Origin of the sequence: Vibrio ouci, from assembly GCF_004551525.1 — a bacterium.
In the GTDB taxonomy this organism is placed as follows: Bacteria; Pseudomonadota; Gammaproteobacteria; order Enterobacterales; family Vibrionaceae; genus Vibrio; species Vibrio ouci.
The window spans coordinates 1-51,494 of sequence record NZ_SATR01000033.1 but is presented as its reverse complement, the minus strand read 5'-3'; the positions used below and the strand labels follow the sequence as shown (position 1 = coordinate 51,494).

At 43.9% G+C, this 51,494-nt stretch carries 44 protein-coding genes and 2 pseudogenes; 19 read left to right on the top strand and 27 right to left on the bottom strand.

The window, feature by feature from the left end; all coding sequences use genetic code 11:
• Window positions 1-460: 460 nt before the first annotated feature.
• Window positions 461-1,936, top strand: a complete 1,476-nt coding sequence (gene nagE, locus ELS82_RS18320; protein ID WP_134836759.1) for an N-acetylglucosamine-specific PTS transporter subunit IIBC — start codon at window positions 461-463, stop codon at window positions 1,934-1,936.
• A 58-nt stretch (window positions 1,937-1,994) separates the two neighbouring features.
• On the opposite strand, the gene ELS82_RS18315 is transcribed toward nagE, so the two are convergent.
• The 3 genes from ELS82_RS18315 to ELS82_RS18305 all read right to left on the bottom strand — a co-directional run bounded on the left by ELS82_RS18315 (window position 1,995) and on the right by ELS82_RS18305 (window position 4,962).
• Window positions 1,995-2,927, bottom strand: a complete 933-nt coding sequence (locus ELS82_RS18315) for a universal stress protein (protein ID WP_134836758.1) — start codon at window positions 2,925-2,927, stop codon at window positions 1,995-1,997.
• Between the two features lie 90 nt (window positions 2,928-3,017).
• Window positions 3,018-4,304 carry a sensor histidine kinase gene (locus tag ELS82_RS18310; protein WP_134836757.1) on the bottom strand — a complete coding sequence of 429 codons (1,287 nt, stop codon included), beginning with the start codon at window positions 4,302-4,304 and terminating at the stop codon, window positions 3,018-3,020.
• Window positions 4,288-4,962: a response regulator transcription factor gene (locus ELS82_RS18305; protein ID WP_134836756.1), complete on the bottom strand. Its 675-nt coding sequence runs from the start codon at window positions 4,960-4,962 to the stop codon at window positions 4,288-4,290. The genes ELS82_RS18310 and ELS82_RS18305 overlap by 17 nt, the downstream gene beginning before the upstream one ends.
• Window positions 4,963-5,373: 411 nt before the next feature.
• On the opposite strand from ELS82_RS18305, the gene ELS82_RS18300 reads away from it, so the two are divergent.
• Complete coding sequence (locus ELS82_RS18300; protein WP_134836755.1) at window positions 5,374-6,210, top strand: LysR family transcriptional regulator; 837 nt, start codon at window positions 5,374-5,376, stop codon at window positions 6,208-6,210.
• Window positions 6,211-6,231: 21 nt separating this feature from the next.
• Here the strand turns inward: ELS82_RS18300 and ELS82_RS18295 are convergent, their stop codons facing one another.
• Window positions 6,232-7,263, bottom strand: a complete 1,032-nt coding sequence (locus ELS82_RS18295; RefSeq protein ID WP_134836754.1) for an HlyD family secretion protein — start codon at window positions 7,261-7,263, stop codon at window positions 6,232-6,234.
• A gap of 3 nt (window positions 7,264-7,266) precedes the next feature.
• Window positions 7,267-7,773, bottom strand: coding sequence for a magnesium transporter (locus ELS82_RS18290; RefSeq protein WP_134836753.1), 507 nt, complete (start codon window positions 7,771-7,773; stop codon window positions 7,267-7,269).
• A 224-nt stretch (window positions 7,774-7,997) separates the two neighbouring features.
• Between ELS82_RS18290 and ELS82_RS18285 the strand changes: the two genes are divergently transcribed.
• Together ELS82_RS18285 and ELS82_RS18280 are read left to right on the top strand one after the other, a co-directional pair.
• Complete coding sequence (locus ELS82_RS18285) at window positions 7,998-10,925, top strand: HD-GYP domain-containing protein (protein ID WP_134836752.1); 2,928 nt, start codon at window positions 7,998-8,000, stop codon at window positions 10,923-10,925.
• 160 nt (window positions 10,926-11,085) lie between these two features.
• Window positions 11,086-12,345: an RHS repeat-associated core domain-containing protein gene (locus ELS82_RS18280; RefSeq protein WP_134836751.1), complete on the top strand. Its 1,260-nt coding sequence runs from the start codon at window positions 11,086-11,088 to the stop codon at window positions 12,343-12,345.
• Between the two features lie 187 nt (window positions 12,346-12,532).
• On the opposite strand, the gene ELS82_RS18275 is transcribed toward ELS82_RS18280, so the two are convergent.
• From ELS82_RS18275 to tal, 3 genes are all read right to left on the bottom strand, one after another.
• A complete protein-coding gene (locus ELS82_RS18275) occupies window positions 12,533-13,834 on the bottom strand; it encodes an ISNCY family transposase (RefSeq protein ID WP_134836750.1) in 1,302 nt (433 codons plus the stop codon).
• A 194-nt stretch (window positions 13,835-14,028) separates the two neighbouring features.
• Entirely contained in the window at window positions 14,029-16,035 is a 2,007-nt protein-coding gene (gene tkt / locus ELS82_RS18270; protein ID WP_134836749.1) for a transketolase, read from the bottom strand.
• Between the two features lie 82 nt (window positions 16,036-16,117).
• Window positions 16,118-17,068, bottom strand: a complete 951-nt coding sequence (gene tal / locus ELS82_RS18265) for a transaldolase (protein WP_053439218.1) — start codon at window positions 17,066-17,068, stop codon at window positions 16,118-16,120.
• 446 nt (window positions 17,069-17,514) lie between these two features.
• Between tal and ELS82_RS18260 the strand changes: the two genes are divergently transcribed.
• Window positions 17,515-18,495, top strand: a complete 981-nt coding sequence (locus tag ELS82_RS18260) for a sugar-binding transcriptional regulator (RefSeq protein ID WP_134836748.1) — start codon at window positions 17,515-17,517, stop codon at window positions 18,493-18,495.
• A 16-nt stretch (window positions 18,496-18,511) separates the two neighbouring features.
• Here the strand turns inward: ELS82_RS18260 and ELS82_RS18255 are convergent, their stop codons facing one another.
• From ELS82_RS18255 to moeA, 6 genes are all read right to left on the bottom strand, one after another.
• Entirely contained in the window at window positions 18,512-20,755 is a 2,244-nt protein-coding gene (locus ELS82_RS18255; protein WP_134836747.1) for a bifunctional diguanylate cyclase/phosphodiesterase, read from the bottom strand.
• 90 nt (window positions 20,756-20,845) lie between these two features.
• Window positions 20,846-21,676 (bottom strand): sulfurtransferase, encoded by an 831-nt coding sequence (locus ELS82_RS18250; RefSeq protein ID WP_134836746.1) that lies wholly within the window; start codon window positions 21,674-21,676, stop codon window positions 20,846-20,848.
• An 18-nt stretch (window positions 21,677-21,694) separates the two neighbouring features.
• Complete coding sequence (locus ELS82_RS18245; RefSeq protein ID WP_134836745.1) at window positions 21,695-22,012, bottom strand: hypothetical protein; 318 nt, start codon at window positions 22,010-22,012, stop codon at window positions 21,695-21,697.
• Window positions 22,013-22,188: 176 nt separating this feature from the next.
• On the bottom strand, window positions 22,189-24,135 hold the full coding sequence (locus ELS82_RS18240) for a methyl-accepting chemotaxis protein (protein ID WP_134836744.1): 1,947 nt from the start codon (window positions 24,133-24,135) through the stop codon (window positions 22,189-22,191).
• A 175-nt stretch (window positions 24,136-24,310) separates the two neighbouring features.
• Window positions 24,311-25,066, bottom strand: a complete 756-nt coding sequence (gene moeB, locus ELS82_RS18235) for a molybdopterin-synthase adenylyltransferase MoeB (protein WP_134836743.1) — start codon at window positions 25,064-25,066, stop codon at window positions 24,311-24,313.
• 9 nt (window positions 25,067-25,075) lie between these two features.
• Window positions 25,076-26,311 (bottom strand): molybdopterin molybdotransferase MoeA, encoded by a 1,236-nt coding sequence (gene moeA, locus ELS82_RS18230; RefSeq protein ID WP_134836742.1) that lies wholly within the window; start codon window positions 26,309-26,311, stop codon window positions 25,076-25,078.
• 278 nt (window positions 26,312-26,589) lie between these two features.
• Between moeA and ELS82_RS18225 the strand changes: the two genes are divergently transcribed.
• The 4 genes from ELS82_RS18225 (at window position 26,590) to dbpA (ending at window position 31,179) form a co-directional block, all read left to right on the top strand.
• The gene (locus tag ELS82_RS18225) at window positions 26,590-27,246 is read left to right on the top strand and encodes a transporter substrate-binding domain-containing protein (protein WP_134836741.1); all 657 of its coding nucleotides are present in this window, start codon (window positions 26,590-26,592) and stop codon (window positions 27,244-27,246) included.
• 110 nt (window positions 27,247-27,356) lie between these two features.
• Window positions 27,357-28,964: a sensor histidine kinase gene (locus ELS82_RS18220; protein ID WP_134836740.1), complete on the top strand. Its 1,608-nt coding sequence runs from the start codon at window positions 27,357-27,359 to the stop codon at window positions 28,962-28,964.
• Window positions 28,965-29,042: 78 nt separating this feature from the next.
• Window positions 29,043-29,696, top strand: coding sequence for a GTP cyclohydrolase I FolE (folE, locus tag ELS82_RS18215; protein ID WP_134836739.1), 654 nt, complete (start codon window positions 29,043-29,045; stop codon window positions 29,694-29,696).
• A 106-nt stretch (window positions 29,697-29,802) separates the two neighbouring features.
• Complete coding sequence (dbpA, locus tag ELS82_RS18210) at window positions 29,803-31,179, top strand: ATP-dependent RNA helicase DbpA (protein ID WP_134836738.1); 1,377 nt, start codon at window positions 29,803-29,805, stop codon at window positions 31,177-31,179.
• Window positions 31,180-31,250: 71 nt separating this feature from the next.
• On the opposite strand, the gene ELS82_RS18205 is transcribed toward dbpA, so the two are convergent.
• Complete coding sequence (locus ELS82_RS18205) at window positions 31,251-32,126, bottom strand: hypothetical protein (RefSeq protein ID WP_134836737.1); 876 nt, start codon at window positions 32,124-32,126, stop codon at window positions 31,251-31,253.
• A gap of 172 nt (window positions 32,127-32,298) precedes the next feature.
• Window positions 32,299-32,742 (bottom strand): exoribonuclease R, encoded by a 444-nt coding sequence (locus ELS82_RS18200; protein ID WP_134836736.1) that lies wholly within the window; start codon window positions 32,740-32,742, stop codon window positions 32,299-32,301.
• A 523-nt stretch (window positions 32,743-33,265) separates the two neighbouring features.
• On the opposite strand from ELS82_RS18200, the gene ELS82_RS18195 reads away from it, so the two are divergent.
• Entirely contained in the window at window positions 33,266-34,474 is a 1,209-nt protein-coding gene (locus ELS82_RS18195; protein ID WP_053439208.1) for a NupC/NupG family nucleoside CNT transporter, read from the top strand.
• Between the two features lie 89 nt (window positions 34,475-34,563).
• Here ELS82_RS18195 and ELS82_RS18190 read toward each other — a convergent pair whose 3' ends face one another.
• The gene (locus ELS82_RS18190; protein ID WP_134836735.1) at window positions 34,564-35,478 is read right to left on the bottom strand and encodes a LysR family transcriptional regulator; all 915 of its coding nucleotides are present in this window, start codon (window positions 35,476-35,478) and stop codon (window positions 34,564-34,566) included.
• Between the two features lie 570 nt (window positions 35,479-36,048).
• Between ELS82_RS18190 and ELS82_RS18185 the strand changes: the two genes are divergently transcribed.
• Together ELS82_RS18185 and tdh are read left to right on the top strand one after the other, a co-directional pair.
• Complete coding sequence (locus tag ELS82_RS18185) at window positions 36,049-37,242, top strand: glycine C-acetyltransferase (RefSeq protein ID WP_134836734.1); 1,194 nt, start codon at window positions 36,049-36,051, stop codon at window positions 37,240-37,242.
• An 80-nt stretch (window positions 37,243-37,322) separates the two neighbouring features.
• Window positions 37,323-38,354: an L-threonine 3-dehydrogenase gene (gene tdh, locus ELS82_RS18180; protein WP_134836733.1), complete on the top strand. Its 1,032-nt coding sequence runs from the start codon at window positions 37,323-37,325 to the stop codon at window positions 38,352-38,354.
• A 111-nt stretch (window positions 38,355-38,465) separates the two neighbouring features.
• Here the strand turns inward: tdh and ELS82_RS27910 are convergent, their stop codons facing one another.
• The 6 genes from ELS82_RS27910 to ELS82_RS26955 form a co-directional block, all read right to left on the bottom strand.
• Window positions 38,466-38,924, bottom strand: coding sequence for a tyrosine-type recombinase/integrase (locus ELS82_RS27910; RefSeq protein ID WP_244230818.1), 459 nt, complete (start codon window positions 38,922-38,924; stop codon window positions 38,466-38,468).
• Window positions 38,925-39,023: 99 nt separating this feature from the next.
• Window positions 39,024-39,305 (bottom strand): phage integrase, encoded by a 282-nt coding sequence (locus tag ELS82_RS27905; protein WP_440870482.1) that lies wholly within the window; start codon window positions 39,303-39,305, stop codon window positions 39,024-39,026.
• Window positions 39,265-39,414 carry a hypothetical protein gene (locus ELS82_RS26380; protein ID WP_167489383.1) on the bottom strand — a complete coding sequence of 50 codons (150 nt, stop codon included), beginning with the start codon at window positions 39,412-39,414 and terminating at the stop codon, window positions 39,265-39,267. The genes ELS82_RS27905 and ELS82_RS26380 overlap by 41 nt, the downstream gene beginning before the upstream one ends.
• A 580-nt stretch (window positions 39,415-39,994) precedes the next feature.
• Window positions 39,995-41,164: an ATP-grasp domain-containing protein gene (locus ELS82_RS18170; RefSeq protein WP_134836732.1), complete on the bottom strand. Its 1,170-nt coding sequence runs from the start codon at window positions 41,162-41,164 to the stop codon at window positions 39,995-39,997.
• Complete coding sequence (locus tag ELS82_RS18165; RefSeq protein ID WP_244230816.1) at window positions 41,145-42,284, bottom strand: MFS transporter; 1,140 nt, start codon at window positions 42,282-42,284, stop codon at window positions 41,145-41,147. The genes ELS82_RS18170 and ELS82_RS18165 overlap by 20 nt, the downstream gene beginning before the upstream one ends.
• Window positions 42,285-42,328: 44 nt before the next feature.
• On the bottom strand, window positions 42,329-43,252 hold the full coding sequence (locus ELS82_RS26955) for a phytanoyl-CoA dioxygenase family protein (RefSeq protein ID WP_244230815.1): 924 nt from the start codon (window positions 43,250-43,252) through the stop codon (window positions 42,329-42,331).
• A gap of 544 nt (window positions 43,253-43,796) precedes the next feature.
• Here ELS82_RS26955 and ELS82_RS18145 point away from each other — a divergent pair.
• A pseudogene (locus ELS82_RS18145) lies at window positions 43,797-44,034 on the top strand (integrase core domain-containing protein); the annotation flags it as partial.
• 51 nt (window positions 44,035-44,085) lie between these two features.
• Window positions 44,086-44,433: a KilA-N domain-containing protein gene (locus tag ELS82_RS27490; RefSeq protein WP_369333524.1), complete on the top strand. Its 348-nt coding sequence runs from the start codon at window positions 44,086-44,088 to the stop codon at window positions 44,431-44,433.
• A gap of 258 nt (window positions 44,434-44,691) precedes the next feature.
• Here ELS82_RS27490 and ELS82_RS18135 read toward each other — a convergent pair whose 3' ends face one another.
• The 3 genes from ELS82_RS18135 to ELS82_RS18125 form a co-directional block, all read right to left on the bottom strand.
• A complete protein-coding gene (locus ELS82_RS18135; protein ID WP_134836730.1) occupies window positions 44,692-45,138 on the bottom strand; it encodes a hypothetical protein in 447 nt (148 codons plus the stop codon).
• Between the two features lie 318 nt (window positions 45,139-45,456).
• The gene (locus tag ELS82_RS18130) at window positions 45,457-47,103 is read right to left on the bottom strand and encodes an ABC transporter substrate-binding protein (RefSeq protein ID WP_134836729.1); all 1,647 of its coding nucleotides are present in this window, start codon (window positions 47,101-47,103) and stop codon (window positions 45,457-45,459) included.
• Between the two features lie 422 nt (window positions 47,104-47,525).
• Window positions 47,526-47,708 (bottom strand): hypothetical protein, encoded by a 183-nt coding sequence (locus ELS82_RS18125; protein WP_134836728.1) that lies wholly within the window; start codon window positions 47,706-47,708, stop codon window positions 47,526-47,528.
• Window positions 47,709-48,310: 602 nt separating this feature from the next.
• On the opposite strand from ELS82_RS18125, the gene ELS82_RS18120 reads away from it, so the two are divergent.
• The 5 genes from ELS82_RS18120 (at window position 48,311) to ELS82_RS18100 (ending at window position 51,163) form a co-directional block, all read left to right on the top strand.
• Window positions 48,311-48,814 (top strand): hypothetical protein, encoded by a 504-nt coding sequence (locus tag ELS82_RS18120; RefSeq protein WP_134836727.1) that lies wholly within the window; start codon window positions 48,311-48,313, stop codon window positions 48,812-48,814.
• On the top strand, window positions 48,811-49,245 hold the full coding sequence (locus ELS82_RS18115) for a hypothetical protein (RefSeq protein WP_134836726.1): 435 nt from the start codon (window positions 48,811-48,813) through the stop codon (window positions 49,243-49,245). Before ELS82_RS18120 ends, ELS82_RS18115 begins: the two co-directional genes overlap by 4 nt.
• Window positions 49,246-49,400: 155 nt before the next feature.
• A complete protein-coding gene (locus ELS82_RS18110; RefSeq protein WP_134836725.1) occupies window positions 49,401-49,766 on the top strand; it encodes a hypothetical protein in 366 nt (121 codons plus the stop codon).
• A 66-nt stretch (window positions 49,767-49,832) separates the two neighbouring features.
• The gene (locus ELS82_RS18105) at window positions 49,833-50,285 is read left to right on the top strand and encodes a hypothetical protein (RefSeq protein WP_134836724.1); all 453 of its coding nucleotides are present in this window, start codon (window positions 49,833-49,835) and stop codon (window positions 50,283-50,285) included.
• A gap of 353 nt (window positions 50,286-50,638) precedes the next feature.
• Window positions 50,639-51,163, top strand: coding sequence for a prepilin-type N-terminal cleavage/methylation domain-containing protein (locus tag ELS82_RS18100; RefSeq protein ID WP_134836760.1), 525 nt, complete (start codon window positions 50,639-50,641; stop codon window positions 51,161-51,163).
• Window positions 51,164-51,355: 192 nt separating this feature from the next.
• Here the strand turns inward: ELS82_RS18100 and ELS82_RS18095 are convergent.
• Window positions 51,356-51,494 (bottom strand): annotated as a pseudogene (locus ELS82_RS18095) (IS3 family transposase); the annotation flags it as partial.

Here is a 51,494-nt window from a genome sequence, read left to right as displayed (position 1 = left end):
ATGAACCACGATTGATTAAAGCTTGGTTATATTGCTTCCAGTTAGTTGTTTTGTAGCGAGGCTTGGCCATTGATCTAAGTATTTGAGTGAACTTAGCTGATCAGATCGTCGGTTAATGAGTTAGTTCCCTGATTTAGGAAACAAAGCCGTCGTGAAATCGTAGGTTTACAATTAGTGTCATGCGAGTGATATTTGAAGAAGTAAAGGGCTGATAGAGCGGAAGCCTTAGTTAAAGTGTGGATTATATATTTAGTGCAACTTGTTGGGTATATAATTTATATCGATAAAACCTAAAAATGAGTAAAAGATGTAAGTAGTACTTTCGTAAAGTGGTGGTTTATTCATAGGCCTCAGAGTAAACCCCAGCCAAACATTAACAAACCTTAATCTTGCCTCAACCGAGGCTTAATCCACCTTTCGTTACTCTTGGGTCATAACAATTAACCTAAGAGGATGAAAGGTGAACATTTTAGGCTACTTACAAAAAATCGGTAAGGCACTGATGGTGCCGATAGCCGTACTACCTGCGGGTGGTTTAATGCTTGGTTTGGGTTACGCGATTGACCCAGCCGGGTGGGGCGCGAACAACGCCATTGCCAGTATTTTAGTTAATGGTGGCAAAGGAATAATGGACAACCAAGCGTGGTTGTTCGCGGTCGGTGTCGCTTATGGATTAGCTAAAGATAACAACGGTGCGGCGGCACTCTCTGGTTTACTTGGCCTACTGATCGTAGAAATGATCGTTGGCAATGTGAACGTTATATCCCAAATTACTGGGGTACCTGTTGAGCAGATGAGTTCATCGGAAGTCGTTGCCTCTAAGGCGGCGGTGAGTGCGTTTACCGGTATTATGATGGGTATTGTCGCGGCAACCTTATATAACCGCTTCCATACCATCAAACTCCCTGCGGCACTTGGCTTTTTTGGTGGTCGACGCTTTGTCCCTATTGTTACCTCTCTTGCGGCGATCTCTATTAGTTTGGTGATGGTGTATGTTTGGCCGGTGGTCTACGGCGCGTTAGTAAACTTCGGTATCGCCATTTCTGAAATGGGTGCAACGGGCGCAGGTATTTATGGCTTCTTTAACCGATTATTGATTCCAATCGGCTTGCACCATGCGCTCAACCAAGTGTTTATCTTCGATTTAGTCGGTATTAATGACATCAGCAAGTTCTGGTCTGGCACGGGTGAGTTAGGTGTAACCGGTATCTACCAAGGTGGTTTCTTCCCATTCATGGGCTACGGTCTACCTGCAGCATGTTTGGCGATGTACCACTGCGCTAAACCTGAAAACAAAAAGAAAGTTGGCGGCATTCTAGGTGCATCGGCATTAACAGCAATCTTAACGGGCGTAACAGAGCCAATTGAGTTCGCGTTTATGTTTGTAGCGCCAGTGCTTTACGTTATTCACGCACTATTGGCTGCGCTATCGCTATACATCGCAGCAAGTATGCAGTGGATAGCTGGCTTTACCTTCAGTGGTGGTCTCATCGACTTTGTATTGTCGTTTAATCTTCCGCTTGCCAACAAACCTTACATGTTGATTGTTCAAGGTATTTGTTTTGGTGCGATTTACTACTTCGTGTTCCGCTTTGCGATTTTGAAGTTCGACTTAAAAACGCCGGGTCGTGAAGATGTGGTTGCAGAGCAAGAGAGTGGTGTCACTAGCCATGATAAAGCGGCGCAATATTTAAAAGCTTTAGGTGGCCACGCCAACCTAACAACGATTGATTCGTGCATCACCCGTTTACGTCTAACCCTGAGAGATACGTCAGTGGTCAATGAAGAAACGTTAAAGTCTATCGGCGCGCTAGGCGTTGTGAAGATGGGTAACAACAATCTTCAAGTTATTGTCGGTACTGAAGCAGAAGAGATTGCGCACGCAATGAAGCAGATGTCAGGTTCAGAGCCAGTGGCAGCGAGCGTCGTGACATAAAAAGGTTGTCAAAAACTAAGGCCGAGCAACGTGCTCGGCCTTTTTGTATGTTTACTTATTAAATCTGAGAGCGAAATTGTTTGGATTTAAGTGCCACAAGTGAACAACTGACATTTTGTACGATGTTCTCAGCGGTATTTCCGATCATCACGCCTTGAATCCCAGTTCGAGCTAATGTTCCCATCACCAACACATCGACCTTAATCTCATCGACACAAGTTGGGATCTCATCATCTGGAGTGCCGTGAAGGCGGTGCAGCGTAATATCACCCCTAATTCCTGAGGCATCAATTAAGGCTTGTAACGCTTCTTTATGTTGCTTTTTAGCTTGAGTGATGTGACTTTCTAGTTCTTCGTCAGAGGCTTTAAACCAGACATTATCTTTCAGATAGCTTTCTAGCACATACTCCCAACAAGAGATGATATGCAGTTGGCTATCGCAATTATCAGCAATTGAACGGCTGAGTTGGAGAAGGTCAATGGATAGGGCGCGTTCTTCGTCTGTCGTTGCATTAGGGTTGACCGCAACTGCGACTCTTTGCTTGATGCTTGGTTTTTCTGATGGTCGATTAAGCCAAACAGGGCAAGGGCATTTACGCAGTAAGCTCATGTCGATGGCACGTAAGCCTTTTGCGTTTGTTTTGCTTTGCTCGGCATCTTTGAAAACGAGGTCAATATAGTTCTCTCGAATATAGCGAATGGCTTGCACGTCGGGCTTTTGCGCCGACGTTAGTGTAACAGGAAACGGCATATCCTCTTTGGATAGGTGATGGTCAGATAGGCTACTTTGGATCTGACTTTCAAGCGACTCTAGTAACGACTTTTCGTAATGTTCCTTATAGTCGTGCATATCATCCGGAAGGTGAGGGCACACAACAAGGCCTGCCAATTTGGCTTTATTGCGCCAAGCCAAACGAATCGACAAATCGAGCGATTGACTGTTATCCATCACGCCTTTACTCAAGAACAGTATGTTGTTGAATTTTTGCATAATCACCTCCTTGTACTTAAAGTTTTAGCGCTAAGCGATGAAATTTCCACTTTAAACTATAACATCACAAATAATAAGGGATTGTGCTGTTCAGTTAAATAGAATCCGTACTCTTAGCCCCGGTTTATTATCTTTAAGAATCAGACTTGCGCCGTGTTGGTGTACAACGGCGTCAACTAATGAAAGTCCAAGGCCATTACCATGTTCAGTGCGGCTTTTATCAGCTCGATACATAGGTCGGCAAACATGTGGCTTATCGTCATCTTCAATCCCGATACCGCTATCGGCAATCACCACGCCAAGCTGGTCAACAATCACTTCGATAGCGCCGTTATTGGGTGTGTATTTGACGGCGTTCTCGACTAGGTTAAACACAGCGCGAAACAGCAGCGAAGGATCGCCCTTTACATTCAGTGTTTGGTCTTCTCTAAACGTAATGTGAAGGTTTTTCTGTTCGGCAATTGGAGAGATAAACTCAGTCGCATCTTGGCTAATTTTACCTAGGTTAACCTCGTCCATCTGGCGATTGATTTGTCCACTGTTGATTTTAGCGATTTCTAACATGCCATTGAACAAGGATAAAATCAGTTCGAGCTCGTCATGACAGGCGGAAATTTGCTCTTGTTGGACTGGGTCTAATTGCTGGTGGGTCAATACGTCTTCTAATCTGAGTTTCAAACGCGCCATTGGTGTGCGCATATCATGGGCCATACCAACAGTAAGGGATTTGAGCGTCTCCTCATTTTTCGTCATCTGCTCAATCATGTAGTTCAGGTGGATGGCTAATATATCGAACTCATCATCTTGCTCAGACACTTTGAGTTTAACGTCGCGTTCACCGCAGAGGACACGGTTCATGGCTCTGTTGACGTTTTCCAATCGGCGCAAAATCAAAACGGTGAAGAACAGTGCCGCAACAAGCATGACCGCAATCGGCAATACAATGCTCGATAGCACTATCGGTACGAGGGCATTTCGGTAGGCCTCAACAACTTGAGGGTTTACACCAATCTCGAGTTTAACGTTGTCACCAATTGCGATGTTAGTCGTTTTGGTCGGCAGTGAACTGATCGGATAGTACTGAGAGATGTAACTTGGCTCGATAGGTTCAATTAATCGATAGTAAAAAGGCGTGTTAGATGTTTGCTTCGCTTTGAGTAGCTTTTCTACCTCTTCACGACTTTGCTGAGCGAGGTAGCTGAACTCCATGATCTCGTCATTGAGCTGCTTAGTCAGTTGCTGGCGATGAAAGCTATCAGAGTCAATGTAGACCTGTCGTACCACGATAATGTTGATGATGGTGATGACGACAAAAAGGCCAATTAAAGTCTTAAATACTGAAGAGCGAGTAAGCGTATAGTCATCGACGAAGGACATAGCCAGCCCCTCGAACCGTAGGCAGCAGGTCATGGCAGCCCGCATCTTCCAGTTTACGTCTTAGATTGGCGACGTGGACATCAATGACATTGGTCTTAGGGTCAAAGTGATAGCTCCAAATACTCTCAAATAAGCGCATGCGAGAAACGACTTGCTCGCTATGTTCAATGAAATGCTGAATTAGTTGGAACTCTTTCGGTTGCAGCTGCAGTTCGATTTTGTTGCAGGTGACGCGATGAGCACGCAGGTCTACTTCTAGGCAATCATAACTTAGTGAAGTTTGCGGGCGAGACTGGCGTTGAGAGCGATTAATGATGATATCAACACGGGCGATCAGCTCTGCTAGCGCAAAGGGTTTGATTAGGTAGTCGTCACTGCCAGCTTGGAGGCCGTCAACGCGATCCTCTACGCTGTCCATAGCACTTAAAATCAGTACCGGCAGGCTCTCTTGAGTTGCTTTGATGGCGGAGAGCACTTTCATGCCGTCGAGATAAGGCAGCATTCGATCGAGAATCACTAGGTCATACTCGCCACTGAGTGCCATCATCAATCCTTCATTGCCGTCAGCCGCTTGGTCGACAATGTAGCCATGTTCTTGTAGCCCTTTAGCAACAAATTCTCGTGTGGTTTGGTCGTCTTCAATGATCAGCAGTTTCACAGTCGCTCCTTATTCTCGCGTTACTATCATATCCGATTTGCTCGTCTTGATGGTGAGGAAAAAGAGGGCTCGCGTGACTAATGCGAGCCATAACGGTTTAGGGGGTAAACCGAAAAACTCTTTAAATATTAGGAGGTTTTATTATCTACTGTGGGCCATTCACTGAGTATTTATGAAACATTAAACTTTCTTAATGTTTGGATTTGGCTCTGCTTATACAAACAAACCCAACTGAGGCGAAAAAATGGATCTTCATTTACCAAGACAGAACCAAAGAAGGGCTAGTGAATAGGTTATTGTCGTTAGCGCTCTCGAAATGATTAATCCAACCCTCATTTTAATTCGCCCTAAGTTGGTTTCACCATTTTTATCCGTTAGATTATATGGATAACAATACGAGGCCAGCTACGGATGCACGATTTAAACGCTTTACATGTATTCCTTTCCTTAATGCAAACCCACTCAACCCAACGCGCGGCGCAAAAGTTAGGGCGTTCACAATCTTATGTTTCGAAGGTGCTCGCTCAGCTGAGAGAAGATTTAGGGGATCCTTTGTTTGTCCGTGATGGCAGTGGATTAGTGCCGACGGACTACGCACTGTCGATAGAACCTAAGCTTAAGAGTGCTCTAGAGCAGTTAGATTTGGCATTAGCGCCAGAAGAGTTTAACCCGAAAAAATTAGATAAAGTCACGCTGCATATTGTAGAGCCTTATTTGGTTGAAATTGGCAAAGACCTAATTAAGGCGATTCGTTCTGAAACCGATGCTCTTATCGAATTGCGCCAATGGAGCGAGCACAGTGAAAGTTTGATTCTTGAAGACCAAGTTGACCTTGGTTTGCATGTTTTGACCGACAAGCCGCAAAGCTTTTATCAAAAGAAAATCCACTCAGGTGGAGGGTACTTTGAAGGCAACCAAGGCGGGGAGTACGTGAAGTTTCTGATCTCCGGGATTAATGAGCACAGCGATCTGTATAAACAGCTCAAACCGGACCTACAAGCGGGAATCATTGTTGATAGTGTCGATTTGATCAACCAGCTTATGGATGATTGCTTTACGCTAAGATACGAGCCTTATTACGATGATGAAAGACTCTACCCGTTAAATCTCGACGTGGCGTTAATCTATAAAGCATCGTTAAGAGGAGCGGCGAAGCAGAAATGGCTAACAGATTTGATCATCCCAATCGTTGATGACCATATCGCGCAGCGAAAATCAAACAGAGATGGGCTAAAGCACCTTGGCTAAGGTGCTTTATTAGTTAGCGCGTTATAGCGCAGATAGATAAGATTTATACGCTTTTAATCTAACCGTTGCCGCGCCAATGATGTCCATAAAGCCAAGAGACTCGTGAGGCTTCTTCGCTGACACCCAGCCCGAACCTGTTGCGCCAATAGGGACGTTGTATCCTTCAGGCTCTTCAAACTCAATAACGATAGTACGTCCGTGGTTGCCCATGTTGTTTCCTACATGTTGGCGTACGTGCTGTGAACCATTCATGACAGATACGCGAGCCTCACCGGTACCTGCAGTTAAGCTGTGAACGCGGCCACGGAAGATCTCTCCCGGGTAGGCATTCACGTAGAACTCAGCAAACTGGCCAACTTCAATGTTACGGTAAGTTTGGTCGGCAATGCGCATTTCAACGAACTTTTTCCTCGTATCGTACAAGTGCATGTTACCTAAACGTGTGCCTTCAACAATGTTGGCAATCGAAAGTTGTCCATCAAATGGCGCACGAACTTCGCGGCGATCGTTTTGCCAGGTTGCTGTGGCAATTTGAGCTTCAACACTTAAGATTTGTGCATTCACAGCCGCAATCTTTGCTTCGGTAGATTCAATTCGCGTTCTTAAATCATCACGAGCAGATTCCTGAGCAAAATCATTAAGTCTAGTCAGTCTATCAAGTTGTTTTTTGTCGTTATTAATTTGATGAGTCAACGCCAAAATCTCAGCATGAGCGGCATCTTTTTGCGCATTCAGGCCATCGATTTGAGATGCGGTATCTTCTGTGCGCAGTGTGTAAATCAAATCGCCTTGTTTGAGTATTTGGTTATGCTGAACGAATACTTGCTCAACTTCCTGACCGACAAGCGGGCTAAGCACTGCATGAGGCGCTTTGACCGTCGTACTATCAGTAAGATCAGCCGGTGACCAGAAGCGGTGAGCGGTAAATAGTGAAAAAGCTAACAGGGCACCGATACCTACGATCACAACGGCGTTTTTTAACGTCCAACGAATCACGCCAGTTTTTACTAACAACCAGCAGATGAACACATAAGGGAGCATAATCTCTTTCATGATTTATTCCTTAGATTCAGTGACTGGCTTACGGCCGTTACGAATGATGTTTGATACCTCTGCTGCTAGTACATCCCAACGAGCGAAGGCGATAATAATAGCCAGAACCCACCATGTTTTATCAATGAACAAACCACACAGTGACAGGGCAAAAATAATCTGAGTATGAGCGCTCGACATCTTAGCGGCGCGGTGTACCGCGACTTCATGCAGTTGCCACATTAAGTAAACGACATAGACGAGAATCGCGACGGTGACAAAGAAGATGAAGCCCATGAATGCTTCTGAATCCAAAAGTTTCAAAATGGTTGGGTAGCCATTCGAAAAATACTCTTCCGGAAGGTCTTTACCGTGAATAGTACCGAGTTTAGAAAGCAGTACGGAAGCGCCAACCAGAGTGATTAGAGCTAACGACAGCTTAAGAAAGTAAGATAAAAATGTTTTAGCAATCCGTGTCAGCTTATTGTCCGTTCCTTGATGATGGGTTGGTAAATGATTGTTGGATGACATAGGTACAGCCTTAATTATTGCTTTAGACGAATAATAAGCGCTTAAGGGTGTAAATTTGGAATAGCCGAAATTCCAAGCCCACTTGTTATTGAGCAAAATGTTCGAATGCCTCACAACTATCAATTAAGTCAATGAGTCATATGTGAGAATTTCTGTTGTTTTCAAAAAGCCTAATAAAAAGTTGTTATTTTTATTGAGTCAGCAAAGGCTTAGGGAATGAATCAATGAACTTCACACGGGCAGTGTTACCAATTCATATACATTTAACAACGGTGATTATACTAGTTGTTGTATTAGCTTCAGGGATTCAAATTTGGCTAACAAATAAAGCGCTGTCAGAGGTCATATTTGAAGCGAATGCTAAGCTGTTTAATCGAATAGCCATAGAGACGCAGCACCAGCTTAACGAACATTATGGGACTGCATTTACTGCCATCGGTGCTTTCACTAAAAGTTACGCTGTCAATTCAACAGAAATTGAGGTGCGTGAGAAGAGTATTCCTCAACTTGCACAGTTACTGAATGAATTTCGCCACGTCTCATCGTATTCATTTTTCTATCCATCGGGTGATCTGATGTCTATCACGCGTGTTAAAGATGAAGTGATGGCTGAACGTTTTAACTTAGACCCCAGCATCAGATTTATTATTGCGCGCAACCATAAAGGCAAGATTCGAATTAGAGGGGTAGATGAGCACTTAAAACTCGTCACAGAACTCGATTCGAGTAAGGCTATTTTGTATAAGTCCCACAGTTACTTCAGTGATGCTCAAGAAACGATTACGTTAATATCTAAGCCTTCAATACACCCTACATCAGGAGCACTGGGCGTTTTTATTTATCGAAAAAATGCTCAAGGAGTGGTGATCACTGCAGAAGTGTTACTAGAAGATTTACAACGATCATTAACGGATACGTTGACTAACGAGTCATCTCTTCGTGTTCTTTACAATGAAGAGGGGCGAGCCTTTGCGGTAAGTGATAGCTCAGATCGAAATCACCCCCAAGCTCAGGTAGCGAGTAATGTAGATTCGTTACCAAATAAAGTTATCGCTTACGCTGTTGAGCGAAATAAAAGGGATGGACAATTAGGTGTGTTCGATTTTGAAGGTGAAAGGTGGTTTGGGCACGTGGTGATGTTTCGTCCTTCCTATGGTCAACAGTTCCATTTGCTCATGGCAGCTAAAGCGGATGACCTGTTTGATAATGGCCTCTTAATAAAACAGCAAACCATCTACACATCTTTGCTGATTCTACTCTTCATATTGCCGATTATTTACTTCATCTCGATGTACATATCGAAGCCAATAAAACGGGCAACTCGTAAAGCTAAAGATATCGAGAGCTTTAAATTTGATGCAGAAAACACGCTACCACACAGCTATATACGTGAAATTGAAGAGCTCAATCAGGCCCAAGTGTCTACAGAGTCAACCATTAGCCAATTTGTTTCTTTGACCAACAATATCGCGAACAAAGAGAACCTAGATGACGTGCTGAGCTTAGTGTGCCGTGACACCGCAAAAGCAGTTGAGGCAAGTGGAATATTTCTGTACCTGTATGACTCTGATAATGAAATGTTGGTACCCAAGTACGTTTGGTATCAAGGCCTAGAATCGCATCAAGCAACAGCGCGCTCACTTCGAGTCAGTGAAGCAAAGACTTTGATGGAAGAACTATTTGTCGCCAAGAAAATAATGATATTCGAGGCGGAGGATATAGAGCGACTTAATCTTTCCTGGGATAGCAACCGGAGTGGCAAAGTGGTGTGTATCCCGCTCATGGATCGTTCTGGAAGTGTGATTGGCTCGTTTGGACTTTTGTTTGAAGGAGACAACGCACTTGAACGTTATCACTCTTACGAGGACTATCTAAAGACTCTACTCGGTTTTACATCCGTTACGATCGAAAGCCACGAGATGATGGCTGCACAGAAATCTCTACTCGATTCATTTATCCAAGTATTCGCAAGCTCTCTTGATAGGAAATCACCATATACAGGGAATCACTGTCAGCGTGTTCCTGTCATTACTGAGTGGCTAACACAAGCAGCCGAAAACTCTCAGCAAGAAGTGTTTAAAAACTTCAGTCTCTCGAAAAAACAGTGGGAAGAGCTGAAAATGGCAAGTTGGCTCCATGATTGTGGAAAAATAACCACTCCGGAGCACATTGTTGATAAAGCGACTAAATTGGAAACGATTTATAACCGAATTCATGAAGTACGTATGCGATTTGAGGTTGTGAAGCGCGAAAAAGAGATTGAGTTATTTAAACTGCACTATGGTGAACTGCCGGATAAGAGCTTAGAGCAATTAGATGCGCATAATACTCAAGTAAATAATGACTTTGAATTTATAGCTGACCTTAATTTAGGGGGCGAGTTTGTGAGTGATGTTGATATTCGTCGTTTGGACAGTATCGCTAAGCAAACATGGACTAGAACCTTATGTAAAACTAAAGGTACGTCTTGGATAGAACAACAGAGGTACCTAGACCAGCAACCGACGCCCGCAGTGGAGCAGGTGTTGGCTGACTTGCCTGAACATCTAATCCCTTGGGACTTTCCACGGGTCAATGAAAAACGATTTACATTGAAAGCAACCGAATACCAAGCCAACCTAGGTGAACTCTACAATTTATCCACGCGCAGAGGAACGTTAGCAGACGAAGACAGGTTCATTATTAACGATCACATTATCCAGACAATAAACATCTTGGAGTCATTACCGTTTCCTAAACATATGCACGATGTGGCTAAAATCGCTGGTGGGCACCACGAAAAGATTAATGGAACTGGTTATCCGATGGGTTTAAAGGGAGATGAGATGCCATTAACAGCTCGAATCATCGCAATTGCGGATGTATTTGAGGCACTCACCAGTACCGATCGCCCGTACAAAAAAGCCAAGAGCTTATCTGAATCCATTAAAATCATGAGCTTTATGGTGAAAGATGGTCACCTAGACCCAGACCTATTTGAGCTGTTTTTATCTTCGGGTGTCTTCGAACGTTTTGCTAAAGAATATATGGAACCTGAGCAATGCGATCAGGTTGATTGTTCTCAGTATTTGAAAGATAAAACGTTAGCAGGTGTCAACGCAATGCAGAAATGTCCCTTTTCCTGCCAGTCTAAAGTGTCCCTAGATGCGTAGAAGCTTTTGATAGTAATGAACAACGGAGAAGTTTGTAACTTTTTCATTGCCAAAGCCTTAAAATTCTACCTAAGTCACTCTTTCCTAGACATGAATATTGTCTACTAGTTAAATTCCTAATCTCTAGTTCATCTTATATGAATACTAAGTGCTTCCAGTTATGAAGAAAATCGATACTTGCATCCAGTCATTATCTCCGCTTCCATTCAATTCAGGCAGGCGAAAGTTTATTGGCCAGACAGGGGCAATGGCTGCAGCAGCACTCTTGCCTTCTTCGGGTATGGCACAAAGTGCAAGCCCTTCTCTGAAGGCATCACCGCTTATTGCCAACCCTCTTGGCTTTAATGGAGAGCGCAAAGACCCGGTAACAGGCTGCTACCATCTGGGGAATGGCTACCGGATGTATAACCCCCGGTTGATGCGTTTTCATGCTGCTGACAGCATGAGTCCGTTTGGCAAGGGTGGTATCAACAGCTATGCCTACTGTCTGGGCGACCCGGTCAATAGGAGAGATCCCAGCGGCCACTTTGCCATCATGAGCCTGATTATCGGTGCCGTCTTCGGCGCAGTGGTTGGCACTGGAATATCTGCGGCGGCAGAGGGTATCCGTGCCGCTGCCAGCGGTGACAGCTTCGACTGGAAGCAGGTAGGTATCGGTGCGGCACTAGGCTTTGTCAGTGGCGGTTTCGGTGCGGCTGCTGTAGGTGCCAAGACCGGTGTTCAGGTTGGTCTGGCCGTGGCAGATACAGTTGTCTCCGGAGCGGCTGACTTTGGGCTTAACGTCGCAGCAAGGACCCCAGTCAGACAGGCAGGTATCAATGCCGGTATCGGGGCCATTGTCGGTCTGGCCACCTTTGGCGTGGGTCAGGGAGTGGGCAGGATGGGTAAATCACTTTCTGCTGCCAGTAAAAGGATTGCTAGGGTTAGAACCATAGGGTTAAGCGGGCGTGGTGCTCCCAGCGCATTTAAAAATAGAGTGGATACCCACATCAGTGAGGCTCTATCCAGTGTTGATGAGGCTGACTTTATATGGGTTAGAAATGTACATACCTCCAACTTAAACCCAGTCGCAGGTTATCATTCACCAAATGAAGGATCTGTTGCTTTATTTATGCACTCTGATGGAGAAAAACTATTAATTAAAGGAAGGCCTTATAACCCTACTTCTGTGGCGAATAAGATAACTAGTTTAGATGGTTTCACTGAAAGGAATCAAGAACCTTTTATATTGGCTGCTTGTAAAGCCGCTAAAAGTGGGCATAGTTCAGTTGCTCAACAATTTGCAGACTCAATACGCAGGCCTGTAGTGGCTACAGAAGGATATGTGCATATTAGTACAAATAGCGAGAAGACAGTTTTAACATCCCTGTACAGTAATAAACCGTTTCTAATATTCAACCCTATACCAACCTACCTTTAGTCATATTTAATATCTATCATTAAATATGACTACATACTTTCCTGGTCGCAGTTCTTCTCCTATTGCTTACTTAGTTAACTGCACTTTATTTTCCAACGATGAAATCGATGCCTTTGTTTCAGCCCAGTGCTGAAAAGAGGCGCAGAAGAATTTGGTGACAAACCGTTCTTTTAGTCAAAGGACCCTTTTAAGAGGCTGGCACTCTAACTTTATTGCGTGACCGCCATGGGTGATCAACTTTGGGTTTGTGAGCATACTTTGATGCATACTCTGAGTTTATCCGAGCCGTGACTTTATTTACCGTGTGGTGGATGCTTTTTTCATCGTCCAGCGGGATAGGCTCCGGGCCTTCAATAAACTTGTGACAGTCTAGTTTCCTGCCATCGCTGAGAACAGTTATCTCCCCATTGAAAGATTCACATACAGTTACCGTGCTATGACGAAGACGGTAGCCTTTGCCCTCATTTGTAATCTGGTATTCACTGTTTTTATATTGGAAGGTGAGGTTCTTAGAGACTTTGCGATGGTGATGAATGGAGAAAATGAGTTCCACTTCTTCCTCGCTGTATAATACCTTCCTGTGGGCGTCATGGTCATTGTTCGGAGCAATGGCAAAACGTTTATTGTATTGCTCTATGAGTTCGGGAATAAAAGCATTGGCCGTTTCTATATCACTGATGCCGCGAAGCCTTAATTCCTTAACCAACCTGTCCTGCAAAATACCATTGGCTCTCTCGACTCTGCCTTTGGCTTGAGCACTATTGGCATGAATGGGTTCAATATCTAGTGTTTTTATCGCACGAGTGAATTGCGTTAGCTCGCCGTCACGCTCAGGGTAGCTAACCCTGAAAATGCTGTGCTTATCCGAATACAGAGCAACAGGGCGGCCATGTTGGACCAGATAGTCGTCCAATGTTTCCATATAGGCTTGGGTCGTTTCCGCTGGAGTGAACTTCATGGCCATAAGTTCGCTGGTTGCATCATCAATAAATACGATAAGTGTGCAGTACTCCCCTCGCTCTTCAAACCAAGCGTGTGGAGAACCATCTATCTGAATCAGCTCCCCCCGACGAGAGCGACGCTTTCGTCTTTGGTGAATACGGGCCTTCTTTCTCCCTTTAGTCACCCAGATAGAGGCGTCAATCATCCAAGTGCGTAGTGTTTCTCTGGAGATTTTTATCCCATGTCGTTCTTCGAGCTTTTCGCTGGCAAGAGTAGGACCAAAATCCGTATAGTGAGCGCGTACCAATTGGATAGCAGCTTCCCGGGTGGCATCGGTATAGGCATTGTTAGGCTTCTTGCCTCGGTGACGGGAAATAAGCCCTTTGGCACCTTCAGCCCGAAATCGTGCGAGAAGGCGTTTGATCTGACGAACCGATAGATCAAGCTGGGAAGCCGCCTCCTTCTGGAGAAGACGGCCGGCATGAACAGACTTGATAACCGTTAAACGGTCGAGTTCCTTGTGGCTCAACGTTAAATACCCTTCCAACTTTGCCCCTCAATTACCGGTAGGTTAATTTAGAAGGGGCATTTTAGCTTTGTTGAGAGGGGACATTACAGCTTTGCGCCTACACGTTAGCAGAGGAGGTTGTTTAGTCTCGGCACGTTGAGTTATATATGTATAGTAATAATAAAAAGCCCCGCTTTAGTAAGCGGGGCTTTTTACGTTATAACTAACGTTGATTAAGCTAGAAGCTCTTTCGCTGTGTTCACTACGTTTTCAGTGGTAAAACCGAACATCTTGAACAGTTCGCCTGCTGGAGCAGATTCACCGAATGTTGTCATACCGATGATCTTGCCACCGAAGCCAACGTACTTGTACCAGAAGTCAGCGATGCCAGCTTCAACTGCGATACGTGCTGTTACGTCAGATGGAAGTACAGATTCACGGTACTGCGCATCTTGCTTGTCGAATGCGTCAGTTGCGGGCATAGAGACTACGCGTACTTTCTTACCTTCAGCTGTTAGTTCAGCAGCAGCGTTAACCGCTAGCTCAACTTCAGAACCAGTTGCAATAAGGATTAGCTCAGGTTTACCTTCACAATCTTTCAGGATGTAACCACCCTTAGCGATGTTAGCTACTTGCTCTGCGTCACGCTCTTGCTGTGCAAGGTTTTGACGAGAGAAGATTAGCGACGTTGGGCCGTCTTTACGCTCGATTGCCAGTTTCCAAGCCACTGCAGATTCAACTTGGTCACATGGGCGCCATGTGCTCATGTTTGGTGTTAGACGTAGAGAAGCGATTTGCTCAACAGGTTGGTGAGTTGGGCCATCTTCGCCAAGACCGATAGAGTCGTGCGTGTAAACCTGGATGTTCTGAACTTTCATCAGAGCAGCCATGCGCATTGCGTTACGAGCGTATTCCATGAACATTAGGAACGTTGCGCCGTATGGCACGAAACCACCGTGCAGAGCGATACCGTTCATGATCGCAGTCATACCGAATTCACGTACACCGTAGTGGATGTAGTTACCCGCTGGATCTTCAGCAGAAACAGACTTAGAACCAGACCACATAGTTAGGTTAGAAGGTGCAAGGTCAGCAGAGCCGCCTAGGAATTCAGGTAGCATAGCACCGAACGCTTCTAGTGCGTTTTGAGACGCTTTACGTGATGCGATGTTTGCTGGGTTAGCTTGAAGGTCTGCAATGATTTGGTTTGCTTTCTCTTCCCATTGTGCAGGTAGTTGACCGTTTACGCGGCGTTTGAATTCAGCTGCCAGCTCAGGGTGTGCTGCTTCATAAGCTGCAAGTTTCTCGTTCCACGCTGCTTCCTTAGCTGCGCCTGCTTCTTTCGCATCCCACTCTGCGTAGATTTCCGACGGAATTTCAAAAGGACCGTGCTCCCAACCAAGTTCTTTACGTGTAGCTGCAATTTCTTCAGCGCCTAGTGGTGCACCGTGACAGTCGTGTGAACCAGACTTGTTAGGTGAACCGAAACCGATGATAGTTTTAGTACAGATTAGAGTAGGGCGAGGGTCAGCTTTCGCTGCAATGATCGCTGCGTTGATCGCTTCAGCGTCGTGACCGTCTACTGCTGGGATTACGTGCCAGCCGTACGCTTCAAAACGCTTAGGTGTATCGTCAGAGAACCAACCTTCAACTTCACCATCGATAGAGATACCGTTGTCATCCCAGAAAGCGATCAGCTTACCAAGACCTAGCGTACCTGCTAGAGAACATGCTTCATGAGAGATACCTTCCATCAGACAGCCGTCACCCATGAATGCATAAGTGAAGTGGTCAACGATGTCGTGACCTTCTTTGTTGAACTGTGCTGCTAGAGTCTTCTCAGCTAGCGCCATACCCACAGCGTTAGTGATACCTTGACCTAGAGGACCCGTTGTTGTCTCGATACCTGGTGCGTAACCGTACTCTGGGTGACCTGGTGTCTTAGAGTGTAGCTGACGGAAGTTTTTCAGATCGTCGATAGATAGTTCGTAGCCTGCTAGGTGTAGCAGAGAGTAAATCAGCATAGAGCCGTGGCCGTTTGAAAGAACGAAACGGTCGCGGTCAGCCCACTCTGGGTTTGAAGGGTTGTGGTTTAGGTGAGAGCGCCAAAGAACTTCAGCGATGTCAGCCATACCCATAGGTGCGCCTGGGTGACCAGAGTTTGCTTGTTGTACACCGTCCATGCTTAGTGCACGAATAGCATTAGCTAGATTCTTTCTTGATTGAAGAGAGTGATCCATAATAAATACCGATTAATAGATTGTTTCTTAGAAAGGATGTTAAGAGGGGAACGCAAACGTTCCCCTCTATAAATTCTGTGGATTAAAGCTTAGCTTCAATCATTGCTTCAAGTTTGCCTTGGTCAACTGCGAAGTTGCGGATACCTTCAGCTAGCTTCTCAACTGCCATTGGGTCTTGGTTGTGATCCCATAGGAACTCAGCGTGAGTCATTGCAGCTGGGCGCTCTTTAGCACCTTTAGAGTCAACTAGCTTCTCTACTACTTCACCTTCAGCAGCTTCTAGTTCAGCAAGAAGTGCAGGAGCGATTGTTAGACGGTCACAGCCAGCTAGCTCTAGGATCTCACCGATGTTACGGAAGCTTGCGCCCATAACTACAGTGTTGTAGCCGTACTCTTTGTAGTAGTTGTAGATGCTAGTTACAGATAGTACGCCTGGATCTTCTTGAGCTTCGAAGTCACGGCCTTCTTTAGCCTTGTACCAGTCCATGATACGACCAACGAATGGAGAGATTAGGAATACGCCAGCTTCAGCACAAGCACGAGCCTGAGCGAATGAGAATAGTAGAGTCAGGTTACAGTTGATGCCTTCTTTCTCTAGGATTTCAGCTGCGCGGATACCTTCCCAAGTAGAAGCCAGTTTGATAAGGATGCGATCGTTAGTGATACCTGCATCGTTGTACATTTTAACTAGTTGACGTGCTTTCGCTACGCTGCCTTCCATATCGTAAGATAGACGAGCATCTACCTCAGTAGAGATACGGCCAGGGATAGTTTTTAGGATTTCTTTACCGATGTTTACTGCTAGCATGTCACAAGTGTCTTGTACTTGTTGTGCTTTGTCGTCACTTTGCGCTTTAGCGTATTCAATTGAAGCATCGATTAGAGGAGCATACTCTTCGATTTGAGCTGCTTTAAGGATTAGAGAAGGGTTAGTTGTTGCATCTTCTGGCTGGTACTTTTTGATTGCATCAATTTCACCAGTGTCAGCTACTACAGTCGTTAGTTTACGAAGTTGCTCTAATTTGTTGCTCATTCCGATCATCCTATTTAATAAGCCGCCATACCACGTTAGTTGATATGACTTGTGCAATTGCAAGCGTGGTGTCGATCTCTTCAAGCAATAACGATGCTTGTGAAATCAACAAACCCGAAATTTCAGCACCAGAGCAGATGTTGTGAACATTTGCTCTCATGTTGAGTAAATGATGGGTCCATAATTATATCATCCACCCAGAATGTCAATTGGTTAAACAGGGATATGGTGACATTCATCAAGGATTTTTTAAGGTCAGATGTGTGATTAAACCAATTAAACGTTTGCCAAGCTGTATAAGGGGCAAGGGAGATTTAAAGAGATTAAAATTGCGACTGAGAATTTGTATTGCACGTGAGCAAATGATGGTAATAATTGCCACTATGACATATGCTACACCCTTGAGCATATGTTACGTGCTATTTATAGATAGGAATGCTGTAGTTATGAGTAAGATTCACAATGAGATGTCTGACGATAACACCGATCTATTGACTGAAATTTCAGTCGCGTATTACCAAGACGGTGCCACTCAAGAAGAGATTTCAAAAAAGTTTTCAGTATCACGTGCCAAAGTGGGGCGAATGCTCAAGCAGGCGCGTGATGAAGGTATTGTCGAAATTACCGTAAAGTACCACCCGGTATTTAGTGCCAAGATCGAACAAAGATTGATTGAGCGCTTTGGCGTTAAGCGTGCACTGGTCGCTCTCGATCAACCAAGTGAAGAGCAGCAACGCCTGCAAGTTGCGGGGTTAGTCTCTAAATATATGGCGAGCTCGATTCAAAACGGTTCGGTTGTCACCGTCGGACAAGGGCGAAACGTATCCGCAGTTGCCCACCACGTAGGCGTCATTCCTCAGCGTGATGTTAAGTTTGTTTGTGGTATCGGTGGTATTCACCCGCGTGGTGGTATGTTTAACGCCGACCATATCTGCCGTCAGTTCGCTAAAACCTATGGTGGCACTTCAGAAACACTCTATGCGCCTGCTTATGCAGAGAACCGTGAGCAAAAGATGGCGTTTATGCAAAATGCCACGGTGAAGCAGACATTAGATTTAGCGCGTAAGGCGGATGTCGCTTTAGTCGGTATCGGCGATATGAGTGAAAACAGCTATATGGTCGATTTAGGTTGGTTCACGGCAGGTGAAGTTGTCCAGTCTCGAATGCTGCAGGGCGTTGTGGGTGACTTTGCTGGTTATGACTTCTTTGATATTCATGGCGGGGCAGCCAAAACGGTAATGAGTGACCGCGTTATTGGTCTCGGCATTGAAGAGTTTCGACCGATTGCTGAGGTTATCGCGATTGCGGCTGAAAACAGCAAACCTCTCGCTTTGCTAGGTGCACTACGAACCGGTGTGATTGACGTTATTGCGACCAGCGTAAGTAATGCGTTGACGGTACTAAACTTAGACGAACAAATGAAATAATAAAGAAAGGGCAGCGTTAGGCTGCTCTTTCTTTTAGCTTTTGAATCAAGGCTTCAACGTCTAGCGGACGTGAATAGTAATAGCCTTGCATTACGTGTGCACCGTAATTAGTGATGGTTGCGACCTGTTCAAAATCCTCTACGCCTTCCGCGACAATTCTGACCTCTAAACTCTGGCCGATACTAATAATGCTTTTGACCAATGACTGGCACTTTTTATCGTTGAGCAAGTTTTGCATGAAAGCACGATCGATCTTGAGTTCATCTACTGGTAGTTGGTGCAGTACATTCAGTGAAGAGTAACCAGTACCAAAATCATCGAGTGACAATTCAAACCCTAGCTGCTTGATCGCTTCACACTTTGATTGAACCGCTGGTAAGTCTTCAATCAACACGCTTTCCGTGAGTTCCAGCGTGATCGAGCTCGGATCAACTTGGTGATCGAGAATTAACGTCGTCAGATAGCTGACAAAATCGATTTCCATAAACTGAATTATCGAAATGTTGATTGCGGTCTGTAAGCGTGTATTAGAGGCTTTCTGTAAGCGTAAAGATTCTAATAACGCTTTTTTAAGCAGAAGTTTACCCAACTGAGGCATGAGTCCGGTACTTTCGGCAATGGCAATGAACTTGTCCGGCGATACAAAACCGAGCTCGTCATCGTTCCAGCGCGCGAGTGCTTCAATACCCCAAATGCGGCCATTGCGGTATTGCGGTTGAAACTGGATGCGGAAACTCTCATCGGCTAGAGCAACACGTAGTCGTTGCTCAATCAGCGCTTCTTGTTGATGCTCTTGCTCCATATCTGGGGTAAACACGCAGTAAGTATTGCGTTGACTCTTGGCCTTCAGAACCGCAATGTCGGCCAATCGCTTAACCAAATTTACACTCTCGGTATGTTGGGGGTAGAGTGCTACCCCAATGCTTGCGGTAATGACATATTGGGTGTTTTCTAGCTGGTAGGGCTGAGATATAGCTTCCAGCAACCCACGGCAAAAGAGGTCAATATTTTGCACCTGACTTTGTTCGCAGATCAATAAGAACTCGTCACCTGCCTCACGCACAAATAAACTGCCTACAGGCTTAAGGCGATCTACACGCTTAGCCAACTCAACCAACAGCTTGTCTCCACTAGAGTGGCCGTATGTATCGTTGATCACTTTGAATTTGTCTAGGTCGATATAGAGTAGGGCAAAGCGTTTGTTCATCCATGGTTTCTCTTGTTTAAGAGAATAGTAACGATTAGGCAAGCCAGTCAGAAAGTCATGGTTAGCCTGATAAAGCAGTTCTTTTCGACGCTCTTTGTCAGACTGATAAATACGTTTGATCAAAACGTATATAAACCATTGCAACGCACAGAACACGCCAAATATGTAAATAAAGGAAGGCAAAAACTGTTCGAAGATATAGTGCTGATTAACCTTCGATACAACCCAAAGCTTTTGTTCGGGGATATATTTCGTCACGCCTACATACAGAGTGTTGCGGTGCTGAACATAGAACGATTGAATGGTACCGTTGTTACGACCCGCTTTCAGTGCCTCAAGCTCATCAGCAAGGTCAGTTTTGTTCGCAACACCAATCTTATTGCCATAGCCAGTTTTCGGGGCTGGCAACTCCATTTGCGCATAGCCATCATTGCGAACAACTTTAAATATGTTGTGCGGGCCTAACAGCAAAGAGTCGTTAATTAATCCTGTGTTATTGAGGGATACCGCACCGGTTATTACGGCAACGGGATCTCCTTTGATGTTTCGGATCGCTTTACGAAAAGGGATGAAGTAGGAAGCTAGGTTGTCGCTGTAGTACGTACGTCCAACGACAAGCCTATCTGACTCAATGGTTTCAACGAAGTTTTGCCAGAGAGGGGAGTTTTTAAAGTCGCTTAGGCCACTTTTATTCGAGAATGGGATATTGCTGCTGGCAACCAAAGAGTGACCTTCAAGATCCATCAGTCTGATTGCAGTCATATCTCCAGAATCACTGATCAAGCCATCAAAGATCTCAATAGACTCCTCAATAGGGGCGCCGCTTTGGATATTGTGGATGGCTTGTTCACCTGCTACTTCGAGTATCCTGTCTTCATTATCAATCAATGAGGAGAGTGAATTTGAGAACAACTCAACTTGGGTACTTTGGGTTTGAATCGTACTTTCTACAGTAGAATTCCATAGGTTTTTAGTGATGAAGATCAGCAAAAATACGCTAATAAATACAACGACTCTATGTAAGGTCCAGATTGTTTTTGGTTTGTTAGCCATACTTGTCCTTCACCTTAGGCGCGGTGATTTCTACTGATTGCATAGAGCAGTATAAATAGTGAACTGGTATTTTACAATATGACAATCCGTTTATTCAATAGGCAGCTGATCGTTAGCACCCCATTCAGTCCATGAACCGTCATAAACCGAAAAGTTGCTATAGCCACACACCTCTGCAGCGAGCAGTACAATACAGGCTGTAACGCCTGAGCCACAGCTAAAAATAGTGTGGTTAACGTCGTGTGAAAGTGACTTGGATAGAATGGGAGTCAATTCTTGTGCAGTTTTGAGTTTATGCTGATTCATCAACTCAGCAAAAGGCTGGCAGGTAGAGTTTGGAATGTGGCCGCTTCGTAAACCTTTTCTCGGCTCTGGAACCTCTTTGTTAAAGCGCGCTCTCGAACGGGCATCAACAGTTAGGCTGTCTGGGTTATCTATCTGATCAACAACGAAGGAAGCAGACACAAAAAAGCGCTCATCTAAGGAGCCTTGGAAGTTACCTAGAGATTGCACACTTGCATATTGCTGTACAAGATCGAACTGCTGCGCTTTCCATTCGGTTAGGCCGCCATCTAGTATAAATACATCTTTATGACCCATCGCTTTGAACATCCACCATGCGCGAGGTGACGCAAATGTCCCGCTATTGTCGTAGATGACAATGGTAGACTCATTATTGATTCCTAGCTGTTGTGCGAGCGCGTTAAATCGCGACTCTGAAGGCATCATATGAGGTAGGGAGCTATCTGGGTCACAGAACTCTTTGTCGTAATCAAATCTTAGAGTGTTGGGGATAAGGTTGGTTTTATCTTTCTCTACTTCGCCGGGAATTTGAAAGTCTATACTTGCATCTAAAACAACCAAATCAGGGTTTGATGACAGTTGTTGAGATAACCATTGCGGAGTAACTAATGGGTTCATATTGAGTCCTTTCATTGTTTATTTTGTTGCGCCAGCAAGACACTGAATCAGCTGATACGACGTTAGTGTCGATGACAAACTTTGCTTTGATTCTAGCAATACGACAGAACCTTTCGGACAATCCAGTTTAGGGTCTGTCGGTATTAAGAATTGCTGTTGGTCTTCAGTCACAACATTTACAAATCGTCGATGTCCATCAAGTGACTGCGTCAGCGTTTGACTGATTACCGTTGCACGAATGGTGACGGATTGCTTCTCTGGACGAAGTTTTAATACAACAATAAGTAATACAAAAGTAAAAATTAGGATAAGAGTAAATACTTTTGGATTGTTCATTGTCAGAGTACTGTTCCTTTGGTTGTTTATGCGATTTTAAAGCATAAAAATACGAACTAAGTCGTTGTTGTATCGTGGAAAGTTACTCTAAATATTATTTGTCGATATAGATATTTGCAAGGCACTAAAGTGGTTGGACATTAGTGCCTTGAAAGTGTGTGAATGAGTGAACAAACTTACGCGAGTTTAAAGCGTTTCATTTGCAAATCTAAGTCTTGCGCTACTTCGGTGAGCTCAGCGGCTGAGATGGCCACATGCTTCACAGTGGTGCTGTTCTCTTGGGTGATGTTGTACGTTTCAGTGAGGTTTTCACTCACCGTGTTTGTCACCATACACTGCTCTTCCACGGCTGCGGCAATTTGCGCGTTGGTGTCGTTGAGCTCTTGAATCGTGCCGTGAATGGTGTTCAAGTTGTCTGATGTTGATACCGCCTGTTCAGAGGCTTTTGAAACCGTATGATGACTGTCATTAATGGTTTTTTGCGCACTTTCTGCGCCGGATTGAAGTGAGTTAATCATCGATTCAATTTGACCAGTCGCTTCCTGAGTTTTCTTAGCCAGTGAACGCACTTCATCTGCAACAACGGCAAAACCACGACCTTGTTCACCAGCTCGTGCTGCTTCAATAGCTGCATTGAGCGCCAATAGATTGGTTTGTTCCGCGACAGCGTGTATGACTTCTAAGATGGTACCTATGCTCATCGATTCATCATAGAGCTTAGTTACTTGTGTTGCTCCTTTGGACATCGTTGCTTCTGCCTGTTCAATAGCCTGAAGCGTTTTTTCGACTTCTTGCAGGCTGCTGTCGACATTGAGAGCTGCGCGCTCGGTGAAATTGGAAGCGTCAGTCGCACTTTGGGATATTTCGGTGGTGCTGGTTGATAGCTGTTGAACGGCTGAGGAGATTTGCTGCATTTCGCTACTTAGCCGCTCGGATGATTGATTTGTCGTATGGGTAATGGCCGACAGTTCCTCTGACATTTGGCCTATTTTAATGCATGAGTCGTTAACCTTATGCACAATCTCGCGTAACGACACAATCGTATCGCGCATGTTCGATAGGAGCTGAGCAATCTCATCTTTGCCTTTGACGACGACGTCATGTGACAGATCACCTTGGGCAAGTTTAGAAGAAATGCTCTTCACTTGATCGATACCATTTTTAATAGAACGGATGATGGCGAATGCGGTGATGATAGCGATGACAAAGGAAACACAGGTCAGAACGATAATTGTCGTAATGGTTTGCTGTTTTTGTGCGAGTAAATCGGCGGTGAGAGTGTGTTGCTCATCCATTGATTCTAGTTTGATCAACTCAAGTTCTTTTGAAATGTCGTTGCCCAGATCCAGCATTTGTTTTTCGGCTTTATGCTGCGTTTCTCGCAGGTGAATCACTTCTTCAAATCCCAGCGCGTAAGCTGTGCGCTGTTCAATGAACTCATCCAGTAGTGCTTTTTCTTTATCTGTTTTTAAATAGCCACGAAATGTTTTCTCTAGCTGTGGTAACTCGACATTAAAGTAGGCACGAGTTTGCTCAACAATTTCACTTTTCTCGTTGTGTAAGTAATTAAGCACTGCGATGTTAGAAAGTAAAAACTTCTCCATTATTAAAGAAGAGTAATACTCGACCTCGGCATCTGATACTTTATGAGCGGATTCAATAAGAGACTCAAGATCGTAGAGAGCCTTTTTTTCTAGCTCTACCATTTCAACATAGACTTTCTCTTCTACCGATTCACTGGACGTTTTAACGATTGAGAAGTCTTGGTCAAATTGAATCATTTCATCAAGAATGGTTTTAAGGTGCTTTTGTCTCAAAGGGTCGCTGGTGGTTTGAAGATCTTTGTTTATAAGTTCTTTAAGCTTACTTAAACGTTCATTGTAAACAGAGAGATAAGAAGAGGATAAGGTATTGGCGTATTGCAGAGCACTCAAGCGCACTTTTAAGAAGTTAGATTGGATTTCACCAGCTAACGTTATCTCAGAAGCCAATTCACCATAATGCTTAAAGTTATAGGCAGCGGTGGACATGCCGTTAAAGCTAACATAACTGGCAATAGCAAATAGGATCAAACAGACGCCAAATCCGCCATGTATTTTATTTGCGATAGATAAATTAAACATAAAGTCTCCCTGGCTCAATAGCCTAATTAAACGGGTAATTACTTCATTAAGCTTATACGTAAACCAGCGATTATCTAATTCGTAAGTTAAGTTTGTTGCTAAGAGGCAGATTAGCTAGAGGGGGAAGATTGGAATAAGCAGCGAGTTAGCCAAAGCGACTAACTCGCACAATAGATTAGTTATCGCTACAAACAGGGCAGCTCGGCATCTTCATTAAGTTCATTTCACGCCAAGACATGCTCATTGCATCAAGCATTAAGATCTTGCCTTTTTTAGGTGTACCGTAATTGGCGATCACTTTGATTGCTTCCATCGCTTGCACTGCGCCGATGATGCCGACGACAGGCGCCATAACACCTGCTTCAACGCAGCTTAACGCCGCGTTACCAAATAGGGCGCTCAGACATTGGTAGCATGGCTCGCTTTCATCTTGGTAGGTAAAGACACTGACTTGGCCTTCCATACGAATCGCGGCGCCCGAAACCAGTGGTATCTTTGACTCAAAGCACAACTTGTTAAGCTGATTGCGCGTTTCGACGTTGTCTGATGCATCGAGCACTAATGTGTGCTGCTTGATGAGTTCTGCGAGTTCATCGTCCCACAGGCGTTTGTCGACAGTTTCGATATCGGTGTGCGGGTTTAATTGCTTCAATGATTGAGCGGCAGAATCAACCTTCTTAACACCAATGTCGCCGTCGTGATGGAGTACTTGGCGCTGCAAATTGGATAGCTCAACAATATCATCATCAATTAACGTAAGTTTACCGACACCAGCCGTTGCTAAATACTGACTGGATGCGCAGCCTAAACCACCAGCACCCAGAATCAAAATCGAACTTTGTTTAAGCGCTTCTTGGCCATCAAAGTCGAATTGTTTCAAGATGATCTGGCGGTTGTAACGCAGCATCTCTTGATCGGATAAGATCTCCAATGACTGCTCCTAGTATAACGTTGAGTTAAACAGCTGAATGTTGACTGTTTCACCGGCTTCTACGCGACCACGTTCACGCTCAAGCACCACAAAGCAGTTGGCAAGGCTCATCGAGCGGAACGCACCAGAGCTTTGGTTACCAGTGGTTTCAACTACAAACTTGCCATCTTCAATCGAGTAGATGCCACGTTGGTAATCTGTACGGCCAGGCGCTTTCTTGAAAGCACTCTTTGTCATTGCTGGAATTGACTCTGGCGCTTTCCATTCGCCGTGGCCAGCAAGTTTTGCTAGTAGCGGCTGAACAAGAACATACATGGTCAATACAGCAGACACTGGGTTACCCGGCAGACCGCAGAACCAAGCTGTTGAAAGTTTACCAAAGGCGAACGGTTTACCCGGCTTAATCGCTAGTTTCCAAAAGCCAATTTGACCGAGTTGTTCAAGAATGTCCTTGGTGTAGTCGGCTTCACCCACACTGACACCGCCAGACGTTACAACCACGTCAGCAAGTGTTTGAGCTTGTTCGAATGTCGCTTTTAGTGTTTCTGGGCAATCAGGAATAATGCCTAGGTCGATAGCTTCACAGCCAAAGTTTTCGATCAACGGTTTAATACCGTAACGGTTACTGTCGTAGATCTGGCCTTCTGCAAGCGTTTCACCTAATGGCTTTAGCTCATCACCGGTTGAGAAGAATGCAACACGCGGCTTACGAACTACGGTGACATGGCTGATACCTAGGGTAGCGATCATTGGAATATCACGCGATGTTAGACGAGCACCTTTAGCCAGCACAGTCGCACCTTGCGCAATATCATCACCCATTGGGCGAATGTTATTTTGTGGCTTCACATCCGTTTGGTTGAACTGAATGCCTGCATCGGTCACTTCGGTGTTTTCTTGCATGATCACCGCGTCACAGCCTTCAGGGATCTTTGCGCCGGTCATAATGCGAATACAGGTTCCGAGCGGCCATTCACCGTGGAATGGCTGTCCTGCAAATGACTTACCTGCTAAAGGCATAACATTGTTTTGCGCCAAATCCGCTAGACGTAGCGCGTAGCCATCCATTGCTGAGTTATCAAATGGAGGAACGAAAATAGGGGATAAAATGTCTTCAGCTAATACAAAGCCAATTGCTTCGGCTAGTGGGAGTTGTAAGGTCGCTTGGATAGGTTTAATTGGCGACAGCATTTTTTCCATCGCATCTTCGATCGGCATCAAGCCAGGAGCGTCACAGCAGCCCATATCAAAATCCTACTCTTTTATTATTGTCAGATAATCGGGTCACTTTACCACATAAAGCCATTTGCAATAATGACCTCTATTAACAATCCCAGTTTTATCAGCTCAACTTTGGGCAAAACTTGCACGTTAAACGCTAAATCTCTCCGAAAGTGGTAGATGCCGAGTGTCTAGAACTAACGAGTGGCAATTCTAATCTATACTCAATCTAAATAATTAATGTCGTTGGCTGTTATTCATCTTTAATTTGTCTAGTTTTGGACATAGGCAGGGAGAGCCACATGTTTAGAAAACTATTGAAGCGCGCACTGTTGGTATTGCTGTTTGTCGCACCAAGTGAATTATATGCCGAAGATAAGGTTGTGAATGTTGGATTTGTTGTTGGCATACCACCTTTTGTGATTGGTGAATCTGGGATATTGGTTGATATCGTTGGTGCAGCGTTACAGCGTTCCGGTTACACCATCTCCAATTATAAGTTTCCTAGCAAACAATTTGATCAAGACCCTTTGAACGCATTTGAAGAGCTTGATGTTTTCATTGGGACGCCGCTTAACTTCAGAGTGAATTACTCATACGGCAAGGTGTATGAGTTTGATAATGTCGCGGTATCTAAGACGAGCCTCGACCTCAAAATCGATCGAGTTTCCGATTTGAAGGGCAAGTATATCGTCGCATTTAATAATGCCAGTCAACACTTAAAAGAGCCCTTTACGACCTTTTATAATCAAGAGCTTGCCAACTGGGAAGGGTACAAAGAGATAGAGAATCAACAAGCTCAGTTTGATATGCTGATGAAAGATCGTGCCCAAGTGATCTTACTTGACCGCAGTATGGCTTATTACTACGCGCGAAAAGCCGGAGTTAAAGGCATGGAAGGCTTTACATTTCATGAGATCTTTCCGTTAAAAAAACACCATCTATGTGGTTGGCCGTGATCAAGAATACGTACAAATCATCACCAATAATCTAGACGAGATGAGTAAAGACGGCAGTTTAGCAGAGCTCATCGAGGCGTATCGTTAATTGCGACTTGGTGTGATGGTTTATGCAAACAAGCCACTCAATCAATAAAAGACTGACGCTGCTTATCGTCATGTTTAGTACAGTTGTTACGCTGTTTATTACCGCGTTTCAACTCTATACAGATTTTCTAGTCGCAACAGAAAGCATTAAGGTAAGCCAACAGTATATTTTCACTTCTTATAAAGATGCGTTGGAAGAGAGTCTATGGGTACTAAATAATGAACTCATTGAGTCGCAGATAAACGGCATAATCAGTATTCCAGATATCAGTTATGTGCGAATTGAAGACACAGCCGAAGAATACTGGGAGCAAGGTACTCCCAAAGATAAACATGTTCTACAACAAACGATTAGTCTTGAGTATTCCTACATCAATCAGAAAGCGATACTGCTTGGCCATTTGATCGTTCAGTCCGACTTGTGGGTTGTGTATAACAGCTTAATCGACAAGGCGTTAGTTATCTTACTTTCCAATGGGCTGAAAACCTTTATCGTCGCGGGATTTATCATCTATTTGGTCAAGGCTCTGGTGACGGAACCGTTGAATCAAATGAGTGAGTACTTTAAAGCTTATCAGTTCCAGCGTGATAACCCACCTATGATTATTGAGCGCAAAGCGGCCAATGACGATGAAATTGATTTTATGGTCACCATGGTTAATCGCATGTGTAATGAACTCAGCGAATCCTATGGTTCAGTATTGGAATCAAAACATCAGCTCGCCAAAGCCTTAGAAGAAAAGCAAGTTCTTCTTGAGCGAGAAATTGAGTTCAAACAGGGACTTGAGCTGATGGTCAAAGACCGGACACAAGAGCTTGAAGACACACTCAGCGAGCTCAAAGAGACTCAAGCAACCATGATTGAGAGCGAGAAAATGGCATCGCTTGGTTCATTAGTTGCTGGCGTGGCTCATGAGATAAACACCCCTTTGGGCGTAAGTATCACGTCGAGTAGCTTTGCATCAAGCGAAATTAACCAGATCATTAAGGAGTACGAAGAAGGCAAGCTTAAGTCGAGTACCTTTGGTGATGCAATGCGTAACGTACACCAGTCTATGGGGATTTTAAGTGCCAATTTAGAACGAGCTGCGGTGCTTGTAGCCAGTTTTAAACAAGTCGCTGTCGATCAAACTAATGAAACAGTCAGCCAATTTAATATCAAGGAGCATATAGAAAAGTTGCTGCTTTCGCTCTCCCATGAGCTTCGGATTCGCAACGTGGCCGTCGAATTTCATTGTGATGATGGTATTGAGGTAAAAAGCTACGCCAGCGCATACATTCAAACGTTTACCAACCTGATCACCAATAGTCTCAACCATGGCTTTGATGGTTGGGAGCATGAAAAGTGTATCGTGATCACTATATCTGAGCAGGAAGAGGAGATGGTCATCGATTATCGTGACACTGGCCGCGGCGTTGATGTTAGTGTGAAAGACAAAATTTTTGAACCTTTCGTTACCACTAAGCATGGTTCAGGGGGAACGGGGCTAGGGGGAAACATCATTTACAACACGGTTTGTCAAAGGCTGAAAGGGAAAATCAAATATGTCGATGAAGAGCAATCAGGCGCGCACTTTGTCATCACTCTTCCCCTCAAGCTAGACAATAGCATCGATAACGATCCCCACTGACAAAATGTGGGTGTAATTAATCACAAATCCGAGTATCCTTGTCTGCCATCCGAAAGGGGTAAAGTAAGAGGAAGTGGTATGTCAGGTCTTAGCGAATCAGCGAAGTTAGTTAAAGATGCGCTAGAGCAACGAGGATTAGAAACGCCAATGGTGCCTAATCAGTTCAGTCGAGATGAGAAAAAAGAGAAAATTCAACACCATATGCGTGAGATTCTTTCTCTGTTAGAACTTGACCTTACCGATGATAGCCTTGAAGAAACACCACAACGCATCGCAAAGATGTACGTTGATGAGATTTTCTCAGGGTTGGATTATTCAAACTTCCCTAAAATCACGGTTATCGAAAATAAGATGAACGTGAGCGAGATGGTACGCGTGAAAGACATTACCGTAACCAGTACTTGTGAACACCATTTAGTGACGATTGATGGCCGTGCTGCCGTGGCTTATATCCCACGTGGTAAAATCATTGGCTTATCAAAGATCAATCGTATTGTTCGATTCTTTGCTCAGCGCCCACAAGTACAAGAGCGAATGACACAGCAAATCCTGGTGGCATTGCAAACATTGCTAGAGTCTGATGACGTAGCAGTAACGATTGATGCGACACACTACTGCGTGAAATCACGCGGCGTAATGGATGCAACCAGCGAAACAACCACAACAGCGCTTGGTGGTATCTTCAAGTCGAATCCAGCAACAAGACATGAGTTCCTGCACGGAATTCGATAGGGCTGAGTAACGATTCAACCGATTTTCAAACCGCTTCGTTATTGAAGCGGTTTTTGTTTTTTTCGTTAACCGAACTTTGGTTAACACATCCTTAAAGGATAAAATTGTGACAACTTCATTTAAAACTCTGAACCTAAGACCTGAGCTGACTGAAACACTTGATAGCCTTGGCTACACAGAGATGACGCCTATTCAGCAGCAAGCACTGCCTATGGTATTAGCCGGTAAAGATGTTATCGGCCAAGGTAAAACGGGTTCAGGTAAAACGGCAACGTTCTCGTTGGGCCTACTAAGCAATCTCAACGTAAAGCGTTTCCGTGTACAGACTTTAGTTCTTTGTCCAACACGTGAGCTAGCAGATCAAGTTGCGAAAGAGATCCGTACGTTAGCGCGCGGCATTCACAACATTAAAGTGCTAACACTGTGTGGCGGTATGCCAATGGGACCACAAATTGGTTCACTTGAGCACGGCGCGCATATCTTAGTCGGTACGCCGGGTCGTATTCTTGACCACATGTCTAAAGGACGCATTAGCCTTGATGAGTTAAATACTCTGGTACTGGACGAAGCGGACCGTATGCTAGATATGGGCTTTGAAGATGCAATTGATACCATCATTGATGCAGCACCGGCTAAACGCCAGACGCTACTATTCAGTGCGACCTTCCCAGATAACATCGATTCTTTGGCTGCCAAAGTGATGGTTAACCCAGAAATGGTTAAGGTTGAATCAACGCATCAAAAGAGCACCATCGAACAGCGTTTCTTCAAGCTGAATACCACTGAAGAGCGTGATGATGCACTAGAGGCTCTACTTCTGACGCACAAGCCAGAATCTTCAGTTGTGTTCTGTAACACTAAGAAAGAAGTACAAAACGTAACGGATGAGCTAAGCCATCGCGGTTTTAGTGTGGTTGAACTTCATGGTGATATGGAGCAACGCGAACGTGAACAAGCGCTGACGATGTTTGCCAACAAGAGTATCTCTATTCTTGTGGCGACAGACGTAGCAGCTCGCGGTTTAGACGTTGATAACCTTGATGCCGTATTCAACTTTGAGTTGTCACGTGACCCAGAAGTTCACGTACACCGCATTGGCCGTACTGGCCGCGCAGGTTCGAAAGGCGTAGCATTTAGCTTCTACAGCGAGAAAGAAGAATACCGTGTTGCGCGTATTGATGAGTACATGGATATCGCAATCAATGCATCAGAGCTACCAGAGAAGCCTGTTGAACGCGCTTTCTATCCAAAAATGCAGACGATTCAAATCTTAGGCGGCAAAAAGCAAAAAGTGCGTGCTGGTGATATCTTAGGTGCGCTAACTAAGCAGGCAGGCTTAGATGGTAAGAAAATTGGCAAGATTAATATTCTAGCGATGGTTTCTTATGTCGCGGTTGAGCATGACATCGTTAAGCCAGCGCTAAAGCAATTACAAACGGGAAAAATGAAAGGGCGTAACTTTAAAGCTCGTATCATGAAGTAATTCTTTAGCTTATAGTATGAATACGCAGAACCCCACCAATTGGTGGGGTTCTTTTGTTTGTATGGCTGGGACTAAATGTTGTGGAATAAGATCTCTAGCCGAAGCGTGGCTTTGAATTCACCTTCGCGCTCGGTGTCAGGATCTTTAGACCAATTGTATTCAGGTATTAACTCGTAAAAGAACCAAGGGCGCAGAATGTTTTGACGATAGGTGACTGACATGTGCGTGTTGGAAATATAATGGTACGGACGATTAGTGCCAGTTGTACTTAATTGATAGCTAAGTGCTTGCTGGTCTGAGATATGTTGGTAGAGGGTAAGGCCTGAGCCTAGCTCCCAACCTTTAATATCATCTTCATAGGTGGCGAAGTTGCTCCATCGAAGTAGAAACTCAGGGCTAATTGAGTAATCAAGGTCGAGCTCTGTGGATTCACCAGTAAGCTTTTTCTTTTGATACACTTTCTGCGTTGCGCGCAGCAGCAGATCTTCGGAGATCGGATAGGTGTAGCGGAAACGTGCCTCTGCACCAGGGTGAGCGGTTAGCTTGAAGTTAAGACTGGTTCGCTCGCTGTTGAGCCAGTCGTATCGCAGCGCGAAGACATTTTCGGCATCGTCGCTGTTATTTGGGAATAGGCCAAACAGGTCATCTTCATCATCTGACTCAATGACCAGTTTTAGTCGCTTGGTCACTTTAGGTAAGTAAAAGCGCGCTTTTAAGCGGGTCTTATATTGGTAGCCTTCACCCTCAACATAAGAAAAATCGTTTCGCCAGCGAATCACGCTACCCGCATTGGCATCTTCATCAATACGTTCATCGACAAAGAAGTTATCAAACCATATTGCAGGCTGACAAACGCGACTATTAACGTAGTTAAAAGCGGTATCAAGGATTTGTGCTGAGTCGGGCTGGCTGTGGCACGAAGAGTAATCGACTTCATCTTCAGCCAAACAAGTAACGCTTACAAATAAGAGTGGGAGAGCAATTGAACGCAATGGAAATACAACAATAGAAAACTTAAAGATAAGTATGGCGAGGATTGATTCGCTTGGTCAATAACTAAGTTGATTGATGAACAGAAAGTAAAATGCCAATCGCAGAAGTGATTGGCATTGGCAATGATTAAGATTGAGCGATTTGCGCGTACTGGCGAAGTAGGTCGGTCAAAGTAGTCACCCATTCAAGCGCATTTTGTGGGCTCTGCTTAAGGAGAACCTCGACGTGGTTACAGTGGGTCTCAAGGGGAATCGCACGCTCAAGGTGGAAAGAGACCGTATAAAAGTGCCACAGTAATAGACGCTGCATGCGCAGAATGTTTTGCTCTTTGTTCTCTGATTCACTGAACAGGGCAGGAAGCTCGCTGAGCGCAATCGCATTCATTCGAAGCATGGCATCAAACTGCGCTTCTTGCAGCTTATCTTCGTTTTCAGTTTCACTTTGCTCGAAAGTAAAAAGCTCCGTCATGGACTCTTCAGGAACAAGTCGATGAACCATACGAAGGCTAAGCTCTTCGAGTTCATCTCGAGACATTACAGAGAGAGATTGATAAGTGTAATCGCGTTGCATTGTTTTTCTCAGAGATGATGAGTAGGGCAGGTATTCTAACGGCTCACAGGCAGATTGCTAGTAAAGAAGCGCTTTAAAAAGGCAAAAAAAGCCCCGCAATCGGGCGGGGAAACTTTATTGTTGTGCTTGCTAGGTTAGCCTATGACGTTGCTAGAGAACTTATTCTTGTCGTAAATCTCATTCCTTAAAATTAGAAGCTATTGATAACTTAGCCAGTAAATAATTAATATTTTTTCTCAATCGCTTGAAAAGTGTGATGCCGATTCAACAAAACTTCGAGCAAATTTCGCCATTCAATTTGTCAAGATGGCGTTAAACAGAGAACTAGATTTAGTCATGTTGATTGAAATATGAACGCTTGAACGTTTGCGTGAAAATATGTGATGAATATCTCACTTGCGGCGCTATACTTTCCGCCCGGTTGAGAGTAATCGCTCTACCAATACAAGCCGTCACACGGAATGGTGAATGACCCCATGGACAGGACCAGCTATCTATTCAATGCTTGTAGAGGTAATTTTAAATGAATGTGTTATTTGGCTTAATCGGTGTGGCATCTCTGCTGCTTTGTGCAGTGTTGCTATCAGAAAGTCGAAAATCAATTAACTGGAAAACAGTGTCGCGCGCTTTAATGCTTCAAGTAGGCTTTGCCGCGTTAGTCTTGTATTTTCCTTTAGGCCAAGCGGCTTTAACATCCTTAAGTGGTGGTGTTTCGAGTCTATTGGGCTTCGCCGATGAAGGGATTAAATTCCTGTTTGGTGATTTAGCTAGCACTGGCTTCATTTTTGCGGTTCGCGTCCTTCCTATTATCATTTTCTTCAGTGCCCTTATTTCTGCCCTTTACTACTTAGGCATCATGCAAAAAGTTATCGAGTTTATCGGTGGCGGCATCCAAAAATTCTTAGGTACCAGTAAAGCAGAGTCGTTAGTTGCGACAGGTAACATCTTCCTTTCACAGGGTGAATCTCCACTTCTTGTTCGTCCTTTCCTTTCTCGAATGACTCGTTCTGAACTGTTTGCTGTAATGGCTGGTGGTATGGCATCGGTAGCGGGTAGTGTACTTGGTGGCTATGCGGGTTTAGGCGTTGAGCTTAAGTACTTAATCGCTGCAAGCTTCATGGCGGCACCAGGTAGTTTGATGATGGCTAAAATCATCGTACCTGAGCGCGACACACCAGTTGATCAATCGGATATCGAGATGGATCAAGCGCAAGAAAGCAACGTAATTGATGCACTTGCAAGTGGTGCGATGAACGGTATGAAAGTCGCGGTTGCAGTAGGTACTATGCTTATTGCTTTCGTGAGTGTTATCGCAATGGTTAACACTGGCCTAGAAAGCCTAGGTGAAGTGGCAGGCTTTAGCGGTATTACACTGCAAGCGCTATTCGGTTACCTATTCTCACCTTTAGCTTGGCTGATTGGTGTTCCTTCAAATGAAGTCCTAATGGCTGGTTCATACATCGGTCAGAAGATCGTAATGAACGAGTTCGTTGCTTTCATCGACTTTGTTGAGCACAAAGCGCTGCTATCTGAGCACACTCAAGTTATCGTAACGTTCGCACTGTGTGGTTTTGCTAACATCGGTTCGATTGCTATCCAGCTTGGCTCTATCGGTGTTATTGCTCCAGAGCGTCGTTCGGAAGTGGCTAACCTAGGTATCAAAGCGGTACTAGCGGGTACATTAGCTAACCTGATGAGTGCGTGTTTAGCGGGTATCTTTATCCTGCTTTAATCAATACCTAGTTTCCAAATATAAAGCCCAGAGTGAATGCTCTGGGCTTTTTTGTTTTGTATTGCTGCTTTTGGTTATTGTCTTTCGGGCTACTGGTTTCTAAGTTGCTCAGTGATGTAATCAATAAACCCACGCAGTCTAGCCGGCATATACTTGGTCTGTGGGTATTGCATCGCAATTGCACCATGATAATTACTCTTGATTGTCCAATCTGATAAAACAGGCACCACTTGCTTTTGTGCGATGGCATCAGCAATCACAAAGTCATGAAAGATCCCAATTCCTAGCGCATTTTTTACACCAGTTAAACGCATCTGGGAGTGGTTAACCGCGTAACGACCTGATACCGAAACTGAGTGGTACTCGTCGTCCTTGAAGAAGTCCCAAATATGGTCACGATCGTTTTCCGCCAGATACAAACAATCGTGCTGCTCTAACTCTGTTGGGTGTTCGGGCATGCCTCTTTGAGCGATGTAATCAGGACTCGCGCAAAGTACTAGGTTAGTTTTACTGACTTCCTTAAGAACCAAGTTTTCATCCGGTTTATCAGTCAGTTTGAACGCCACATCAATGCCATCACGAATAAGATCAATCTCACCGTCTGCAACACGAAGCTTAAGCTGAATATCAGGGTGTTGTCGTAAGAACGGCACAACGTGGGGCTGTAATACAGAGTTTAGAAAGGCTTCTGGCGCTGCGACGGTCAGTGCACCAGACATCTCTTCATGGGCCGATGTTGAAAGCTCAACCGCTTGTTTGGCCGCATTTAGCATTACCATTGCTTGGTCGTAAACTTGCTGGCCCGCGCGAGTGATAATCAGTTTACGCGTAGTACGTTCAAACAGTTTGACCGACAGTGATGACTCTAGCCGAGTGACCAGTTTACTCAACGCAGAAGGCGTTACGTTCAACTGCTTCGCCGCCGCGGTAAAGCTGCCTTCATCGACAATAAGGATGAAGCTGGCAAGATCAGGAAGTAGGGCAATGAGTTTGGTATTTTTCATAATCCGTTGTGGTTAATTGTTTGTTAATAATGTTATGTTGAGATTGCGATCGCAGTTTATGACAGCACTGTACGATATGTTGAAAGGGTCGTAATAGTCAAAGGAGATGACTTATGCAGCAAGCCACTACGTTACTCGATCTTTGGTCCATGCTTGAAAACATCTTATTTACCGCACTGGGTGTCTTCGCATTTTCTGTAATGACATTGATGCTCGAAAATCGCGAGTAAAATCTAATTTCCTCAATATGACTAGCCTTTGACGGGCGCGCCATGGAAAGTTTGGTCGCCCTTAGGTTTTTCCTGCAAGTAACAACTCCTAAGCTTACCTCATTCAAACATCAATAATAACAACCTTATAAGCAGTAACCTGTGACCTTGGTCATTAAACGCTCTTATTTGTGCCTGGTGTTCACTAATGTTTTTCCACTCGGTGGGATAATGAAAATTACGTGCTTGAATTACACTTAAGACATTAGATTTTGCTCTTCAGAACTTGTTTGGTAAAACAAGGCTGAAGACGGGAAGCAAGTGACACGACTTGCCAATAATAACTAGGAAGGAATTTGCAATGTCTTCTGCATTCTACAATCAGATCCAACAACAAATCGAAGAAGTAAAGGCGGAAGGCCTTTATAAGTCTGAGCGCGTAATTACTTCTCAGCAGCAAGCCGCTGTTAAGATCTCAACAGGTGAAGAAGTACTTAACTTCTGTGCAAACAACTACCTTGGTCTAGCGAACCACCCTGAGCTTATCGAAGCAGGTAAAGCGGGTATGGATCAGCACGGCTTTGGTATGGCTTCTGTACGTTTCATCTGTGGTACTCAAGACATCCACAAAGAGCTAGAAGACAAGCTTTCAACATTCCTAGGTAAAGAAGATACTATCCTTTACACATCGTGTTTCGACGCGAATGCAGGCCTATTTGAAACAATCTTAGGCAAAGAAGATGCAATCATCTCTGATGCACTAAACCACGCTTCAATCATCGACGGTGTACGTCTATGTAAAGCAATGCGCTTCCGTTACTCGAACAACAACATGGAAGAGCTAGAGCAGCAACTTATCGCAGCGAAAGAAGCAGGCGCTCGCCACATTCTTATCGTGACTGACGGTGTGTTCTCAATGGACGGCGTAGTTGCAAACCTTCCTGCTATCTGTGACCTAGCAGATAAGTACGGCGCACTGACAATGGTTGATGACTCGCACGCAGTTGGCTTTATGGGTAAAACTGGCGCTGGTACGCACGAGTTCCACAACGTTGTAGACCGTATCGATATCATCACGGGTACGCTAGGTAAAGCAATGGGCGGCGCATCAGGCGGTTACACGTCTGGTAAAGCTGAAGTGATTGACTGGCTACGTCAGCGTTCTCGTCCGTACCTATTCTCTAACTCCGTTGCTCCTGCGATCGTAAACGCTTCAATCCGCGTTCTTGATCTATTGAAAGAGAGTGGCGAACTTCGTGACCGTCTATGGGAAAACGCAGCACACTTCCGCACACGTATGGAAGACGCTGGCTTCACGATGGGTGGTGCAGACCACGCAATCATTCCAATCATGCTGGGTGATGCAAAAGTAGCTGCAGAGTTCGCTGAGCGCGCACTTGAGAAAGGCATCTACGTTGTGGGCTTCTCATTCCCAGTAGTACCAAAAGGCCAAGCACGTATCCGTACTCAGATGTCTGCAGCGCATTCACGCGAGCAGCTAGACCGTGCGATCGACGCATTCATCGCAGTTGGTAAAGACATGGGCATCATCTAATTTTCGCAATAGACGAAAATAGATAACACAAAATTATTGATTCTCGCCCGAACGGTGGGCGAGATGAATTAGGTAACAATATGAAAATTAAAGCTCTTTCTAAGCTAAAGCCTGAAGAAGGCATCTGGATGACTGAGGTTGAGAAACCTGAAGTTGGCCACAACGACCTTCTAATAAAGATTAAGAAAACGGCGATCTGTGGTACAGACGTACACATCTACAACTGGGACGAATGGTCACAAAAGACTATTCCTGTGCCTATGGTTGTTGGCCATGAGTATGTAGGTGAAGTTGTTGGCATGGGCCAAGAAGTTCGTGGCTTTAACATTGGCGACCGCGTATCAGGCGAAGGTCACATCACATGTGGTCACTGCCGTAACTGTCGTGGCGGCCGTACTCACCTATGTCGTAACACAACAGGTGTTGGTGTAAACCGCACTGGTGCGTTCTCAGAGTACCTTGTGATCCCAGCGTTCAACGCATTTAAGATTCCTGCAGAGATCTCTGACGATCTAGCGTCTATCTTTGACCCGTTTGGTAACGCAGTGCACACAGCGCTATCTTTCGACCTAGTGGGTGAAGACGTGCTGATCACTGGTGCAGGTCCAATCGGTATCATGGCAGCAGCAGTGGCTAAACACGTTGGCGCGCGCCATGTTGTAATTACTGACGTGAACGAATACCGTCTAGAGCTTGCTAAGAAGATGGGCGTTACACGCGCTGTAAACGTGATGGAAGAGAAGCTTGAAGACGTAATGTCTGAGCTAGGCATGACTGAAGGCTTCGACGTAGGTCTAGAAATGTCAGGTGTGCCATTTGCGTTCAACAGCATGCTAACTAATATGAACCACGGCGGTAAGATCTCTCTACTAGGTATTCCACCATCAGACATGGGTATCGACTGGAACCAAGTGATCTTCAAAGGTCTTGTCATTAAGGGTATCTACGGTCGTGAGATGTTCGAAACTTGGTACAAGATGGCTTCATTGATTCAATCAGGCCTAGATCTAACACCAATCATCACTCACCACTTTAAGGTTGATGACTTCCAAGCGGGCTTCGACGCGATGCGTAGCGGGCTGTCTGGCAAAGTTATCCTTGATTGGGAATAAGAGAATCTAGGCTATAATTATCGAAAGGCGACAGGTCAAACTGTCGCCTTTTTTACGTTTATTTACGCTAAATACCCCTCGATTACGATGAATGTCACCACTTTGTCGCCACTAATTCTCTAATGGGTTGAGGTGGACAGCTTGTATTAAATGCTCAGGGGAAAAATGAGCATAAGCCATAGTTTGTTCGATTTTGGTGTGGCCAAGGATACGCTGTAAAACCAAAATAACACCTTTGTTCATCATAAAGTGCGAAGCGAATGTATGACGTAAGACATGTGTAGCTTGCCCGTTTGGTACATGTTCAGGCAGGGCTTTTTTAATGTATCGCCAAGCATCTTTATAACTTGTACTAAAGATTTCATGGTCACTCACTGCGATGTCGAGAATCTCCCTATACAAAGCCTCAGAGATGGGGACGCTGCGATTTCGTTTCCCTTTTGTTTCTGTATAAGTCAGCTTGTACTCGGTGATTTGTGAGCGAGTTAGGGTAAGAGCCGCGCTGATACGAGCCCCCGTCGCTAAGCAAATCTTTGCAATGACAATAAGTTGAGGAATTGAGACTTTAATAACACGGTTAAAACTAGCAAGGTTTGTGAAAAATTCATCAATTTGTGGCTTAGTGAGGTAAGCTAGGTTTTTCTCTCCAGTCTTTATCGGCTCAATTGCTTATAGTGGATTAGGGAACTTCCACTGGTTGTATTTGATCAGCTTCTTGAACATCCCTTTTAGGTAAACTAGTTCAAGGTTATGAGTGGTAGGGGAGACTTCGATACTTTTATCTTTACCGCGGTAAGGAACACGTGTCGCACGATAGGTTAAGTAGTCCTGCTCTTTAAGATGGGATGCGATAGGGTTACCAAGCTCTTGTATCGTTTTCGCCATTAAATCACGAGCCTGTTTACCTGATTTAAGTGTATGACCGTGAATTGTCCACCACGCCCCAGCCAATGAATTTGATCAGTTTGTTGTTTACTTGGAAAAACATGGTAAGGGCGTGAAAGGTGACTTGTCCGCCACGGGTAAAGTGGTTGCTTTTCTTACGAGTAGGCGTGTGCATAAACGCTCCTTTGTAATAAAAAGAGGAATAGGTGGTGTGGGTGGAGTAGGTAGAAAATAAACAGTGCGTGAGGCAGGAGGTGTCACGCAAAGTGAAAAAATCCTCACTTTCAGGTGGTGTTCTATGACTTACAACTCATTTATGTGGACAATTTCGTGTTATCTAATTTTACACCTATAACTTGAAGTATTACGCCGCTAATTAGAGTCGGAATTGAGGCACCGGAGAGAGTCACATATGGCATTAATACTTTAGAAGTAAGCTAAAGCAGCTGATTAGTAGTCGAAAACATCCAATAGAACCAAGTCGAAGTCTAGATCACGCAAATCTGCTAATTGCGCAACGTCTTTAGCTTCTCACCGCAACACAACAAATTATCCCCTTGCATTATAGACTTGAAAACATATTTGTCAGCTAGGCTAGACTCAACGACTTGAGCGTCTCTAAGCCCGCAGAATGGCCGTCGATGTATTCGTGCTATCTGATCACTCCCTGAAAACGCACTTGTCAGACCACACCCAATAAACACTAAAAAGGGCACTACGGTACCCTTTATAATACTAGTTCAAGCAAAGCTAGGCTATTCAACGAGAGAAAGAGCCTTCAATACTTCAAAATCATCGAGTACTTCTGAGTAGTTTTTGCCTTTTACTACAATCGATCCCGACAAGTTTTTTACGCTATCCACACCATCATAGTAATCGCCAACCTGACAGCCGAGTTTAAGCTCAAATTGAGAATGTAAATCAACCTTATTGATCTTGTTTACACGTCCTTGTTTCACTGGGAAAATGCCTCCCATGCAGTAATAATCGTTTTTCACTATCTCTGCAATATCCAATCCGCATTCAATATCCAGAGCCATCTCAATCATATTCATATCAAATTGCGCCTGATAGATCGGAACGATAATCGCGCCCGGTGTGCGGCAAGCTGCTTCAAGAAAAACCAACTCACCGCTATCTTTCACAAAGATTTCTACGTGAGAAGGGCCATTTTTTAAGCCAAGAGATTTCACAGCAAACGCCGCAAAATTCGTCAGTTGTGCATACAACTCATGGCTTTCTTCCAGAACCAAAGAAAGGCAAGGCTTACCGAATTGAAAATCAAGATTTGGGAAAGAGTATTCACAAGCAGCTTGGAAACAAACTTCTCCATTTTTAATCAGCAGATCAACGTGGTACAACTTACCGTCAACAAACGTCTCGTACTCATAGCCCAAGCCGATATTGCACGTATTGATAACATGGTCATAATCGTGCTGGCTTCTAATCACATGTACACCAAATGCCCCTGCCGAATCTTTCGGTTTTAGAACAAAAGGCAATCCAACATGTTGTGTAATATCAGAGAACGTAATGTTCGAATGATACGCCCCATATCGAGGCACATTTACACCAGAAGCCAAGGCTTTTTCTTTCATTAAGCACTTATCTCTAAAGTATGCAGTTTCAATCACAGTCATGCCTTCAAGACCAAAGTGTTCTCTTATTTGCGCCGCTAAGTACATAAAGTCTTCTGATGCCGAGAAAACACGATCATCAGGATTCAGAAACTCTAGCGTCACCAGTTTACTCATCAATCCTTCTTCTGAACTGAAGGTAATTACCTTATAGGCGTGGTCCAGTACCTCATCACTTAACTCGGCGAACTCAGCATCTTTAACACAAACCACAATTTTTCTTTCTTTTAAAAATGTTACCGATAATGCGTTGTGACGTTTCGCTGTGTTAATACTGATAACTTTCATTTTTTACTCCACACTTTTGTTTTATTATTAATATGATCACCGATGAAGTGATACCTAGCGCTAAAGAGATATCCCATATATACGAGAAACTAAAGGCAATAACAGCACCACCTAAAATTGGGGCGATGAAATCAGATACAGAAAATAAAGATTGATAAACGGAAATCGTTTTTCCTTTCTTGCTTGTTGTATATTCCAATATAAATTGAACAGCAGGAACAAATAACAGCATCTCCCCTAATGTCCATGCACTAACAGATAAAGCTAACCCAGTATAATCACTGATATATTTCACACTGAATGTGCCTAAGGACAGGAATAGAACACCACTTATTACGCGATAGTGGATATCTATATTCTTTGTCAATACACTAAGTTTTACCTGAAATAGTACAATAATTACGCCACTAAAGGTAAAGATGTAACCGGCAATATCAGTTGGAAACTGTTTTTCACTCACGATATAAATCGTGTAGTAAACGGGAATAAAACTAAAGCAAATAAGGGACAATGTAATAGAAATGATGGAAAGCAAGTATAGAGATTGGCTTCTAGACTTCCTATTCTCAACAATATCAGAAACATGCAGTTTATTCATATCAATCTTGTAAATCGCGATTGAAGCAAACGTCGCTAAGCCGAAAAATACCATATACGCGACATAGTAATCGTTGGACCGGCTAAGGATAAAACCCATAATGCCGCTACCGATCGCAACACATAAGTTAATGATGATTCGTCTAATCGATAAAGAGTGGTTGATGTGCTCTTTATTCCTCTGGGATGTAATGATGTACAAGATCACAGATCGGCACCCCGCCAAAGACATTCCAATCAAAAAGATTGCACACACTTGGACAAACATATTGCTTTGAGAAATTAGCATTGGGATAAAAAGCCAGGGTATGGCCATTATCATAAGCACTTTTTTTGGGTTTGAATGGTCACTGGAAACGCCACCACAAATCCCCCCAAGTAACCCGCCAATCCCCAGAAAAGGCAGCATCATTGAGATGGTTTCTTGATCAATGCCAGATTGATACAGGTACAATGAGAGAAGTGAAAACCCACCTTGTAAAAAAGCGAGGAAAGTAATAGGCAAGTAAATGATTTTATTCATCGATATTAAACTGCCAGCCAATGAAGATTGGCTGGCACCTTTGATTAGTTAGTTGTTAAGGTTCTTGTTTCAATATCGTTTTTGAATAAGATACTGCTCTTTATCAACTCACCATCTTCTTGACATACATCTAAGTGGAATCGAGTCGGTCCTTTATATTTAAAGTGCTCTCTAGGGATTTCTAGGTTTAAAGCTCGTTTCTTATCATATTTGGATTCCGAACATACAAATCGCATTACAAACGCCGCACGAGCGTCAATCGGACCATCTTTCAAGAAAACACTACGGTGTATAACATGCTTATCGAAGATCAATGCGTCACCAAGTTCGTAATCATCTTGTACTGCAAAAAAGTCGAGAATCTTTTTCATTGCAGCATCATTTAACGGTCCATCGCGCAGGTGCACGAATTCTTCTAGAGAAAGTTCTGAATTGTTTTCTATTTTTTTCTGAGTCATTTCAAAAACAACGGGATCGATATCGTTGTACAGAAACTCACCAGATACTTTTGATTTCGGAACGTAAGCCATTCCACCTTGTTGAGCACTATTATTAATATGGACAAGTGGAGTCCATATGGTGCAACCGAAATCTTCAGCTTTTTGATACCCAAAACTTTGCGTTCCTATGTGCCAAGGAAAACCTTTACTATCATTTTTCTTAAGCTCAAACCCCAATCCTTGTGTATATAGCAACTCTTTACCAGATAGTTTTTTCATTACCTTTCTAAATTGAGTGTCATTCATCAAAGAAGCAATCGTCTCGTCACCTTCAAATAAATCAAAAGCAATACGACTAAAGCCCGACTGATATTTATCACTTGGTGCCGAAATATCATTATCGATTTTCTTTTTTACAGTACTAATAAACTCTTGGGAAAAAACACCTTTAAGAAGAAGAAAGCCATCTTGTTGGAATTTTTTGATATCTGATTCAGTTATTTGGAAATTTTTATTTGTTAAGTTCATTGTTATTTTTATCAATTAATTAAACAGCATGGTATGCATGAGAGCGCATAGCAATTAATAACGCTCGAAAAGCATATACTCAACCTTACGTTGTTTTGCTCTAACAGGATATTTATTAATCCTTATTAATACTTAAGACTAATCGCCGAGTGCAGTCAGTTCAATCACCAACGAGAGGAGCCATGACAACCAAGAAGAATGCGCTCTCCCACTCTGCTGAATTTTAACAAGACGCCCTGACCGGCGACAGCCAGACAATTCTATTTACACCAACCTCAGCTCTGCGACGCGCTATTTCATTTCAAAATGTATGCGCTGATAAATTGATCTAGATCATGTTTAAGTGTAACAAATACAACCAATATTTAACGTTGTTCAAAATTTTGAAAACTCGTGATGTTTTCTGAGGTGCTAGCTTTTGCGAACCAGAAAAAGTGTAGAGGTAGATAATGTGCTGTTTTTACGTACAATTAATCACCTCTCTTAATACAAAAGATAATAGCTATCAAAATTAGCAAGGTGAAAACAGAAGTTAACTGACCATGGCATAAGGATCAGCATGGATGGAAAAGGTTACTGGGTTGACAACGTTTTTATCGAACGATTATGGCGTAGCCTGAAATATGAGGAGGTTTACTTCAAAGCTTACACGACACCTCGTGAAGCCGAGATTGAAAAATGGCAACGACATGGTGTTTTATAATAAAGAACGTAACCATCAAGGACTCAATGACCTCACTCCGGATAAAGCCTACTTCGGCAGTCAAATATACGCTGCATGAGCTGGATCAATGAACTTGAGATCGATCTAAGCTCTTTAGATTGTGAGAGCTATGAATGAAATAGAGCAAAGCAGGAATTCCTGCTTTGGTGAAAACTCCCAAAGTGCAAATTCGCACTTTGCCTTAAACACCAAGCGTGGCGGTTGCAATTCTGGTACCTGGGCATGCAAAGAACTGGTCTACTCATACGCCATGTGGATTAGCCCTAAGTTCCACCTAAACGTTATTCGTGCGTTCGATAGTATGAGTACCAATCAAACACTTCCACTATCATCTCCAATTCCCCCATCTGACTTATCACTGAATGACCTCATCTACGAACTCGCCAAAGCAAAAAACATCACCACGCAGAATATCCACATCCATTACAACTCGATCTTCAACACTAACGTTTGGTAACAAGAGCAAGGCTTCGAGCACGCGTTAGCAAAAAGAATAATAAAACAGGATTTAGCCAACGCACTGCGTACTCAGTCACCTCAATAACAGCAACTTAAACAACAAGCCAAACAACACGGCTTAACGCTAATCGATGAGGTTATGGCTTTAAGCCGAAACCACAACGCTTTAATGAGTCAGGTGTTGTGAAGTGTGCAAAGAAATCACTGCGTGACACAACAAGTGTCACGCAGTAAACAGGGGCTGTTAGTTCAATGATTAGTAAGCCCAGGTCCCAATTCGGTGCGCTTGAGGGACTTTATCGTAACAAGGGTACTTTATTTGTAAGCCATATTGGATAAGTCCTGACATCGGTTTAAACATGCCTTTTCCTTTGGGCAAGTTATTTGGACGACGTTGTATATCAATTTCCAATGTTTCCCAAATCAGAGTTTCAATAAATTGAGTAGGGTTGTCTGCATTATGACTGACAGTAGGCAAGTGCCCACCTTTGGGGCAAAACCAAGGCACGACATTGGTGTCAATTTGTCGGTTGATACCACCAATATATGATGTCTGTACCCCCCATAAATATTCCTTAAGCAGTTTGTACTCAGGCGTATCTGGCTTATCGATGTACAGAATAAAAAAGGACAGGTTATCGACTTGAGTCATGCTTCGTTTGTCGATAGCAAATAACTCATCAGAAGCATAGTGTTGCTTCAATTCAATAACCAAAGCTTCAAGCTCTGGGCTTTTGTGCCAAGTGCTGCAGTGTGGCAGATCCTCGCCTCGGTAGGGGGCCCATGTTATTCGTTCATTTCTCAAGGTTAAAATCACTCGCCCAAGCTTGCTACGACAGTGTATTGAATAACCTGCTATCTGCGTCTTGAAATACAGTAAAACCCTAACGTTCATAAAACTGTTTCGCACCATCTCAACGCCATTATATACACCTCGCATGTCTCTAGCGTCCAGCGGCTACATTAAGCCTCATGAATGTCAGGGCCTGATTGTTCCTTATATTGGCTAAGCCAACGACAATTAATTGATCGGTTCGGGTTCAATCATGTACAAATCTTTTGAGTAGACATTATTCTCAGGGTTATCAGAAGAATAACCGCCAACGTTGGGGCTCACGAGTTGTACTTGCACTGACTGATAAAGAGGGGCGATCGGCATTTCATCCGCCAGAAAATTTTCCATTTCTTGATAATGTAGCGCTCTCACCTCAGATTCGACAGCCTGCCTCGCCATTTGAGCGATTTTGTCATAGTCCTGATTTTTAAAATGGCTCCCTCCGGCTGTGTTGTTACTCTCCATTAATGAGGTAAACGTAGATGCTTCATTGTAATCGCCACACCACGCAATCAAACTGCTCTCAAATTCACCTTGATTTGTGCTGTTGAGATAAGTTTTCCACTCCTGATTTTCAAGGATCACATTCACGCCCAACGCTTTTTTGAGCATAGACTGTATGGCAACCGCCAGTTTTTTTTGATTGTTAGAGTTAGGGAACAATAACCGAACAGATAAAGGGTTGTTGATATCATACCCTGCTGATTTCAAATACTGTTTGGCCAGCTCAATGCGTTTTTCTTGAGATAAGGTTGAGTATTGAGGTGGTGATGGCTTGAAGCCTGCTACGTTATTTGGTGTGAGGTTGTAAGACGAACGCTGCCCTTGCTTTAATATTTTTTGAGTCAGTACATCACGGTCAATGACATAAGAAATAGCCCGACGAATACGTACATCATTGAAGGGTGAGGTCAACGCATTAAAGCGCATGTAGTTTGTGCATAGAAGCCCCTGAACAGAGACTGACTCAGGATACTGTTCTGTCAGCCTCTGAAAGTGCTCTAAAGGTACCGTCGATGTTATGTCTATCTCGCCAGCTAAAAAACGGTTCATTTCTGAAACGGGATCATCTATCGGCAAAATGGAAACACGATTGATAGTGGTCTTGTCGTTATCCCAATATTGAGGGTTTCGTCTGAGGTCAATACGTTCGTTGATGATCCATGTGAGTAATGTATATGCCCCGTTTCCGACGAAGTTATGTGGTCTGATCCATTTATCGTCGTATTTCAGAACGGTCGCTTTAGGGACTGCGACAAGACTGCTATGACTGGCCATCATTACGAAATGTGGGGTTGCTTCGTCTAACTCAACTCGTAATGTTCGTTCATCAAGCGCGGTGACGCCAAGTTGGTCTGGCGCTTTTTCCCCTGCGATAATCGCTTTCGCGTTTTGTACGGTCGCAAGTTCAAGAAACCAAGCGTAGGGTGAGGCAGTTTTGGGATCAACTAATCGCTGAAAACTGAAAACAAAATCAGCGGCGGTTACCGGCGTTCCGTTCGACCATTTAGCATCAGGTCTAAGGTAAAACGTGTATGTTTTATTGTCTTCGGTGGACCAGTGACTGGCTACACCAGGCTTAATATTTCCAAGAGGGTCTTGGATCACCAATCCTTCAAGTACATCTCGGATCACATTTGATCCTGCGACACCCTGTACTTTATGAGGGTCAATGGATGCAACCTCAACGCCATTTCCTTTAATTAAGGTTTGTATGTCAGCTAAACGGTCAGCAGCGATAGCCCGAGGGCCTGCCAATAACGACAGACAAACAATGAAAATAGAATAAAATTGATAGCTTTGTTTACGGTTCCTTGTGATACATAACTTCATGGCAGGCTCTCATTTATCATTTAGTTGTGCCTAACTAAATGCAGCATGCAGTCGAACCATTGCAAATATGTTATTTATAATTTATCGCGAATTTCACCCACTTCCCTCAGAAAGATGCGCCCAAGCCAAAAGGGAAGGGGGAACTCACTAGCATATAAACGTATATCAATACGTGTATTACTGAATATCAGAATTGAATATCAGAATTGAATATCAGAATTGAATATCAGAATTGAATATCAGAATTGAATATCAGAATTGAATATCAGAATTGAATATCAGAATTGAATATTTGGATTCAATATTTGGATTCAATATTTGGATTCAATATTTGGATTCAATATTTGGATTCAATATTTGGATTCAATATTTGGATTCAATAAAGTGAGTAGTTATATTGTGTCCACTTTTCGTGGGGTACACTAGTTGATCTCAAACTGGCTGTTTACGAAATCTCGTTGTTGTAATGGTTTGTCTCTCTTAACCTCGTCTCCGAGAAGTCGCAGCTTGTCGATGGTCAAAGAGAAGGAAACTTCTCCTGCCGTTCCCCCTGTGGCAGTCAGCAGAAACATTGCCGTCACAATGAAGTGTTTGATGGTCGTCATACTTTGTCTCCTTGATTGAATAAACACACTTGGTGCGCTTGTCGTCTTAGTACCGAGTGCTTGGGTTTACCATCAAAACTTAGCGAGTAATTGCGTTATAAGAGGCATTAATAATGTTTAATTATCAGGAGCATTCAGTCACCTTGAACCATATGACGGGGAAATGAGCCCCAAAATGGTGATGGTCCAAGAATCTCTCTCAAAGTTCGCTTCACCCAACGAATAACCGCCCGAGATGAACGTCTCTTGCTCTTCGATAACTAGCATGCCATACAAGGTCGAGTTCTCGTTGACGGGCAGTTGTGTTTTCTTTGCAGCCTGGCCCTGGCGCGCGTCGCAGAGCTGAGGTTGGTGTAAAGAGAATTGTCTGGCTGTCGCCGGTCAGGGCGTCTTGTTAAAATTCAGCAGAGTGGGAGAGCGCATTCTTCGTGGTTGTCATGGCTCCTCTCGTTGGTGATTGAACTGACTGCACTCGGCGATTAGTCGTAAGTATTAATAAGGATTAATAAATGTCCTGTTCGAGCAAGACAAGGTAATCTAGGTGAAGAAGTGCAGGCAGTGATACGCACTCTTTCGATTAGTTGACAATAAGGTGAGTTCTTATGAAAACTCCTTGTTTACAAACCATACTGGGTATAACACTGTTATTTCCTCCCGCCGCCCTATGTGTCCCCCCTTATCATCCGGACTTAACCTCAATCGGTAACCGCTGGAAGGTTTCGATGTATAGTTTGGAAGATGGCAAGAACCATGGTTGGAAAGATCACATCGTCTGTTTTAAGAAAACGCGTGTCGAAGGCTCTCATCAAAACTATGAATGGCATTCATCCGGTGCAGATGTCCTTGTAGGGTATGCGGCTCAAGAAGGCGACCAAGTCTTTATGTATGCCTTTGCAAATATGGGGGCGCGTCCGAAATTCAGCAGAATCAGTTGGGAATTGTCCAACAAAAACCTCGGAGCCGGACACTGGGTGGAGTGGCGATTTCCTCATGATACTCAGTTGGACCACTTTTCAAAAGCGCTGTTTAAAAGAGACGGGAATTGCGCTGATAACACAACATCGAGCAAAGCAGAACAAAGCCCGGATATCGGAAGTGAACTATGAAGAATCGTTACCTTGCTCTCATAGCTATCGCGCCTTTCTTCATTCAAACATCTGTAGCGAGTTCAGCGCTTACTCCTAATCTGACCGATGGTGGTAATCGCTGGAAACTAACCAGCAACCACGATGCATGGCCCGCCAGCAACAATCCTCATTATGCTTACTATTGTTTCACAAACTATATTCAGGACGGAAATGTACAGTATTACAGCTGGGTGGGTGAAACGTTCTCTTCTTCTGGCTATGCTGCTCAAAAAGGCAGCCAGATCTTTATGTATGGTAATGGCAAGTTATATGCGGTGGGAATGAACTGGTGGTTGGTGGAGGCAAACCGTGGGCTAGGGCATATGACATCATTCTTTCCTGCCAACCTTAGCAATGGCAACTTTTTTAACGTCGATTTTTCCCGGGCCGGAAACTGCAAGAGTGAGTAATTTCACTGAGCCTAACAAACATTGAGCAACCACCTATGCGTACACGAAAATTTTCTCGCTTGTTATTATTGATCATAATTTCCTCATTCTCCTCTCCGGGCCATTCTGCTCCCCCATACTCCCCAGATCTGGTGACTGGTGGGAAAAAATGGAAAATGACCACCTATAAGGATGGTGAGCCTGTCGTCAGGCGAGGAAAACAAATCATTTGCTTTGAAAAAACCAACACCGTCGGATCTATTCAATATTATCAGTGGTGGTCAAGTTTCTTTGACCATGATGGGGGAGTGGCGGCTCAAAAAGGCGATGTGGTCGTGATGTACGCTTCATTCTTCCCATTTGAGGATGAGAAATACCGAAAAGGGTATGTCGGCGTTAACTGGGAATTCACGAATGAAGGCTTGGGGGCTGGTCACTTTACCAACTTCAAGATTAGCAAAGACGGCAGCATTGCCTCACCCAGTTACCTGACTGCACAGCTCAAACGATTGGGCAACAACGACTGTCCCAACAAGCCCTAGTGCAAGCTGTCTTGCCGCGATGCATGACTCTTATCCACACTCTATCTAACACCAAAGGTATAGGCTATGAGAACCGTTGAATTCTCTCTTCTTCTAAGCACTGGGATTTTACTCACCTCAACTCCTGTGCAGGCGGCGACACCATTTATTCCAGATCTGACCAAGATAGGGAATCGATGGACCTTCCAAACCAACGATAATTCTTCTGATCAAAAAACGATAACCCCAAAGAAGACTGCTTGCTTCACTAAGTACCCTTCTCCCTTTGATCCCAATGGCGAACGTTATCGATGGCATTTAGCAGGGGACCCCAATACAAAAGGATACGCCAGACAAGAAGGCGATCAAATCATGATGTTTAAAGTCGATAGCTCAAACGCTTCAAGAAGTTTTGTTTTTTGGGAGTTTTCTGAACGAAACATAGGGTTTGGGACAATGGTCTCATGGGATGATAACGGCGACCATAAATTTGAGAAGATCTATCTGGAGAGAACAGAAGGGGTAAACTGCAACACATGATTTGAGCAAGGTATCTGATCTCGAATAATATGGTAGGAACCTACAATGAATGAAGTCCAGAGATGCAGAGACAACCTTCATTGGTCGGTCTCACACAAAAACTCGCGGTGTCACTTCAAGCAAGTTTAGTGTTTATGGCGCAATTGGACAAAAATCGCTTCTGCTTAGCAGAAGGTTTCAAATTCCTACTATTTGTCTCGCTTTTTACACTTGAATGAAATTTTCTAAATTGAATTACGAAAATCTATTTGATTAATCGACACTTTTTGCCAACTGTCATTTTATACATATCAGTTCTTTTGGGGGGAAACATCATGAGAATTTCACCTTTAGTATCAGGAACTGAATACTGTATACAGCAAAATAAAGGATTTACACTGATAGAACTTATAGTAGTTATCGTCATACTTGGTGTAATTGCCGTAATTGCTGCGCCTCGATTTCTTAATTTGAACAAGGATGCCAAAGCCAATACTATGCTCAATGTAGGAGCAGGAATGGAGTCTGCATTAACACTTTTATACAGTCAGGCGGTAATTGAAGGGCAAGATATTGGCGACGGGGAAGTTACAATTGGTGGAGTAACAGTACCGCTTTTAAACGGTTATCCATCGGTGGACGGTAACGATACTTTTGAACAAATCAATGCTCAAGTACAGGTGTGGTTCAACATCGATTCGGTCGGGAAAAACGTCATTGAGACTGACCCTAACGCAGCCCCTTTTTTCATCGACAAAAAGTCTAGTCGTAATCAAATATATATTTTCTTTAGCGGCGCTCCTACTGATGGAGACCGCACTGAGTACGGTTGTCAAGTACGTTATCAAAATCCAGAGAATGAAGGCCCCTTGGTTCGCGTGTTAACAGATGCTTGTTGATTTGGTTACTCATTTCTTTGCAATAAAGTCTGGTTCAACGAAACTTTATTGTAGCGGTGAGATGAATTAGGGCACTTGATGGTAAGTGACCTCACCTTCTCAGATACATCACATCATGCCAGACAAAAACAAACCTCTTCTCAATTCTCTTAAATTTAAAGAACAATCCCTAATGATGGTAGAGTGTAGTGGTCAACTAAAATTGGCCACAGTTTTGTAAGTTTTCCAGTAAAGCCTTTCTGACTCATTCGGAGTCAGGCCACCATTATACTGGTGCGGCCTGATTTGGCTGTAATATCTGATGATATAGCCAACAACACTTTGCCAAGCT

Coding starts and splice junctions, on each gene's coding strand:
- ELS82_RS18315 (WP_134836758.1), bottom strand. CDS start 2,927: ATGCAAAAATTCAACAACATACTGTTCTTGAGTAAAGGCGTGATGGAT.
- ELS82_RS18190 (WP_134836735.1), bottom strand. CDS start 35,478: ATGAAAAATACCAAACTCATTGCCCTACTTCCTGATCTTGCCAGCTTC.
- moeA (WP_134836742.1), bottom strand. CDS start 26,311: ATGGGCTGCTGTGACGCTCCTGGCTTGATGCCGATCGAAGATGCGATG.
- ELS82_RS18105 (WP_134836724.1), top strand. CDS start 49,833: ATGAGAACCGTTGAATTCTCTCTTCTTCTAAGCACTGGGATTTTACTC.
- ELS82_RS18260 (WP_134836748.1), top strand. CDS start 17,515: ATGAGTAAGATTCACAATGAGATGTCTGACGATAACACCGATCTATTG.
- ELS82_RS26380 (WP_167489383.1), bottom strand. CDS start 39,414: ATGCACACGCCTACTCGTAAGAAAAGCAACCACTTTACCCGTGGCGGA.
- ELS82_RS18170 (WP_134836732.1), bottom strand. CDS start 41,164: ATGAAAGTTATCAGTATTAACACAGCGAAACGTCACAACGCATTATCG.
- ELS82_RS18310 (WP_134836757.1), bottom strand. CDS start 4,304: ATGTCCTTCGTCGATGACTATACGCTTACTCGCTCTTCAGTATTTAAG.
- ELS82_RS27490 (WP_369333524.1), top strand. CDS start 44,086: ATGAATGAAATAGAGCAAAGCAGGAATTCCTGCTTTGGTGAAAACTCC.
- ELS82_RS18130 (WP_134836729.1), bottom strand. CDS start 47,103: ATGAAGTTATGTATCACAAGGAACCGTAAACAAAGCTATCAATTTTAT.
- ELS82_RS18245 (WP_134836745.1), bottom strand. CDS start 22,012: ATGAACAATCCAAAAGTATTTACTCTTATCCTAATTTTTACTTTTGTA.
- ELS82_RS18115 (WP_134836726.1), top strand. CDS start 48,811: ATGAAGAATCGTTACCTTGCTCTCATAGCTATCGCGCCTTTCTTCATT.
- ELS82_RS18185 (WP_134836734.1), top strand. CDS start 36,049: ATGTCTTCTGCATTCTACAATCAGATCCAACAACAAATCGAAGAAGTA.
- ELS82_RS26955 (WP_244230815.1), bottom strand. CDS start 43,252: ATGAACTTAACAAATAAAAATTTCCAAATAACTGAATCAGATATCAAA.
- ELS82_RS18195 (WP_053439208.1), top strand. CDS start 33,266: ATGAATGTGTTATTTGGCTTAATCGGTGTGGCATCTCTGCTGCTTTGT.
- tal (WP_053439218.1), bottom strand. CDS start 17,068: ATGAGCAACAAATTAGAGCAACTTCGTAAACTAACGACTGTAGTAGCT.
- ELS82_RS18240 (WP_134836744.1), bottom strand. CDS start 24,135: ATGTTTAATTTATCTATCGCAAATAAAATACATGGCGGATTTGGCGTC.
- ELS82_RS18165 (WP_244230816.1), bottom strand. CDS start 42,284: ATGAATAAAATCATTTACTTGCCTATTACTTTCCTCGCTTTTTTACAA.
- ELS82_RS18290 (WP_134836753.1), bottom strand. CDS start 7,773: ATGTCATCCAACAATCATTTACCAACCCATCATCAAGGAACGGACAAT.
- ELS82_RS18285 (WP_134836752.1), top strand. CDS start 7,998: ATGAACTTCACACGGGCAGTGTTACCAATTCATATACATTTAACAACG.
- tkt (WP_134836749.1), bottom strand. CDS start 16,035: ATGGATCACTCTCTTCAATCAAGAAAGAATCTAGCTAATGCTATTCGT.
- ELS82_RS18110 (WP_134836725.1), top strand. CDS start 49,401: ATGACCACCTATAAGGATGGTGAGCCTGTCGTCAGGCGAGGAAAACAA.
- ELS82_RS18280 (WP_134836751.1), top strand. CDS start 11,086: ATGAAGAAAATCGATACTTGCATCCAGTCATTATCTCCGCTTCCATTC.
- ELS82_RS18120 (WP_134836727.1), top strand. CDS start 48,311: ATGAAAACTCCTTGTTTACAAACCATACTGGGTATAACACTGTTATTT.
- folE (WP_134836739.1), top strand. CDS start 29,043: ATGTCAGGTCTTAGCGAATCAGCGAAGTTAGTTAAAGATGCGCTAGAG.
- ELS82_RS18220 (WP_134836740.1), top strand. CDS start 27,357: ATGCAAACAAGCCACTCAATCAATAAAAGACTGACGCTGCTTATCGTC.
- ELS82_RS18250 (WP_134836746.1), bottom strand. CDS start 21,676: ATGAACCCATTAGTTACTCCGCAATGGTTATCTCAACAACTGTCATCA.
- ELS82_RS18225 (WP_134836741.1), top strand. CDS start 26,590: ATGTTTAGAAAACTATTGAAGCGCGCACTGTTGGTATTGCTGTTTGTC.
- ELS82_RS18125 (WP_134836728.1), bottom strand. CDS start 47,708: ATGACGACCATCAAACACTTCATTGTGACGGCAATGTTTCTGCTGACT.
- ELS82_RS18295 (WP_134836754.1), bottom strand. CDS start 7,263: ATGAAAGAGATTATGCTCCCTTATGTGTTCATCTGCTGGTTGTTAGTA.
- ELS82_RS18300 (WP_134836755.1), top strand. CDS start 5,374: ATGCACGATTTAAACGCTTTACATGTATTCCTTTCCTTAATGCAAACC.
- ELS82_RS18255 (WP_134836747.1), bottom strand. CDS start 20,755: ATGGCTAACAAACCAAAAACAATCTGGACCTTACATAGAGTCGTTGTA.
- tdh (WP_134836733.1), top strand. CDS start 37,323: ATGAAAATTAAAGCTCTTTCTAAGCTAAAGCCTGAAGAAGGCATCTGG.
- ELS82_RS18200 (WP_134836736.1), bottom strand. CDS start 32,742: ATGCAACGCGATTACACTTATCAATCTCTCTCTGTAATGTCTCGAGAT.